Genomic DNA, 41,814 nt, shown 5'->3' on the forward strand with positions numbered 1-41,814 from the left:
CCACGTTTATACGCACAACCTGAGCGGAAAACTTCTCCTCCTTCAAACCAGCTAACGAATACAAGTTCATCAGGAGCCGGGATATCAAAATGTTCTCCATACATTTCTTCTTTTTCTAATTCAAAGTATTCTCCAATTCCTTCAGCAATCGGATGAGTAGGATCTACAACCCAAAGGCGTTCCCGATCATCTGCTTCACGCCATTTCAAATCACATGAAGTACCCATTAGCTTTTTAAATATTTTTGAGAAATGTCCTGAATGTAAGACAATCAAACCCATTCCTTCAAGTACCCGTTTATGTACACGATTCACGATATCATCGGATACTTCACCGTGAGCCATATGCCCCCACCAAAAAAGCACATCTGTATTATTGAGCACTTCTTCTGTCAATCCATGTTCAGGTTGCTCTAATGTCGCCGTTTTCACTTGATGCTCTGTACCCTCAAACAACTTCGCTAAAGCTCCATGAATACCTTCAGGATAAACTTCAGCTACTTTTGGATTGGTTTTTTCATGCTTATTCTCATTCCAAATCGTAATGTTCATGCTTTCCTCTCCTTTTTCCTTATTTCAAACCTATTTCCATTTTAATTGGAGCTATGAGCAAAGTCTACTTATGCGCATGAAATTCAGCCTATAACTTATCTTGTTCTCTAATTTGGTCAAGTGGAGCAAACACATCCAAATGACGATATAAATTAGAAAATTCTGCTGGTAACAAGCCGCCAAATTCTCCATCAATATTTAGTTGCATTTTAACAGGTGACTTTACCTTTATATAATTGGCTTTCGTATAAATCAAGTTAGGATCATGAATATGTTCTCCTCGTAAAGCCAAACTCGCCACTTTTATAAACTCTGCTAAATTCGTCTTTTTCAAAATCATTAATGTAAACAAACCATCATTTATAGAAGAGTCTGGTGCTAATTTTTCAAAGCCGCCAATCGAATTGGTTAAACCGACTAGAAATAGCATGATTTCTCCTTCAAATAATTTCCCATCATATTCAATGGTTGCCTCTGCAGCTCGGATAGACGGGAGCATTTCAATTCCCTTCAAATAGTAGGCCAATTGTCCAAGTACAGTCTTCAAGCGGCTAGGAACTTCATATGTAAGCTCTGTGAGCCGCCCCCCTCCAGCAATATTAATGAAATAATGGTCATTCATTCGACCAATATCAACGGGGATAGTTTCATTTTGAATGATCACATCCACAGCTGCATCAATATCTCGTGGGATATGGAGAGCTCTGGCAAAATCATTCGTTGTACCAGTCGGAATAACACCCAGCTTTGGACGGAATTTCTGTTCCGCTAATCCATTCACAACTTCATTAATAGTCCCATCTCCACCAGCAGCAATAACGACATCGTATTCTCTATCCACTGCAATCTTTGCAGCCGCAATGGCATCGCCTTCCTCTGTCGTCGCATGACAGGAAGCTTCGTAACCTGCTTTTTCTAATCTCAGTAGCACATCTGCAAGACTCCGTTTAAAAATTTCTCTTCCAGAAGTCGGATTATAAATAATTCGTGCCCTTTTCAATCTCATCACCCATTCATACAAAATAGGCATTGTTCTTCAATGCAATTCATTTCAATAAACACTTATAGTATTATCAAGTCTAACAAATCTATCATACCTTTTTTAAAGAATAAAATCCATTCACGAATGAGGGCACAAGATTGTCTACAGAAAAAAAGAGGAATGGTGACACATCCCTCTCAAATCATTGTTCATTTAAATGAACCGTATCCGCACCCTCTATCGTGAGCTTATGTTCTCCTTTTCCAAACTTCCGTGATGCCGTTTCAATAAAATCTTCTTCTGTCAATTTTATTTGATCCCAATCCTGATCATCTACATAATTCACATTATCTAGGGCTAATGTTAAATTCGTTGTTTTTTCTACATCCACATGGACAGATTCTGCTCCTTTAATATCCCAATCATTAAGAAGATTTCTAGGTGCAACAGTGATAGGTTGCCAATTCCCTTTCAACTCTAAGGCAATGTCTTGCGGAATCAAGAGAGTGGCTTTCACTCCATCCATCGATCGGTAGAAATGATTATAGGGGGTTTCCTTCATTTTAATATAAATTGTATCGCCTTTTTTCTCGATCAACACATAATCAGAGATCTCTTTGATTCTCGTCTCACCAGCAAATACATCGTCCTGATAAGTACCAAACATTGATATTTCCTGTTGATCGGTTGCTTCAACTGAAAGAGCAAATGGACCTGCATCAACCTGTACACGCTCGATTCCTTTTATATCACTTTCCTCATATTTCGGTAAATCCATTTCACGCACTTCCGCTGAGACTACTTTTTGAGCAAATTCAAACAATCCAGAAGTATGCAGGATCGCCATACCAATTCCCGTTGTTCCGATAATCGCAATAAAAATAATACTAATAAAGTCGTATTTTACCCGACTATCCTCTGCTTTTGCAAAGAAAAGGTATAACAGAATCTCAATGCCTAAAACAATGAATAGGATAGGCCACCAAGACATTAAAACAAGAGCCGGGTCCCACCCTAAAAATTGTTGTAACAGTAGAAATACGCCAAGAAAAACTAATGCGCCTCCCATTGAAAAGGAACCAACACGCCATGTCCTCATTTTGCTTCACCCTCTTCTTGCTTTGATTTGGTTTTTTTACCAGTTAATAATTTGATGCCCCCGCCGATCAACAAGAGACAAATAAACCCTGTTTGGATATATTCATGCAACAGATAATAAAGATCGGGCGAAAACCATTTATGGATAAAAGGTTCCACAATTGGAAGGACAACATTCATCCCAATATAATAGATGCCCAAGACAATTAATCCAATCCCTACCCATTTTTGATGATTTAAAAAGAAAGAAATCAGCGGCACATCTTCATTCTCTAATTCTTGATCTGATTTAGCCGCTTTTTGCAAACCATCAAAAAAGCTAAAGAACCAGATGATTGGGACGATGAAGAGAAAGATTCCTAGTCTTAATACATCTAAAATATAGATGGAAAATAGAAAGGCTGCCATCAGTTGGATTCCGCGTTTTTGTAATCCTAGATAGAGATGCCCGGCTCCAGGAATAATCGCTAGTAAGGTTGCGATCGCTTTGCTTTTCTTTCCATCCGAATTGCGATTTTCCAGTTCTTCCAAAATGGATTTATCGTTAAGCTCTTCCCCCTTCTGTTTTTTGTCCAATTGCTTCAATGCATCAAAAAAGCCGAAGAACCAAATAATCGGAAGTGAAGCTAGAAAGATGAGAAACTCACTTCTTTCTGTCATCAAAGTGACAAAAAGGATCATCATCGCCGCTCCAAAGAAAGCAACTAGTAATGTCATCCCCCGATACACCAAGCCTAACTGGAAATGCCCTAAACCAGGGACAAAAGAGAGGATGATCGTGAAAAACCGCTCAGACTCATATGATTTTTTCTCTGAATCATTTTCCGAAATCTGATTCTCTTTATTGAGAAACTTTGAAGCGGTAATAACGGTATCCACAAAATTAATGATATATAACACTAAGGCACCAAGTGAAAAGAGAACAACTACGTCATTCCCGTACATTATGGCAAGTGTGATGGTAAAAACGGGAATGATGATGACTGTCGCTGTATAAAAGAGCCCCCTTAGTACTTTTCCAAGATACATTAAGCCTCCACCTGGAAAAAAGGCGAGTAAAAAGGCAATAAATGGATTTTTATTCATTTTTGTTTTCCCTCCTTAATGTGGATATCCATTTCAAATTTATTGATAATCGAACCTTGCTGATCAAGAAAGCTTTGAATAAAGGATTCTGTATGGTGAGATTCATTGCTTTCAACAGCACTCGCCATTCTCATCAGTTGAGAAAAGACACCTGTTGACATTAAGATTATCGTCATTGCCACCGCAACGGTATAATGAATAAAGGTCTGTTTTCGCAAATGAAGCATCCGCTTCTTTTTCTGCTCACACTGTACTGGATTTTTTATTCCAGCGATTTGCTCCATAATTGAATCTGTAAAATTTTCCGTTTCAGATAAATCTAGCTCCTGGGTATCATTGGTTTCCACAGCTTGCAAATATAATTCTAGACAGTGATCACAATGATAAAGATGGTTTTCATATTGTGTACGTGTTTCTTCTTCAAGTTCATCTCGAACATATTTCAGCCAATTTTCAACACTATAGTGATTCATGAAAAGTCATCCTCCTTCCAGTGCTTCTTCATCCATTGTCTTGCTCGATACAATTTAACCTCGACTGTCTTTACCTTTAGATCTGCCTTTTCGGCGATTTCTTGGTAAGTTTTTTCTTTTATATAAAAATCTTCCACAACATCGCGATAATTTACAGGTAATTCCTTCAAACGCTCCCGCAATATATGCCTTCGTTCCTTTTGTATCACAAGAAGTTCAACATTTTCTGTGGGAGGAGTATGATAACTTTCTTCATATTCAACTTGCTGATCTTCTTTTCTCCTTACTTTTTTCCGTTTGATATCGATCGCGTGATGAACCGCAATTCTTGTCATCCATGTTTTAAAACCTTGATTCTTATACTGGGGAAGAGAAGTATAGATCTTTAGAAACACTTCTTGACTCGCATCTTCTGCATCTTTCTCATTGCGAAGTACGCCGTAGACCGTATGGAAGATCAGATTTCGATATTTCTCTACAAGTACTCGAAAAGCATGATCATTTCCATTCTTTATTTTTTCGATGAGTACATCATCCAACTTCTCTCCCCCCTTCCCAGTGGCCACTATGTATATAAACGATTGTTAGATGCGTACCCCTACACGTTATGGGATTAAATTTTTGAATCCAAAATCTAGTAAAGCAATAGAATCTTCCCATACTCGTTCTTTCCCAGATTGAAGCACAACCGTGATAAGAGAGTGATTCTTTTTCTCTGCTGAGGAGACAAGACAATAGCCAGCTTGATCTGTGAAACCTGTTTTTAGGCCTGTTGCTGTTTTATAATAATATGGACTGTTCGCATATAACAGTTGGTTGCGATTTTGATAGGTATGTGTATTGCTTGAATAGGCTGTTTGAGCAAGTAATCCCGTTAAAGACTTCTCCTTTTTGACAGCCAGAGCAATTTCCGCTAAATCTTTAGCTGTACTATAATGATTGGGATCATGCAAGCCATGTGGATTCACAAAATGAGAGTGGTTGGCTCCCAATTCAATCGCCTTTACATTCATTAACTGAGCGAAGTATTGAATCGATTTTAGCGCTGAATAATCTGTTCCCTTCTCCTTATGTGCAGTATAAATAGCTAAAGTCCTTGCCGCATCATTACCAGATTGCATGAGCATCGCCCCCAACAAATCTTCTACAGTAAGGACTTGTCCTTCAAATAAACCAACCCGCACTTCGTCATCTGCCTGTAAATAAACTTCATCACCAACCGTCACTCGCTCATCTAAATCAGCCTTTTCTAAAACGACTAAGGCTGTTAATAACTTCGTTAGGCTGGCTGGGTAGAGCTTCTTATTTTCATTTTTGGCAAAGAGAGTCTTCCCTGTTTTTTCATCAAGGACGATTGCTGCCTCTCCCTCTATCCAGAGGGGATTCATTGAATAGGCACTTTGGATATCATATTTATCATGATAAGCAAAATAAACGACTATGATGATCAAGAGTGAGAGAACAAAGCCTTTCTTTATCATTGTAAAGTACCCCTCCCATTTTCACATCCTCTAGTTTATAGACGCCAAAGAAAATAAGAAAACTACACCTTAAAAAACTAATTTTAAGAACAAAAGCGCAAGCGCCCGTTTAGCGACGTACAAACTTTTTAAGCTTCTGACGAGATAAAGGATACACGGCGAAGCATGAGCCGATGTTGACTTATCGTAGGAAGAAGCTGAAAGTTTGCTAGTCGCTGGGCGCTGGAGCTGGATGCCGACCGCGACATAAGCAGTTATCCACAAGCCAAAAATTTTATAGTTTTCTTAACAACAAGAAAAGCGCAAGCGCCTTGAACAGCCCCGACAAGCAAATGTTCCTGAACCTAGGAAGGGGCTTTTTCCTTCCTAGGTTCAGGAACATTTGAGTCGAGACAATAGATCGCGAAGGGAATAAGATTTTCATTATCTGCATTGATGCAAAAGTCAAGGCGGAAGAATCAGTGATCTCTATCAGAATCGGTGACAGATTGAGCTATTCTTCAAATGGATCAAACAACATCTTGTCCTGAAGATGTTATATGGAAAAGGAAAAAATGCGGTCTATAATCAGATTTATATTGCGATGATTCCTACTGTTTAGCCTTACTCCTGAAGAAAAAAGTAGGCTGCAAAGGAACAGTGCTTGAAATGCTAATTGGTATTAGTGATTATTGGTCAAAGCCTATGGTTGAGCTGATTTCAGAGTTGTGTAAAGAACCAGAGCGATTTTCTAATGGTCGACGAAGGCTTGAACATCAGTGGATTTTTGAAGAAACTCTCGCGCAATATGAGGCTGGGGGTATTTTCCATTTGGAGAACCTAACTTACGATCCAATCAGTTGAGTCCATGTACAGCTCCCATTCGGTTGATTGGAGTGGAAGTTGGCGACTCCTGGGGGATTAGCGTGACAGGTGAGATCCCACAGGAGCGTATGCGACAAGGAGCTCACCGCACGCCCCCCGGAAAGCGTCCGCCTAGAGCGGAAATCAACATGTTCGGATTTTAATACTAAATTTTCTATCATGAAATTGATTTATTAAATATAAAATTCAAAAAATGGATGAAGGGCTACCCTTAATTCCCATTCTCCTTTTTTTAGCACAGAGACGATATATAACTGAATATTCAGTTATATTATATCGTCTCTCGCAAAAAAGCAAATCACTTGACTTTATTATTGCTTTTTTTATGCAACGCTACTGTAATTTTCTAAGCCACAAAAAGCCTTGTGGTTACATCCATTAAGATGCAAGTGCAAGGCTTTTTTTGTTATTCACTTTTGTCAAGTTGAAGATTGGCTATAAGAGGAAAATGGTCACTTGGAAAACGGCCATCGATTTGGTCATCCACAATTTGCACGCTTAATGTAGCTATATCTCCTTTATGTAAAATCCAATCAATTCTTCCTTTTCCACCAGAGGAATCTTTAAAATTATTAAAGGTCCCTAAATGGTCATTGATACGTTCTTTTGCATCGAACCATGTATCGCTATATTGCCCTTCTTCGATAAAGGTTTGATGAGTCTCTGACTCTGCAATTGTATTAAAATCTCCTGTTAGGATGATTGGTAAATTCGATTTAAATGCTTCTGTTTTGCTAATGATCAGCTTAGCCCCATTCACTCTCGCTTCTTCAGACCGGTGATCTAAATGCGTGTTCACGTGATAAAAGGTTTGCTTTGTCTCGTTATCAAATAAACGTACCCATGTAGCCATCCTTGTACAAGCACTCCCCCAAGCAGTTGAACCGATTTGTTCAGGTGTATCAGAAAGCCAAAAATGGTCAAATTCCATTATGTCGAAGCGATCTTTTCGATAATAAACGGTCATAAATTCTCCATGACTTCCACCATCTCTTCCAAGACCAACCCAATTATATTCGGGAAGCAATGCTTCCATATCTTTCACTTGTGGATATAGGCCTTCTTGTGTTCCGATAATATCAGGTTTCTCTTGCTGAATTAACGCCTGAATCAATCCTCTTCTTTCCTCCCATGAATTCGGTGGTACATCACTATTATTTCGTAGGTTATATGACATAACGCTTAAAGTTTCTTTATGCTTCAAATTTCTCATCTCCCTAATTGAAATCGCTTTATTTTCTTTCAAGACGACTAGGTCGCCGAAATACTTTTATCCCACATTAAACCAAATGATTGAAATTTCACTTTATCAAGCTCGTTTAATGCGATCTTTTATGCTCCGAATAAGACGATCTTTCTTTTATTCAGAAAATCAATCGATTCTAGCAAAGATTCTTCCTCTATTTGATAGACATCCTGAATTTGTTTTAACCACTTTTCCAACGAATTCAACTTAATTTCCTGTATGTTCCGAAAGGTCATGACTTTCATGATATTATTGCGTAAATAAAAACATTGATGTCCATTAAAACGAACTGCTGTTATTCTTCTCATAGTGATATTTTCATCGACGTCTAAGTAAGATTGCCTTATATCTTCTAAAATCTCTTCCTCTGTAAGAGGTTCCCAAATGATTTGTTTTGTTACGAATGTTTTTCCATTTGATTTTCGATCAATCTCATATAATTGGTCCTTCGTTTGCGTGATTGTAATTTCTTCGCCAAAGCCGTGCATCTTATGTTGCGGTCTTGCTTCTAAATCGACTGGCTTCATTATAGGAGATCCATAGCCAACATCCACATACACCTTTTTTCCGCGGATTTCGACCATAATGGCCAAATGACCTGGTTCTACTCGCACAAATGAACAGGTAAATCCCAGCTCTGTTAAAAGTCTGGCAAAGTTCATATTAAGTGTAAAACAAGTCCCTCCCCAGCCTTTTTCTACTAAGTTATGAACAAACAAAGGCAGCGGCGGGATGAAATCTGGTGCAAGCGTAAAATAATGAAACTTACTAAAAGATTCATAGGGTACTAATGTTAAATGATGTTGAATGAGGCGTTGTAAATAGTTTATCGTCGGAATTTCTCGTTTCAATCGTAAGAAACGTATATATTGATCTACTGCTTGGTCCACTATTCAACACCTCTTTCAGTCAATGAATTATTGCAATGCTAATTTAATACTTTCATAAATATCCGTCCATACAGAGCGATCTTCTAAATATTTCTTCATCATCTGCTCATACATTTCCTTTTGCCGCTCTGCAAATTGTGGTTCATCCTTTGGTGGGAGTTTGGAACGTTGCTCTTCTACAAAGTATTGGATAGAGTCTGCTCTTGGCCCCCATACCGCATATTCTTTCCCAGCTTGATCTATAAAAATAAAAATAGGAATAGAACGCGATGTTCCGTTTGTTAAATATTGATCCATCAGCTCCAAATTTTGATCGCGCAGTATCATCCTTACATCCATATCTGCATTTTCAGCAAGACGTAAAAGAATTGGCACATTGACCATGGCATCCCCACACCAGTCTTCTGTAATGACAATGACGCGTAATGCCTTTTTCTTCAGCTCGGAAAAAAATTCAGAATCCTGAGTAGGAATCTCAAAGTGTTGCAAAATATACTTTGAGTTTTCTTGATGATTTTGCATTGATTGAATGTATTCTTCAGAGGTTATTCCTTTTTGAAACCATTGTGAAAGATTCATTCCTCTTCCCCTTCCGTTTTAACTTGTTTTCATTATATCTGGTTCAGTACAACAAGCCAATCTTTTCGTATAAAATCTTATATTTTCATTATACGAGCGTATTTTGAAGTTTTACAACAGTAGATCGAAAACGGGCGAGTGTAGCGCAGAAACGGGCGGTCAGCTCTTAAAATCGGGCCAACTTCAGTCGTTATCGGGCCGTCTGAAGGTGAATCAAGGAAAATAAAGGTGTAAGCTGGTTCGATTCAGCTTACACCTGTAGATGCTTATCTTTTCTCAATTTCTTGCTTTAGCAATTTATTGACCATTGGTGGGTTGGCTTGTCCTTTTGTTTCTTTCATGACTTGACCAACGAGGAAACCAAGGGCACGGCCTTTGCCGTTTTTAAAGTCTTCAATCGATTGAGGATTGGCATCTAAAATTCCTGTGATGATCGGCAGGAGTGCACTTTCATCCGAAATCTGGACTAACCCTTTCTCTTTGACGATCTTTTCAGCATCTCCGCCATTTTCAATCAGTTCACGGAACACTTTTTTCGCAATCTTCGAAGATATCGTACCATCTTGAATCAGTGTAATCATACCCGCTAATCCTTCTGGAGTTAACGCAGTATCATGTAATTCTTTTTGCTCTGCATTGAGATAAGCAGAGACTTCACCCATTAGCCAGTTTGAAGCTAATTTTGCATCTGCTCCAGCTTTTAAAACTTCCTCGAAAAAATCAGACATTTCTTTCGTCAATGTTAAAACCATTGCGTCGTAAGCAGGTAAGCCTAGTTGCTCTACATAACGCTTTTTACGAGCATCAGGTAATTCAGGGATTTCCGCGCGGACACGCTTTTTCCATTCCTCATCAATATATAATTGTACAAGGTCAGGTTCAGGGAAATAACGGTAATCATCTGCGCCTTCTTTTACACGCATAAGGATGGTTTCACCCGTGCTTTCATCGAAGCGACGAGTTTCTTGTAAAATTTCTCCACCTGAGAGGAGAACCTTTTCTTGACGCTTTTCTTCAAATTCTAGACCTTTGCGCACAAAGTTAAAAGAGTTCAAATTTTTCAATTCTGTCTTTGTTCCAAATTTCTCTTGACCAATCGGTCGCAACGAGATATTAGCATCACAGCGAAGCGATCCTTCTTCCATACGACAATCGGAAACGCCTGTAAATTGTACAATCGACCTTAATTTTTCTAAATACGCATAGGCTTCCGCAGGAGTACGGATATCAGGTTCAGATACAATTTCGATCAAAGGTGTACCCGCACGATTCAAGTCGACAAGTGATCCATCTTTCGCATGAGTTAGTTTACCAGCATCTTCTTCAAGATGGACACGTGTAATCCCGATTTTCTTTTTATAGCCGTCTACTTCGATCTCAATCCAACCATGCTCCCCAATTGGTTTATCAAATTGCGAGATTTGATACGCCTTCGGGTTATCAGGATAGAAGTAATTTTTTCGATCAAATTTAGTCTCTGTTGCAATTTCACAGTTTAGAGCCATCGCTGCTCTCATTCCATAATCAACCGCACGTTTATTCAGTACTGGTAACACACCTGGATAACCTAAATCGATAACAGACGTATTTGTATTAGGCTTTGACCCAAATTGATTAGGACTAGGTGAAAAGATTTTTGACTCTGTTTTTAATTCTACGTGGACTTCAAGTCCGATTACTGTTTCAAAATTCATGAATTTCCCCCCTTACAATTGTGGTTTCTGTTTATGGAAATCTGTTGATTGTTCAAATGCATGAGCCACACGATAAATCGTTTGTTCATCAAAGTGTTTCCCGATAATTTGCAATCCAAGTGGTAACCCTTCTGTAAAGCCGCACGGCACTGAGATGCCTGGTAGACCAGCAAGGTTAACAGGGATTGTTAAAAGATCTCGCGCATACATGGTCACTAAATCATCCAACATTTCACCAATTTTATAAGCTGGAGTAGGCGTCGTCGGGCCAATCACTACATCATATTTTTCAAAAATATTATCAAAGTCTTGCTTAATTAGTGTTCTTGCTTGTTGCGCCTTTTTATAATAAGCATCATAAAAACCGGAGCTAAGAGCATATGTTCCAAGCATAATCCGTCGTTTTACCTCATCACCAAATCCTTCTGAACGACTTTTCTTATATAGTTCCATTAGGTTATCTGCATTTGGCGTCCGGTACCCATAGCGTACTCCATCAAAGCGCGCAAGATTGGCAGAAGCTTCCGAGGAGGCAAGTAAGAAATAAGAAGAAACCCCATATTTAGAATGAGGAAGTGATACTTCTTCCCACGTAGCCCCTAGACCTTCCAATACTTTTAATGCGGAAAGAACCGCTTCACGAGATGCTTCACCAATTCCTTCGCCTAAATATTCTTTTGGAACGGCAATTTTTAAACCCTTTATATCCTGAGTGAGTCCTTCTGTATAATTAGCTACAGTTTTATCAACTGTTGTGGAATCATGTGCATCCACACCAGCAATCGCTTGAAGTACATACGCGTTGTCTTCAACATTTCTTGTAATCGGTCCGATTTGATCAAGGGATGAGGCAAAAGCAACCAATCCATAACGCGAAACACGGCCATATGTAGGTTTCATCCCAACAACTCCACAGAAAGAAGCTGGTTGACGAATCGATCCACCTGTATCAGAACCTAGTGCAAACGGCACTTGCCCAGCTGCTACTGCAGCGGCCGAACCACCGGAAGATCCTCCCGGCACAAAATCAAGATTCCATGGATTTTTTGTTATTTGAAAAGCAGATGTTTCCGTTGTCGCTCCCATAGCAAATTCATCCATGTTTACTTTTCCAATCGTAATCGTCTGCGCCTCATTCAATTTCTCCATAACTGTCGCATCATAGATCGGATCAAAGTTTTCAAGTATTTTACTAGCACAAGTTGTTCTAAGGTCTTTTGTGACAATATTATCTTTAATTCCAGCAGGTATCCCAGCAAGGATAGAATCACCTACTTGACCATCAAGCGCTTTCGCTTGCTTTCGTGCATTCTCCTCATCCACGGTCAAGAATGCTTTAACTTGATCGTCAACCTCATGGATTCTCTTAATAGATTGATCTACAAGATCAGAAGCTGTTATTTCTTTTTTATGTAATCGTTCATGTAATTCTTTAATAGAATGATCGAATAATGACATATTGTTTCCCCCTTCCTTAATCGATAATAGATGGTACCTTTATTTGTCCATCCTCTTGATCTGGTACGTTTTTCATCACTTGATCCAGTGGCAGCCCTTCGACTTTCTTATCATCACGCATCACATTTTTCTGAGCAAAAACATGGGAAGTAGGCTCAATATTCTCTGTGTTCAGTTCATTTAATGTATCTGCCATTGCAATAATATCAGCAAGCTGATCTGAAAAATTTTCCGCTTCTTTCTCACTCATTTCCAGCCGAGCCAAATGAGCAACATGAAGAACTTGTTCTTTAGAAATTTCCGACATCCTTCTACACCTCCGAATAATAAAATAGTGAAACTTTAATCAGGGGCATCCCCCACTGATTGTTAAGGATCAAAGGCTAAAATCGCAACCTCCTGTCGGCAGACTCAAACGCGACGTCCTGTCGCTTCGTCTGCACTAGTACATCCTATACGTCGCAACGCCTTTGTGACCTGCGTCCTGCAGGACTGAACCAATCGGGCTTTTGGCAGTGTATCCCCACCTATGCTTCTCCGTATTCTCTAAATCCATGAGGTGGGGGGATTACTGCCCGTTAATGCGGGATAAACGGGACCTACAATACTATTGATAATATCAAATAATCTTCCCAACAAGCAAGCTAAGCGAGTTCTTTTCACTGACGTATTGTAAATTCTCTCATTGGTTTGGATCAACTATTTATAAATATGGACAAATGGCTCTTTATCACCTGATTTTTTAGAGATTAATGCCTCTGCTCCGTTCACTGAGGAAATATTGACATCGACATTAAAATAATCAGGAAAATGATCCATTACTAAGGAAGTCGCCCATTGAGTAAAGCCAATGATCTCTGCTTCACCATACAATTGAATAGGAATATCAATTTCTAAATTAACAAATTGATCATCTTTATAAAAAGCCCGTCCAATTAGCCCGTTATAATTCGGGAAAAATTCCTCAATATCATCTTTAAATCTCATAAAGTAAGCAACGTCTTCTCGATGATCTTCCTCAGCTTCTGATGACGGAAATAGATAATGCTTCTCATCAATCGCTTTCCAATCTCCTAAAGATGCACTGCCTTTGTCTGCATGAGAATAGGTAAAAAAGCTTCCAGGAACTACGGCATTTTTGCTGCTTTGTTCAAACAAAGCAATCGTAATCGGGATATTTCCCAACCCTTCCATGGAACGGAGACGATTAAGAACTTCGTCTGCTATTTTTTTGCCTTCTGCTTCAAGCTTAGAGTGTTCGATAGGCTGTTCAAAAGTCGCACCATATTCTTCTTTTTGATAATAATGGACAGAATTCATGGCAAGACCAATGACCATACCGCCTAGTTTTACGGTATCTCCATCTTTTACCAAGTAATCATGTTCGAGGATATGGGCTAGATAGATTGGATTCTTTTCATTTTGCTCTTCGACAGAGCCTTTCTCATCATTGACCGGATTAAGTCCGATGTTCTCCTCGGCATCTAGTTTTAATTCTTTTAATTGTCCCTTTGTATATTTTCGATTCAACCAACCCCGAACCGTTTCTTGATCTAATTTCTGCCCCTCTTGAAAAAAGTAAGTATCGGTCGAAAAGTTTTCATTGGCTACACGCATTAACCCTGTTTCAAACTCATGAATGTCATATGTCGAATTTAATCGGTCGACAACCATCCCTCTTGTCTTACTCGGTTTAAAAGGGATCATCGTACGATAGAGTGAATCAGATATTTGATAATTAGGGATAATTGATGTCTCTTTTTTCTCATCCTTTTCTTGAACGACTTCATTTTCTTTCGTTATTTGCGGGGCACAGCCACTCAACAAAAGGATAACAATACTGCTAATAAACCACTTTTTCATAGGATTTTCCACCTTTTAATAAGAAATGCGCAAGGCGCCCGCTACCTTCGACCAGCAAATGTTCTGAGACAAAGAAAGGCGTTCTTTGCCTTTCATTGGCTCAGGTTATTATGCAGAACATCGGCTAAGTTCGCGCCGTCCTAGCGGCAGACTCAAACGCGACGTCCTGTCGCTTCGTCTGCACTAGTACCTCCTGTACGTCGCAACGCCGATGGACTCGCTCCTGCGAGCCTCGAGCCGATGGCGCCTGGAGCTGGACAACAACTGCCCAGCCTTAAAACACTCTTAAGAAAAATTTTTTATACTTTCTTATCTTTTAAGAAATGCGCAAGCGCCTGTTTGATCATTAAATCACTGAATCTGTATTTCCTCCAGAAACCTTTGCTCATCCCATGTTTCGATGCCAAGTTCTTTTGCTTTCATTAATTTAGAGCCAGCTTCTTCACCAGCAATCACTAAATCGGTTTTTTTGCTGACACTCCCAGTTACTTTTCCACCTAATGATTCAACTTTTTCCTTGGCCTCATTCCTAGTTAACTGCTCCATTTTACCTGTTAAGACTATTATTTTATCATAAAAATAAGAATCTTTATCAGCAGTTTCACTTCTTTTTTGACCAAGGTATGTCATATTAACATGAGCTTGTTTTAATTTTGCGATTAGTTGTTCCACTTCTTGATTTTGAAAGAAGTTGATAATCGCATCAGCCATTTTCCCTCCAACTTCATCCACTTGTAATAATTCTTCTTCTGTGGCAATTGCCAATTGGTCCATTGTTTCAAAATGTTCCGCAAGTGTGGCTGCTGCCTTTGCGCCAACGTGTCGAATGCCTAAGCCAAATAATAATTTTTCTAATGAGTTGGATTTGGAGTTCTCAATCGACTGAATTAAGTTGGTGCTTGATTTCTCCCCCATACGTTCCATTGCAAGGAACTGCTCCTTTGTTAAGGAATAAAGGTCTGCGGGATCCTTCACTAGGTCAAGAGCAAAAAGCTGGCTAATGACTTTTTCGCCTAAGCCATCGATATTCATCGCATTCCGAGAGACAAAATGAATTAGCCCTTCCCTTCTTTGCGCAGGACATTTCGGGTTTAGGCAGCGTAGTGCGACCTCACTTTCTAATCGGACTAGTTCACTATTACATTCTGGACAATGTTCAGGCATTTGAAATGGCAACTCTGATCCACTTCTTCTCTCTGTCAAAGCATGTACGACTTCTGGGATAATATCGCCAGCTTTTCTAATCACAACCCAGTCACCAATTCGGATGTCTTTTTCTTTAATTAAGTCTTCATTATGGAGAGAGGCTCTTTGTACCGTTGTTCCTGCAACTTGAACAGGTTCTAGAATGGCCGTTGGTGTAATGACACCGGTTCTGCCAACACTAAGTTCAATCTCCGTTAATTTTGTCACAACTTCTTCAGCTGGAAACTTGAAAGCAATCGCCCAACGGGGCGTTTTAGCTGTTTGCCCTAGCTGTTCTTGTTGTTCAAGTAAATCAACCTTAACGACGATGCCGTCTATGTCATAGTCCAATTGAGAACGATCATTTGTCCATTTTTCAATATATGTGAGCACTTCCTCGATGGAATCACATTGTTTTCTTTCCCTATTTACTTTTAAGCCTAGTGTTTCAAGCAAGTTTAAACCCGCATTATGAGAAATGACACCTGTTGTCCCAAAATCGCCAATTCCATAAAGAAAAATATCAAGATTGCGGGAAGCAGCAATTCGCGGATCAAGCTGTCTTAGGGAACCGGCAGCTGCATTCCGAGGATTCGCAAAGACCATTTGTCCTTCCTCTTCTCTCCGCTTATTTAACTTTAGGAAGGAATTCTTCGGCATATAAGCTTCGCCACGCACTTCTAGCGAATAGGGCTCGTTTAATCTTAAGGGGATAGAGCGAATGGTTTTTAAGTTAGCTGTTATATCCTCGCCAACTGTTCCATCTCCTCTTGTCGATCCTTGCACAAGAAGACCATCTTCATAACGCAAAGAAACCGCTAATCCATCAATTTTCAATTCACATACATATGAAAAATCATCCCCGATGCCTTGTCGGACTCTCCGGTCAAAATCGCGAAGTGTTTCTTCAGAGAAAGCATTCGCCAAACTTAACATCGGAGTTTGATGACGAACCTTTTCAAATTGGGATAATGCAGCTCCCCCAACCCGTTGTGTAGGTGAATCCGGTGTAATCAATTCAGGATATTTTTCTTCTAATTCCTGTAGCTGTAATAGGAGCTTATCATATTCAGCATCAGGAACAGAGGGATTATCTAGCACATGGTATTCGTATCCATATTTATTTAGTAATTGGTGAAGTTCTTTCACTTGTTCTACAATTTCTTGATTCATCCTCACATCAACCTTTCCACCATAAACATTACTTTTCATTGTCTTGCTCCATGTTCTAAAGATAGAAGCTGAGCTATCGTCTTCATATTATGCCTCAACAACACAAGAGCAAACGTCAATTTAACGGATTAAAGGATGAACAAGGAATGAACGGCATGTTTAAGGTTGAACGATTATGGACGCGCCGTCCTGACGGCAAGCTCAAGTGACGACGTCCTATCGCTTTGCCTGCACTCGCACGTCACAACACCGTTCTGCCCCACATTGTGCGGGCCTTCGTTCGTATGTCTTCGTCGTTTGATCAAGTTCCATTTGAACTAGACTTTTTGGATGGGGGCAAACTGAGCAAGCAGTCGTTTAATTCCGACTGGACTTGGAAAGGCAATATCTAGTTCCGCATTATCCGCATCTCCTTTGACGCTCACAACGGTTCCAATTCCCCATTTTTTATGCTCTGCCTTGTCCCCAACTTTCCATCCCGAATCGTTGGAATTTGCAGTTGCAGTCTTTGGTCTTGTTATAGGCTTTCTTCGTTCTCGATTGAACACTTGACGATCCAAGTCCGCTCTTTTCTCTTTTTCCTGTTCATTGACATTTTCCAGAAGGTCGACAGGGATTTCTGCAATAAACCGAGAAACAGGATTCATATTCGTTCGACCATATAGAGTCCTCATTTGCGCATTTGTTAAGTATAATTCTTCTTCTGCACGTGTAATCCCTACATAAGCGATTCTTCTTTCTTCCTCCATCTCAGCTTCTTCCATCAAGGAACGATTATGTGGAAAAACGCCCTCTTCCATCCCAATTAAAAAGACAACTGGAAACTCAAGACCTTTGGCTGAATGCAAGGTCATCAGTGTAACCCCTTCTTCTGGTACTCCGTCCTCATCAAGACGATCAATGTCAGCAACAAGTGCTAAATCCGTAAGAAAGGCCACTAAACTTTTATCTTCACTCCCAGCTTCGAAGTTTTTCGTAACAGAGAGGAACTCCTCAATATTTTCTAATCTACTTTCTGCTTCTATAGACTTTTCCGCCTTTAGCATATCTCTGTATCCTGTATTCTCGATTACTTCTTCTACTAGTTCTGTTACAGGCAGATACTCTTGCATTCCGACGTAATTGCGAATTAATAGATAAAATTCAGCGACTGCATTTGCGGCTTTCCCGGTTAAACCAATAAAATCAACCTCTGCTAATGCTTGATACATAGAAAGGTCTCGTTCTCTTGCATACGCGGCAATTCTATCTAAAGAGGTTGCCCCAATTCCACGTTTTGGGACATTGATAATGCGTTGTAGGCTAATATCATCATCTGGATTTGCGATTAATCTCAGATAGGCAAGTAAGTCTTTAATTTCCTTACGATCATAGAATTTGGTACCGCCGACAATCTTATATTCAATATTAGATTTTAAAAATACTTCCTCCATTGCACGTGATTGTGCATTTGTCCGATAAAGAATCACAAAATCAGAAAGTTTCCTTTGCCCTTTTGTACTTAATTCCTTAATTTTCCCCACAACATATTGAGCTTCTGTTTGTTCACTGTCTGCCCGATAATAGTGAATCTTTTGCCCTTCTTTGTTTTCTGTCCATAGATTTTTAGGCTTGCGACTAGGGTTATTTTGAATGACATCGTTCGCTGCATTAAGAATAAACTTTGTAGAACGATAATTTTGTTCAAGAAGGATAACTTTTGCATTGGGATAATCTTTTTCGAAGGATAGAATATTGGCGATATCCGCTCCACGCCATCTATATATCGACTGATCTGAGTCACCGACAACACAAATATTTTTCAAGCGTGCGGCAAGACTTTTGACAAGAATATATTGGGCACGGTTCGTATCTTGATATTCATCCACATGAATATATTGGAATTTCCGTTGATAAAATTCCAATATTTCGGGCACGCGTTCAAATAATTGAATTGTGACCATAATTAAATCATCAAAATCTAATGCATTATTGCGACGTAATCTCCTTTGATACTCTGTGTATATCTTGCTAACGGTTTGAGCATAAAAACCAGCTGCTGTTTTTTCATATTCCTTTGTTGTTACTAACTCATTTTTCGCACTGCTTATCGCACCAAGTACAGCTCTTGGATCAAATTTCTTTGAATCAATATTTAAGTCCTTAATGACATTTTTGACAACAGATAATTGGTCAGTCGAATCGAGAATAGTGAAATTACTATTATAACCTAGACGATCAATATCGCGGCGTAAAATGCGCACACACATGGAGTGAAAAGTGGAAATCCAAACAGCTTCTGCAGAGCCGCCCAAAATGCTTCCAATTCGTTCCTTCATTTCCCGCGCGGCCTTATTGGTGAATGTAATCGCAAGAATATTATAAGGATTCACCTGTTTTTCAACCATTAAATAAGCTACTCGATGTGTAAGAACCCTTGTTTTTCCACTTCCTGCACCCGCCATAATGAGCAAAGGTCCTTCTGTCGTTTTGACCGCTTCTTTTTGTTCAGGGTTCAATCCTTCCAAGAGACGTATACCCGAAATTTGCAACTCTACTACCTCCCTAACTAGAAAACGTTTGTTCTATTATACCTTGATATTAGACAAAAGTCACGGAAGCACATGAACTGTTTTCAACGCTTCTTTTACATTTTCATATACAATATTACCAACGATGATACAATCAGCAAATTGCTTCATTTCTTTTGCTTGTTGAACTGTTTGAATACCACCACCATAAAATAGAATGGTATTTGACAATTGGTCACTTACTTTTTCCACCAATGTCGGGTCACCATACTCCCCACTATATTCCATATAAAAGATCGGCATCTGAAACATTTTCTCAGCCATTCTTGCATATGCAATGACATCATCATCATTTAATGAGGTAGCAGCCTTTGTTCGTTTGGCCACCTTGCAATCGGAATTTAGAATACAATAGCCTTCCACTAGGACTTCATCCCAGTCCATTACCTCTCCATATTCTTTAATCGCTTTATGATGAAGGCCTGAAAACCATTGGATTTCTTCTGTATTTAAAACGGATGGAATAAAATATAAATCAAATCCTGGTGTAAGTGATTCAAGATTACTTACCTCTAATACACATGGCACCGTATATCTTCTGATCCTAGACATCAGTTGTAACACATTTTCCAATGTTACATGATCCGTACCACCAACGATAATGGCGTCCGTTCCTGATTCACATATTTTTTCCAAGTCTTTATCTGAAATCGACTTAGCAGGATCAAGTTTAAAGGCATGACGCCATTCTTTCACATCGTACATATTGATTAGGTCCTCCATTTCTATTCAACATCTATCATTATAGCATTTAGGGATAGGGAGACTAAAGTAGATGGGGAAATTTTATAAATGAAAATATAAAAAGGGTACGGCATCATCTCGCTGTACCCAAGTCTAACAAGAATATGAAAATATCCTAGCAGGGGAAAGAGTTCCCACTAAGGACAATCTCGCTTTATTTTTCTTCTTCTACTCGATCAAGCACCATTTCATACGTATCATTCCCAAAGTTCAAACAGCGTTTTACCCTTGAAATAGTAGCTGTGCTTGCTCCTGTCTCTGATTCAATTTTATGATAGGTTTTGCCTTCTCTTAGCATTCTTGCTACTTCAAGTCGTTGCGATAAGGATTGTATTTCATTAATCGTACATAAATCATCAAAGAATCGATAACATTCCTCCCGATCTTTCAAAGTGAGGATTGCATCAAATAGTTGATCTAATTCTTTTCCTCTTAATTTTTCAATTTGCATACGTTTGTATTCTCCTTTTAAACACACGCTTTTTTCATCGACCTAGTTATCCCGCATTAATTAGCTGTATGATCCCCACTTTTAAGAATTCGTGGGAAAACTGGGGGATTAACAGTCAGTAAAAGCCCAAATCGTTCATACCAACAGAAAGTTTGTCGCAATGGCGTTGCGACGTTCAAAGTGTCGTGCCTTGAGCCCGCCAACAGGATGCCGCAAATTTCACTTTTGAACTTCTTCAATCACTAGGGGATGAAGGGTCCACTATTGAAGCTTCACTTTATGAGTAAGAAACAATCTCGAGGCTTGGTACAATACTGATCCAAGTTCTGCCTGGTACTAGCTTAGCAGGAAGTCCATCCTCATATGGTACAGGGCGGCCATCAAGATCTTTCCATTCTATTTCTCTAACCAACCCTTTTTGAAACAATAAAGCTTTCCCTCCAGATGTCAAGTCAATTGACCGTCTTCCTTCTGAATCCATTGCTTGATGTTCGGTTTCCATCACAATCACATTATCTAATACAATCGGATCGTTTGTTTCCGCATCAATCGTTTGTTCTCCGTTAGAGGTCCGTAAATATTTTTCTTTTTCTTGATCATATTCATAGTTGGAGATAAACAGGTCATCTTGACTATAAGCAACCTGTATAGGCCCCGCTTGTTCTCCTTGAAGGCTCTCAACTTCTTTATCTGTTAAAAAATCTAATGGTGCTGGTGGAGTGTCCAAATCGTACCCTTCATCTTCAGCCCCTTTTGCGATGCTTTCTTGCGAAATATATGAATTATGAGGAGCTTGGCGATCAGTAGACCGCTCAAATAACGTACCGTCGTATTGAATGCCATTCAACTGATCAATTTCACCAGATAATAACCTTTTTTTAGCACTTGGACTATAACCATGTGCGATATAAAGGCTCTGGAATCCTTCAGCAATATCAATAAAATAATCGCGAGAACTCCGAACAGGTCCTATTCGCTCCGGTAATTCGCTTTGGAAAATCGCTAACAATCGTGTGATCGATCCTTCTGCTAATAATTCATATACAATATCTACTTGAGATAGCCCACTTTGTGGCCGTGCTTCTGGCTGATTGTTCATCGTAACAGCAATCGCTCTTTGATCTGTCGCTTCTTCTACCGGCAGACCGGTAAGCGGAGAAAGAAATGGTGATTGATCCTTTTCTGCTTCAGGAGTTGGATCTTCTGTTTCTGGAGCCGTCTGCTGTTCGTCCTTTTCAGCATTCCCACATGCCGCCAAGACAAGAGTTATTACGAGCAAAAGTATACAAGTTCTTTTCTTCTTTGAAAACAAAAATGCCAACTCCTATATCTAAAACGATTTTTACATCTACTATTTTAACGCATTAATGTCGGAAAGAGTACCTTTTTGTTCATCACATCGTATAATCCACTTTGAGTAACACGGATATACGGCAAATGAGTGGCTGAAAAAAATAACAAAGAATAAACCGGATCTGTAAATGGATACCCTCTCTTCACTAAGAGATCCTTTAATGTTTCCGTTTCTTGTGCTAGATCCTCCAATCGTAGATCTGACATTAACCCAGCAAGAGAAAGTTTCATTTCAAAAATAACCTTTCCTTCTTCTGTTAATACAATGCCTCCACCAATCTCTTTCATTCTTTTAAATGCCAGTAACATATCTTCTTTTCTTTTTCCCATTACAATGATATCACCTGTAGAAGAAAAAGAAGAAACAAAACCAGAAAGCGATTTTGCAAAGCCTTTGATCATCGTATTAATGCGCCATTTTCCTTTGCGATCTATCAGCATCAAATAACTTTCATCTTGATTCTCAGGTAATGGGTCAATCGCTAAATCAATACGAGTGGTGTATGGTTTCGTAATCACATCGTTCACCATCTCTATACCAAAAGGCATGGAAAACTGCAAATCGTCTCGCTTAAGATCCCAATCTAACTGAAGCGGGTCTAAATCATATAGCGACCAATGGATATGATCATCAAAAGGAATCTTTTTCCCCTCTTTTCGCACCCACTGCCCTTTTGCTAAAACAGAGTGAGGTGTTGGATCGTGTTCATTAGTAAGGAAATTAATATTCGCTACTCTCCCTGTTGCAATTTGCCCATGCTCAGAGGCAAGATTAAAATAGCGAGCAATATTATAGGAAACCATATGATACGCGTCTATAATAGGGACACCATTCTCGATTGCCAGCCGAATAAGATAATCCGCCATCCCTTGCTTGTAAAAGGCAGGGGTTGATCCATCTGTCGTCATCATAAGAGAATTATATTGAGTGAGCCCAAGTCGTTTCATATCTTGCAATAGTACAGGCAAATCAGGACGGATCGACGAATGACGAAGTGATACTGCATAGCCGTGGAGCAAGCGTTCATATATCTCTTCACCTGTCATTGCTTCATGATCACCATCTACCCCAAACAGCTTCATTTTCGCCAATGTTTTTTCTGAGGCACCCGGGAAATGACCTTCCACTTTTTTTCCAAGCCGTTTCGTTTCCTGAATCCAATAAAGCATTAGGTCATCACCATCAAGCAGTTTAGGCCAGCCTGTTAATTCGCCCCCTTGAACAACAGCCTTATGTTCAAGCCAGGCTTTCACCTCCCTATTCGTGAAAACTCGCTCCTCTTCTCCCATAGCTGTTTGCGCATCATAGCGCCCCCACCAGTACATCGTAATAGGGGATTCATTCAATTGTTCCATCAAGGAAAACGCTTTCTTTTTGCTTAAGTGCAAGAAAAGAAGAAGATTATCATTAATTAGTGTCGTTGTACCTGTTTGCGCAGCAAAGCGAGATAAAGTGTGCGGGTTATATAATTGGGACGGATGAACATGGGGCTCTATATAGCCGGGGACCAGCGTCCATTCAGAACAATCCACCACTTCGCAATCCTTTAGCTGCTTTGGTATTTCTTTTCCAACATAAACAATGCGATCATGTAAAATCCATATATTGGCAACTACCCATTCATGTAAAGTTGAATGTAAAAAACGGGCATTTTTTAGCAAAATTGAAGGAGATACTTTACCATCTAAAACAGATATTTGTTCGCGAATTTGCTTGTTTTTCCATCTAAATCTCTGTTCTAACATCCTAATCCTCCCATCCAAATCGTCTTTCTTAAAAATGTGTGTCCAAAAAGGAGGATAAAAAGAACCAAGTCGGTGACTACGCTGACGTCCTGTCAGCAACGCCGACACTAGTACATCCTGTACGTCGAAAGTTCGAGGCGGCGCAGTTTCGAACAGCAGAGAAACAAGCCAACGAGCTTCCACGGGATGTGGTGACTTCGACGTTCGACACAGGACGTGTCGGTAACTAGTCGAAGTTCCTTTATCTCGAAGTGTCATTTTTACCGGACTTTTTGAACATCCTTTTAATGTCATTCTAACACACTATACCCTTTTAAGACGTTAGGAACTATCCCTCAATCGCACATTTTCATGAATTGTAATAGAATGGTAAAACAGTTGTAACGAATAAGTGGTTACCTCTGCTATATTTGTCTTTTTCATTATCTTTTCGATCTATTCGCAAGTTCTTTGTCATAAGCACATTATTCACCGATTTCACAGAAGTAATCCCCAACATCCTCCTAAATTTTATAGGGAATATTCCTTTTTTGTAACATCGGTTAAAGCCTCGACATCCTGTCGAAATACCGATGGACTCACTTCATGCGAGTCTCTCGCTCCTGCCGTCTGTAGCTAGACAGCTCGGCGAAGAATGAGCCGATGTTGACTTACGCAAACAGAAGCTGAAAGTTTGCTAGTCGCTGGGCGCTGGAGCTAGACAACAAAACTCAAAATTATACCTTATCCATAAGCAACAATTTTATAGTACGCTAAGCAATAAAAAAAGCGGATAGGCTATCACCCATCCACTTTTACTAATGCTTTGGCAGCTATGTCTTTTCTATAAAAAAACTCATCTTCCGTTATGTTTGCCATTTCTGAATAAACTTGATTCACAGCAGCTGATATAGAGTCCGCTTTCGCCGCCATCAATAGTAATCTTCCACCATTTGAGTAATACGGCCCTTCTTGTACAGGTCGACGAGTTCCCGCATGATAGATCGATACATTTGTCCCTGAGAAATCGAGCTCCGGTAATGGAACACCTTTCTTATACTCAGCTGGGTAGCCCTTTGCCGCTAATACAACACCGACAACTGCTGTATCTGACCACACCAATTCAGGTGTTTTTTCATCTAACAAGTCAAGTAAAAGTTGCACGAGGTCTGTTTCCAATCTTTCTAAAACGACCTGTGTTTCAGGATCTCCGAAGCGCGTATTAAATTCAATCACTTTTGTCCCTTGCTGTGTTTGAATTAATCCAGCATATAAAATCCCAGTAAACGGGCGATTTTCTTGAACCATTGCCTTAGCGGTTGGACGGAGAATTTCCTCAACTGCTTTTTCCACTTCTAGTGAAGAGATATGTGGGACAGGTGTATAAGCCCCCATCCCGCCAGTGTTCGGTCCCTGATCACCGTCAAAAGCACGTTTATGATCTTGGGCGATCACCATCGGATAAACAGCTTCACCATTCACAAAAGCCATTAATGAGTATTCTTCTCCCTCTAAAAATTCTTCGATCACCACTTTGGCAGATGATTCTCCAAACTTCGAGTTGATTAACATTTCCTCTAAGGCTTGATTGGCTTCTTCCTCTGTCATCGCCACAACGACACCTTTTCCCGCTGCAAGCCCATCTGCTTTGATAACAATTGGTGTGCCATTCTCATGCACATATGCTTTTGCTGCTTCATAGGAAGTGAAAGTTTCATAAGTAGCAGTGGGAATACTATATTTCTTCATAAGGTTCTTAGCAAAATTTTTACTTCCCTCAAGAATCGCTGCATTTTTTCTCGGCCCAAATATTCTCAAACCAACCGCCTCGAATTCATCGACAATTCCAGCATCCAACGGAACTTCTGGCCCTACAATCGTAAGGTCAATTTTTTCGTCTCGTGCAAATTGAATTAGACTTGAAAAATCCATCTCTTGAATCGGGACTAAGATTGCATCTTCACTAATTCCACCATTTCCGGGAGCACAATATACTTTAGAAACGAGTTTACTCCCTTTTATTTTTTTACAAAGGGCATGCTCCCTGCCACCACTGCCAATAACTAAAATATTCATATTACTCCTCCCTTCCCGCTTTTCTTTGTCCAGCTCCAGCGCCCAGCGACTAGCAAACTTTCGGTTTCTTCCTACGATAAGTCAACATCGGCTCATCCTTCACCGTGTTTCCTTTATCTCAGGGATACAGGATGTAGGTCAGAACAGCGTTGCGACGTACAGGATGTACTAGTGCAGACGAAGCGACAGGACGTCGCGTTTGAGTCTGCCGCCAGGACGGCGCGTTTTTAGCTGTTCATCCTTATTATAAAAGTTTGCACATAGCTTAACAGGAGTCTCCGCTTTTCTTTGTCCAGCTCCGGCTCCTAGCTACTTGCAAACTTTCGGTGCCTTCCTACGATAAGTCAACATCGGCTCATCCTTCGCCGTGTTTCCTTTATCTCGTCAGGCCCCTAGAAAGTTTGTGCGTAGCTTAACAGGAGCCTTCGCTTTTCTCGACTTGACTTAATGTTTAAAGTGGCGTACTCCCGTGAATACCATGGCGATTCCGTGTTTGTCAGCTTCTTTGATCGAGTCTTCATCGCGAATGGAGCCACCTGGCTGGATAATTGCTGTAATGCCTGCTTTAGCAGCCTCTTCCACTGTATCTCCCATCGGGAAGAAAGCGTCAGAACCCATCACTGCTCCTTTTGCCCGTTCCCCTGCTTGCTCTATCGCGATTTTAGCGGCCCCAACACGATTCATTTGCCCTGCCCCAATACCAAGTGTCATATTATCTCCTACAACAACAATTGCATTAGATTTGACATGTTTTACCACTTTCCATGCAAGTTTCAAATCCGCTAACTCCTCAGCCGTTGGCTCTCTTTTTGTTGGAATAGAGATATTTCCATCTTCAAATGTAAAGGCGTCTTGGTCTTGAACAAGTAATCCTCCCTCTACAGAGGTTAAAACTTTTTCCTGTTTATGGGACCCATCAAAAGGTATTGTTAAGAGGCGAATATTCTTTTTCGCTTGTAATACCTCCAAAGCTTCCTGTGCAAAGCTAGGAGCGATAACAATCTCTAAAAATATTTCATGCAATTGTGTGGCCGTCTCCCGGTCCACCTCGCGATTAAAAGCAATGATGCCGCCAAAAATGGAAGTGGAGTCTGCCTCATAAGCCTTTTTAAAAGCAGCAGCAATGGAATCTCCAATCCCAATCCCGCATGGATTCATATGCTTCACAGCCACTGCTGCTGGCTCCGTAAACTCCTTCACGATTTGCAAAGCAGCATCTGCATCGCGGATATTATTGTAAGATAGTTCTTTACCATGTAATTGCGTTGCATTAGCAATAGAAAATTTAGATCCTAGTGGATGCTGATAAAAAGCGGCCTGTTGATGCGGATTTTCCCCATATCGTAAGCTTTGTTTTAATTCATATGTAAAAGTGACACGTTCTGGTTCTTCTTCCTCGGCTAGTTCTGTCATATATTCTGCGATAAGCGCATCATAAGCGGCCGTATGACGAAAAACTTTAGCAGCCAATTTACGCTTAAATAAGGAAGAAACAGCCCCCTTCTCCTTTAATTCTCCAATCACCTCATCATAGTCCGCCGCATCTACAACAACGGTTAAATCAGCATGATTTTTAGCAGCTGCTCTCAGCATCGAAGGACCGCCAATATCAATATTTTCGATCGCTTCTTCCGGTGTAACATCGGACTTTTCAATTGTTTTTTGAAAAGGATAGAGATTCACACAAACAAGATCAATCGGCTGGATCCCTTGCTCTGCCAATTGTTTCAGATGATCCTCTGAATCTCTTTTCGCTAGTAATCCTCCATGAATAAGTGGGTGCAGTGTCTTTACTCTTCCTTCTAATATTTCTGGAAAACCAGTAATCTCCTCTACACCTTTAACAGGAACTTGGTTTTCTTCTAATGCCTTTTTGGTTCCGCCAGTAGATAAGATTTCGAATCCTAGATCTACAAGTCCTTTTGTAAAATCAACAATTCCTGTTTTATCAGAGACACTGATCAAAGCTCGTTTCACTTAAACTCCTCCTCTTATTCTCTCAAACACAGTTTTTGTAAAGTTTGTGGGTAAAAGATATGTTCGACTTGATGAATTTTCCTTTCCACATCTAAAAGCGTTTCTTCATCATCGATAGGCACAGCCTTTTGAGCGATAATGGGGCCTGTATCCATCCCTTCATCTACATAATGAATTGTAATTCCGGTGATTTTCACACCTGCTTCAACTGCTTGCTTAATCGCAGCTTTCCCTGGAAAAGCAGGAAGTAAGGATGGGTGAAGATTAATAATTTTGTTCGGATATGCCTGTAATAAAGTGGGGCCTATTAATCTCATATAACCTGCAAGTACAATAAAATCTACCTTTGCATTTTGAAGCTGTTCACATATGATTGATTCAAAAACTGCTTTTGATGCAAATTCTTTCGGACTAAATGTAAAAACTGGAACATCAGCCTTCTTAGCTTTCTCTACCACTGGCGCTTCTGGTTTATCACAAATTAATAAGGCAATCGTTGCATGGAGATTTCCCTTTCGTACAGCTTCGATAATCGCTTGAAAGTTACTACCTGTTCCTGAGGCGAAAATGGCGATTCTCTTCATCATTTCCTCTCCCTGTCGACAAATTGAATGCCTGTTTCCTCTGTAACCACACCAATTTTATACGCCTTTTCCCCCTGCTCCACAAAGGTCTTTATTGCTTGCTCTGCATCCTTCGCACTCACGGCAATGACAAATCCGATTCCCATATTAAAAATATTAAACATTTCCTTTTGCTTTAGCTCACCGTATTTTTCTAAAGCATGAAAAATAGGTAAAACTGGCCATGATCCGTTGTGAATAACGGCCCCTAACCCTTCTGGAAGCATGCGCGGGATATTTTCAACAAAGCCCCCGCCTGTAATATGAGACATCCCCTTAATATCTAGCTGCTCTAAAGCAGTTAATACAGACTTCACATATATACGGGTCGGAGTCAGTAGCTCTTCCCCTAAAGGACGGGATAACTCAGGTAGCTTTTCCTGTAATGACAATGCATGTTGGTCAAAGAATATTTTCCTCACAAGAGAATAGCCATTGCTATGGATGCCACTGGACGCTAATCCAATTAACACATCCCCCTCTTGAATCGTTTCTCCTGTAATATACTGCTTTTTCTCACATGCTCCAACAGCAAATCCCGCTAAATCGTATTCATTATCTTCATATAGTCCCGGCATTTCTGCTGTTTCCCCGCCAATTATAGCACATCCAGCTTGCTCACAACCATTGGCAATGCCACTGACAATGTGTTCAATCTTTTCTGGAATGTTTTTTCCAACAGCTAAATAATCAAGAAAATAAAGAGGCTCTGCTCCTTGTACTACAATATCATTCACACACATCGCAACACAATCAACCCCAATTGTATCGTGCCGCTCCATCATAAAGGCCAGTTTTAATTTTGTGCCAACCCCATCTGTACCTGATACTAATATCGGTTCCTGTAAATGCAGCTGCGATAAATCAAACACACCGCCAAAACCACCCAATTGGCCGAGCACACCTAATCGGTTTGTCCTTTGAACATGCTTTTTCATTCTTTCAACCGCTTCATATCCGGCTTCAATATCTACTCCGGCTTGCTGGTAGGCATTTGTCATATCGTGTGCCCCCTCATATTATTTTCTCTTCAAGATCGACTCATTTCTTTTTCATAAGGTAATAGTGTATCTGGATATATTTCCGTTGGATATTCCCCAGTAAAACAGGCGGCGCACTGCCCACAATTCTTTCCATATTCCTTTCGGCCAATCGCTTCCAACATCCCCTCAACACTTAAAAATGTTAAGGAGTCAGCTCCAATAATGTCACACATTTCATCAATACTATGAGTAGCGGCCATTAATTCCTCATGTGATGATACATCAATCCCATAAAAACAAGGATGTTTCATCGGAGGAGAACTAATACATACATGAACTTCGGTTGCACCGGCCTCTTTTAACATTTTCACAATCCGTTTGCTCGTTGTCCCACGAACAATTGAGTCATCGACCATAATCACGCGTTTTCCTTCAACCACTTTTCGAACAGGAGAAAGCTTCATCTTCACGCCCTGTTCTCGAAGTTCTTGAGAAGGCTTAATAAACGTTCTGCCAACATAACGGTTTTTAATTAAGCCCATTTCATAGGGAATGCCCATCGTTTCAGCAAAACCAATCGCAGCGGAAATACTAGAATCAGGGACACCTGTCACGACATCAGCAGAAACATTGACTTCTTTGGCTAAAACTTTTCCAAGCTTCTTTCTTGCTGTATGAATATTTATCCCTTGGATATCACTGTCAGGCCTTGAGAAATATACATATTCCATTGAACACATGGCACGTGAAGTAGATAGAGCAAAAGGTTCACTATGTAACCCCTCATCATTAATAATAATCAATTCCCCGGGCTCTACATCACGAACAAATTCCGCTCCAATTAAATCAAAGGCACATGTTTCTGATGATACACAGTAGGAATCTCCAACTTTTCCAATCGATAATGGCCGTAGCCCATTGGGATCCTGAGCAATAATCAACTCATTTTCTGTTAAAAGAATAAGCGCATAAGCGCCTTTCACCATGGAAAGAGCATTCTTTACCTTATCTTTCATTGCTAAATAACCACTGCGTTTAATTAAATGGGCAAGTACTTCCGTGTCTGAAGTCGATTGAAAAATACTCCCTTGCATCTCTAATTGATGTTTTAAATCCAGTGCGTTAATCAAGTTTCCATTTTGCGCTAAAGCCAGACTTCCACTGGAGGAATGGAAGAGAAGCGGTTGAACGTTTTCCAATCCACCCTTATCTGCTCCCCCATATTTCACATGGCCGATCGCATTTTCACCCGGCAAACTGGCAAGGTTCGATTTATTAAAAACATCATTTACCAGACCTTCACCGCGAATCCCTTTTAAACTGCTTCCATCTGTCGCAACAATTCCTGCACCTTCTTGTCCTCGATGCTGAAGACTGTGTAGTCCATAATACGTAATTTGGACAGCGTCCGGATGTCTCCAGATTCCAAAAACACCACATTCTTCGTTTAATCCTTTGATGTCAGCAAACATGGAATAGCTCCTCTCCAGGCATCTTCCAATTTTTTTACTTCCGTTTGAATCAGTGATTGACGACCATTTTTTATAACTAGTTCAGATCTCTCGATGACTATTCCGATCTGTTTTGCATCTTCAACAATCTCTTCAAATGCTGCTTGATCTTTGGCTTTTACAGATACAATGAAACGAGACTGTGTTTCCGAGAAGAGCGCTGCAACAGGATCACCTGATAATTCCACTTCTACCCCTAAATCCGTTCCGAAGATAGATTCAGCTATGGCAACCGCTGCTCCCCCTTCTGAAATATCATGGGCAGAAGCAACTTTGCCACTGCGAATCGCTTCTAATAATTGTTTTTGTCTTTTTACTTCAACAAGTAGGTCGATTTCTGGGGCTTTCCCGAAAAATTCTCCATGCACCAACTTTTGTAACTCACTTCCACCGAACTCTTCTTTTGTCTCACCGATCATATAAATCAGATCACCAGCAGCTTGAAAACTTTGTGTTGTAATATGAGCTAGATCTTTAATCAATCCAACCATTCCGATTATGGGTGTTGGATAAATGGCTTTGCCACCTTTTTCATTAAACAAGGACACATTCCCACTAATAACTGGACTTTCTAAAGCCAAGCAAGCCTCACGAATACCTGCCGCTGATTTTTCGAGTTGCCAAAAGATTTCTGGTTTTTCCGGGCTACCAAAGTTCAAACCATCTGTAATTGCCAGAGGTTCAGCCCCGGAGCAAACTACATTTCTTGCTGCTTCTGCCACAGCAATTTTTCCACCAGTTTCCGGATCCAAATAAATATACCGAGCATTACAATCAGTTGTAATTGCAATCGCCTTTTGGGTATCTTTAATTCTCACAACAGCAGCATCCGATCCTGGTTTGACAATCGTTTGATTCCCCACTTGTTGATCAAATTGACTGTACACCCATTCCTTACTTGCAATCGTTGGTTGCTGTAATAATTTTTCAAGCGTGTCAGTATAATCAGATACTTCAGGAATCTCAGAAGCCATTGCTTGGAATTCCTGAAAATAGCCGGGTTCCTTAGATGGTTTATGATATACAGGGGCATCTTCCGCCAAAGCATCTGCTGGAACCTCTGCAACAACTTCACCTTTGTGCAGCAAACGGAAAATTTGATCATCTGTTACCACTCCGCAAGCTACGGCTTCCAAGTCATAGCGAGAAAATAGATCAATCACTTCTTGTTCTCTGCCTTTTTTAACAACAAGGAGCATCCGCTCTTGTGACTCAGATAACATCATTTCATATGGTGTCATATCAGCTTCTCTTTGCGGGATAAGGTCTAAGTTCATTTCCAAACCAGATCCTGCCTTACTTGCCATCTCAGCTGCAGAGCTTGTAAGTCCAGCGGCTCCCATATCCTGGATGCCGATTAAAGCATCAGATTTCACCAATTCTAAGCAAGCATCCATCAGTAGTTTTTCTGTAAATGGATCACCTGCTTGCACAGCTGCCCGTTCCTGCTCATCTGCTTCCTCCGCTAATTCAGATGAAGAAAAAGTCGCCCCATGAATCCCATCACGCCCCGTTGGAGATCCAGCATACATCACGGTATTTCCGACGCCTTTTGCTTGCCCTTTCTGCATATCTTGATGATCAATTAGGCCAACGACCATCGCATTCACAAGTGGGTTTGCTTCATAGGCAGAATCGAATTGGATTTCTCCTCCTACTGTGGGAACTCCAAGCTTATTCCCATAATCGCCAATTCCCTCAACTGCTTTTTCCAGTAAGTACCGGACTCTTGGTGAATCCAACTCTCCAAATCTTAAAGAATTTAGAGACGCAATTGGCTTGGCCCCCATTGAAAATACATCACGGATAATACCGCCAACACCGGTTGCCGCACCTTCATAAGGTTCAATCGCAGAAGGTGAGTTATGACTTTCAATTTTAAATACAACGGCTTGATTGTCACCAATATCTACAATTCCAGCACCTTCTCCAGGTCCCTGTAACACTTGAGGTCCTTCTGTTGGAAATGTTTTTAAAATGGCTTTTGAATTTTTGTAGCTACAATGTTCTGACCACATAACAGAAAATAAGCCCGTCTCTGTATAATTCGGTGTTCTCCCTAGCATCTTTTCAGCTAGAGCAAACTCTTCATCGGTCATACCCATTTCACGATAAATTTTGTTTCCCTTAATTTGTGTTGGTGTTGGTTCATGCGTCATATGACTGCCTCCCATCTCTTGCTATCGATTGAAAAAGTTTGATTCCATCTACACTCCCTAAAATTTCCTCTACCGCTCGTTCAGGATGGGGCATCATGCCAACAACATTACCCGCTTGGTTGGAAATACCAGCAATTGATTCTGTGCTACCATCAGGATTTTCATCCGCGTAAGTAAATACAATCTGGCTGTTGTCTTTTAATATTTGTAATGTTTCGGGATCACAATGATAACGGCCATATCCATGAGCAATTGGAACTGAAATCTTTTCATTCTGTTCATAGTTCTTGGTCCATAACGTATCATTATTCTGAACAACTAGTTTCATAGATGCACAATTAAATTTCAACCGATCATTTTTTAGTAGAGTACCTGGTAATATCCTAGCTTCTGTAAGGATTTGAAAACCATTACCAATCCCAAGCACTGGTTTTCCCGCATCTGCTGCTTTCCTTATCGCATTGATCACAGGCTGTAAGGCAGCAATTGCTCCCGGGCGAATGGCATCTCCATAGGAAGCTCCTCCTGGTAGGAATATGGCGTCATACTCATCTAAATTCGTCTCATCATCATGAATGAAATCTACTTCAAGTTTTAATTGATTAGAACAGATAGTATAAATCTCATCTTCACAGCTTGTTCCTGGAAAAACAATGATCGCAACCTTCACTGAGCTGCCCCCTCTTCGATTTCAAAACTATACTCTTCTACTTCTAGATTCACAAGGAGCTTTTTACAAATCTCATCGATCGTTGTAGAAAGATCTCCCTCTGTTTCTTCAACTTGCAACTCAATTAATTTGCCCACTCTCACTTCTTTTACCGTAGGATAGCCTGATTTTTGCAATGCCTTTGTTGCTGCAGATCCTTGGGGATCGATCACACTTTCCTTTAGCGTAACAAATACCTTTACTTTATATGTCATTTTATTTCTCTCCTTTATATTTGGAAGAATATGAATCTATTTTTTAGTAACGACCAATAGATGCTCAAAATTTATTTGTTAGCGATAAATTACTTGTTTGCAGTAGACCTTTTTACTCATTTGTTTCTAGCCAAATGTTTGTCGAGTTCAACTCTTGTGTTGTTTCTACAATATTCTCCGTTAACACTGTTATATGGCCCATCTTTCGGTTTTGTTTAGCCTGATCTTTTCCATAAAGATGAATGGACCAATTTGGTTTTCGTGGAATTTCTTCTATAACAGATTGGACATGTTGTCCTAAAATGTTGATCATAACTGCTGGACGCAACAATTGTATTTCTTGTAGAGGCCAACCACAAATCGCTCTTATATGCTGACCAAATTGTGAAATATTGCAGGCTTCAATTGTATAATGTCCGGAATTATGCGGTCTTGGCGCCAATTCATTTACATAGATTTCTTGGTTTTTCGTTAAAAATAACTCAACAGCTAATGTCCCAACTAAATCTAGATAGTCGGCGATCTGGCTCGCAATTTGATGAACCTTTTGCTCAATCTCTACAGAAATTCCTGCTGGTACAGTGGTTCTATGGAGAATATTATGAATATGGAGATTCTCCCCTACTGGAAAACATGCCAGCTCATTCGTTACTCCCTTTGTCATTACAACCGAAATTTCCTTTTCAAAGGGAATCCATGCTTCCAATACACACGGTCCTTGTTCTAGCACATCGACTGCTTCTTCTATATCTTCGCGTCTTTTTATCACGAATTGTCCTTTTCCGTCATAGCCACCACGCGTTGTTTTTAAAACGGCAGGATAACCTATAATCTGAATGCCTTGTTCAAGATCCTCTTTCTTGCGAATAACATGATAAGGAGCAACTTCAACACCTGCTTTTGTCAGCGCTTGTTTTTCTAAGATTCGATCTTGAGTAATCCTAATTAAATCGGCCCCTTGCGGAATATAAGCTTTTTGAGATAACCATTTTAGAGACTCGTAATCGATATTTTCAAATTCATATGTAATCACATCACTGTTTTGTGCTAGTAAGTCTAAGGCATCACGATCATGATAAGCTGCAACAATTTCCTTATCGGCAACCTGACCGGCAGGAGATTGTGAGGAAGGCTCAAGGACGATCACCTTAAAACCAGCCTCCTTCGCTGCTAAGGTCATCATTCTTCCTAATTGACCTCCACCAATAATTCCAATCGTTTGCCCTGGTTTAATAAATGTACTAGACAAGCTGATCACTGCTTTCTAAAACTTTTTCTTTTAAAGCCTCTCTTCTTTCAATCAGACGCCTTTGGATTTGTTCACATTCTGCCCCTAATATTTGTGCGGCTAACAGGCCGGCATTTGTCGCTCCTGCTTTCCCAATAGCAACTGTAGCAACAGGAACACCACCAGGCATTTGTACAATTGATAATAGAGAATCCATTCCTTTTAAAGCTTTTGATTCTACTGGCACGCCAATAACTGGTAATACCGTTTTAGCTGCAAGCATACCTGGCAGATGGGCTGCCCCGCCCGCACCAGCAATCAACACCTTTAGCCCTCTGTCAATCGCCGTTTCTGCGTATTCAAACATATAGTCAGGTGTCCTATGTGCGGAAACAACTTTCTTTTCATAGGGAATGGCTAACTCATCCAATACAGCACATGCATGTCTCATCGTTTCCCAATCAGAAGTACTCCCCATCACTATCCCAATTTCCACATCCATGTTGATCCCTCCATCGTTTTCTAAAGGATTATACTGTATTACTAGCACTAACCAACTTTTTCAAAACACAAAAAGGACAGTCTGCATTCTATGACAGAAAGCAGACTATCCAGGAGTAAAAAATATGTATAAGCTCCCAAAGTTCCACTTCCTCATAGTCTGATCATTTACGGTGATCAGGTAGAAACGTATGGGCCATATCCCCATTATATATGAGGCCTTGCTTGTTGCTTAGGAATTTATAGAATTCTAGCTTGTAGATAAGTTCTAACTTAATGTTTCAGCATCCAGCTCCAGCGACTAGCAAAACTTTCAACTTTGTCCTGCGATAAGCCAACAGGATGTTAGTCAGTACAGCGTCGCGACATACAATAGCAACAAAACGTCGCCGTTTGAGTCTAATTTAGCTGTTATCCTATTACGTCATTAAACTGGTGCTTGAACTTTTGCTCTTACGTTCATCTTAACAAACCTAGGAAGAGAATGTCAATTAAAAATCGAACATTTTATATTCACCTGCATGCATCGTTCGTGTTTTACTCATTCTTCACTCCTTTGAAAACGATTTTTCTTGAAACCGGGATGTATTCAACTTTTCCATTTCGTTTTTCTTCTTTAAAAATTGGTTTTTCGCTTCGTTTAATCGGAATGTAGCCTTCTTTTTCCATTCTTTTTAAACACTCTTCGATACTCTCATTGTCTATTACTTCAAAATCCTTTTTCATCGATGCAATCTACCTTTCTTTACTGCTTTTACCCAAAATCCACCATAAATAGTTTTCGGTTCATAGGCAATGATAAAGGCCTTTGAATCAAGCTCTTTAATGGTTTGATATAATTTTAATTCCATTTTACGCGGAGTTAATACTTGAAGTGCCATTCGGTCTCCTTCTAGTCCTTGAGCTGCCCAACTTGTCACACCATAACCTGCCTGCCGTAATTGTTTAGGCAGATCTCGGTCATATTCTTTTGTGATAACATTGACAGTAATATAACCAAGCGCCATTTTTTCTTCTATTTTCGTTCCAACTATTACTCCAATCCCATAGCCAACCGCATAGGCTATTACGTTCTGAATTTGATTTAGATTATCCAAAACGAGACCTAGACCCACAACATAAATCACAATTTCAACCATACTAATTAATGCGGCCATATAGCGATACCCTTTTAACGTCATAATCATCCGAATCGTAAAAAAGGAAACATATACAACATTAATGACCAAAATAATAACAACCATGATAAGACTATTTTGCAGCATAAATACCCTCCATCTAGATTTGTTCTCATTAAAACATTGTAATTCCACGATCCTATCTCTATACATGTACCCCTTACAAAAGACATCCATTCTTATTTGAGCATAAAAATGAACAAAAGCGCAAGCGCCTTGATCAGCCCCGACAAGCAAATGTTCCTGAACCTAGGAAGGGGCTTTTCCCTTCATAGGTTCAGGGTTATTTGACCTCGAGGGGCTAGGCGCTGGAGCTGGATGACAAAACTCAAAATTATAACTTATCCACAAGCCAAGAATTTTATAGTTTCCTTAACAAGAACAAAAGCGCAAGCGCCCGTTTAGCGACGTACAAACTTTCATAGTAAGGATGAACAACTAAAAACGCGCCGCCTTACGCACCACTTTTCTCCGTTTTCGCTGGATTTTTGGTGCGTAGAACTCTCTACGTACCTTTTTTCTCCGTTTTCACTGGATTTTTGGTGCGTAGAACTTTCTACGTACCTTTTTTCTCCGTTTTCACTGGATTTTTGGTGCGTAGAACTTTCTACGTACCTTTTTTCTCCGTTTTCACTGGATTTTTGGTGCGTAGCGCTCTCATAGACAATCCTTTTCCTTGTTTCAAAAAGTAACTAAAGCCAAAAAGAGAAAGCTGCACAAAGAAAAGCAGCTGTTCAATAAGTTGGCAACAACGAAAAGGACGAAGAGAAGGAATGAAGCTCTCTTCGTTTTTTATTGATGAACACAGTCTAAGAAAAGCGCAAGCGCCCGTTTAACGATGTACAAACTTTACTAATAAGGAAACTGCCATAACCTTGAAAGAGAAGGGATGTTGACATACGCGAGCAGGCATCGAAAGTTTGCTGGGCGCTCGAGCTAGACGACAAAACTCAAAATTACAACTTATCCACAAGCAACAATTTTATAGTTGTCTAAGCTACAACAAAATCGCAAGCGCCTTGATCACCTTAATAAGCAAATATTTTTAGGCAAAGAAAGACGTTTTTACTTTATCATCTATTAAACCATAAAAGAAAATCCTATCCTAATATCTTTATTAGGAATAGGATTTCATTATTACTAAGAGATTTGATTGATTCGATTCAGCACACCAGCTCTTCGCAAGCGTGCGGCCAATATGATTCCAATCAGCATGCCACTTGCACTGGAGACAAAAAACGAAGGAAAGAAAAAGAAAGCCGTTGTTGTAGTCCCCATCAATATTTTTGCATAGGGAACTGCGATAAGAGAAGCAATCAGCCCTGAGCCAATCAGTTCCCCCAGCCCGGATAACCAAACTTTCCCAAAGCGCTTAAATAATACACCAGCTATGCATGCACCAATCATCCCTCCAGGAAATGCTAGTAGAGAACCTGTCCCTGACAAGATGCGGATCAGCGCAGTTAACATGGCTATAATGATAGCACCTATAGGTCCAAGGGTGACAGCTGCTACGACGTTGACGGCGTGTTGGATCGGATAGGCTCGTGCAATTCCAGCTGGAAAAGAAATAAAGCTAGACCCAGCAACAGCAATTGCTACAAACATTGCCATAATAATCATCTTACGAGTGTTCACTTAACCCCCCCTCCTTTTCCAGGCTCTCTTCAATCCTTTCTCGTAATTGTTTTGCGCTACTTCGCGGATCTAGTGATGAAGCAATCGTTGATATAAGAGCAATGCCACAACCTCCAGCCTTTAACACAGGCACCAGGTTCTTCTTCGTAAGACCGCCAATTCCCACAATTGGCAGATTAGGATACTGAGATGCAACTTGTTTAATCATTGTAGTTCCTGCTGGAATTCTTGCATCCTCTTTGATTGAAGTCGCATAGACAGGTCCGATCCCTACATAATCTGCACCCGCTTTTTGAGCTAACGTAGCTTCCTCTATAGTATGTACGGAAACTCCTAAGATTTTATCTTTACCTATTTTTTCGCGTACCAACGAAGCAGTCTCATCTTCTTGGCCAACATGGACCCCGTCTGCATCAAGAGCTAGCGCCAAATCCACATCATCATTTATAATAAAAGGCACATTATACTTTTTACATAGCTTCATACATTTTTCAGCGAACAAATATTTATCCCGTCCTTGTAATGAGGAAACACCTTTTTCTCTCAATTGAAAACAGGTAATGCCACCTTGTAAAGCCAATTCTAATACCTCTAATGGATCGCACTGCGTATTCACACTTCCCATGATGAAGTACAAGTGCAACTTATTTTTAATCAAGCAAGACCACTTCCTTTGTCGCTTCTTTGTAGGATCGGTATGCCCAATGATTTGTTGGTCCATGTCCCTTTCCTAAATGTAAACCTTCTTTAATGGCAGCATGGATATACTCTTTCGCCTCCATGACCGCTTCTTCCAAACTCATTCCCTTTGCTACGAATGCTGCAATCGCTGCTGAAAACGTACAACCTATTCCATGCGTATCTTTTGTATGAATACGCTCAGAACGCAATCGAAACTTTTTTCCACATGAAGACATAAATAAATCTTCAGCATATTCTTTATTATCAAGATGTCCCCCCTTCATTATCACAGAGCTCGCTCCACCCTCCAATAAAACTTCAGCTGCTTTTTCAATATCTATTGCTGTCACAATTTTTATTCCTGTTAGCAACTCAGCTTCAGGAATATTGGGAGTAATAATAGAAGCCCTAGGCAAGAGTCCCTCCTTTAAAGCTTCCACCGCTTCATTTTGCAATAATGAAGTACCCCCTTTAGCAATCATGACTGGATCAATGATTAAATTTCCTACTTGATAAAACTGCAATGTGTCAACAACCTCATAAATAATGTCTGCCGAAAATAGCATGCCTGTTTTTACAGCGGTTACTGGAAAATCATCCATGACTGCACAAATTTGCTTTTTGACCTCGTTTGCATTCATTGGATATACATCGTGAACTCCAAGCGTATTTTGAGCGGTAACAGCCGTCAAAGCAGAAGTACCAAACACTCCCAATTCTTGGAAAGTCTTCAGATCAGCCTGAATCCCTGCTCCTCCACCACTATCTGATCCAGCAATCGTTAATGCTACATACGTCATATGATTCTCCCCTTTCAAGATTACTAGATTATGAATAGAGCTCATCTAAAAAGTGAACAGCAAAATGACCTGGTTGCTGAGACTTTTGTGCAGCTTTTTCCCCAGCTTTTTTATAAAATTGCAAAGCTTCAAAAGTCGCATCAAAATGTTTTCCAGCACTTACTGCCAGAAAAGCACCAACGACCGCACTTAATAAACAACCAGCCCCCGTTATTTTCGACATGAGTGAATGGCCACCAGCAATCTCACTCACCTTTTTCCCATCACTCAAAATATCAACTGCGCCTGTGACAGCCACGGTACAATCAAAACGTTGGGCTGTATCCTTAGCAAGCATGCGAAAATCGCTCTCTCCTTCACCAGCATCCACACCACGTGCATGCCATTCGATCCCAGCTATGGTAGCTAATTCTCCGGCATTGCAACGAATCAGTGAAACATTCACCTCATTTAAAATGCGAAATACCATTTCCTTTCGAAATGCAGTCGCCCCTGCACCAACTGGATCAAGTACAACAGGACTCCCATTCTGATTGGCACTCTTTCCCGCTAATATCATTGTCTCAATTGTGTCTTTTTTTAAAGTGCCTATATTCAAGACCGTGCAATCTGCAGCCGCGGCTATTTCAGCAACTTCTTCTACTGCATCCGCCATAACAGGGGAAGCGCCTAAAGCTAATAAACCATTCGCTTGAAAATTAGCTACGACAATATTGGTAATACAATGAATTAAAGGTGTTTCTGTCCTCACCTTATGCAGAAAAGAATATTCCTCCATTCTTTCTTCCTCCTCACCTAAAAATATATTATTATAGCCTGACTTACTATCAACGGGTGATTAAGCCTACAGAATGTAGTTACATGCAAATAAAAACATGCAGACGTGGTGACCTTAATCTACGCAGCACTTCCCCACTAACGTAACGAGACTTATAGGGGTTAGCATCCGTTGTCCCCTCACTCAGACTTACTTGACTTCTCATCGCCTTAAAGTAGGGAACTTTCGGACAATCGCAAGAACAAAAGCGCAAGCGCCCGTTTAGCGACGTACAAACTTTTTAAGCTTCTGACGAGATAAAGGATACACGGCGAAGCATGAGCCGATGTTGACTTATCGTAGGAAGAAGCTGAAAGTTTGCTAGTCGCTGGGCGCTGGAGCTGGATGCCGACCGCGACATAAGCAGTTATCCACAAGCCAAGAATTTTATAGTTTCCTTAACAATAAAAAAATCCGCTCCCTGAAATAAATAAGGAAGCGGATTGCTTTTATAAAAGTATACAAAAAAGCAGGCCCCACTTCCCTACGCTGGTACCAACCAGATCAGGTTCCAAGGGTCCACACCTTAATTGCGTGTGTCTCAGTCTCTTAAGACTCCCCTAGTGGTAGTAAACGGTATTTTATTTTCAACTATACTATATCATATTCAGAAAATGCTGCAAGTTTTCATTATTTCTTTACCATTTTTCATCCCTAGAATCGGTATTTAACTATCACAAAAAAAGGCACCCTCGTGAAGAAGGTGTCTTTCATTTGCCTGGCAACGTCCTGCTCTCACAGGGGGAAGCCCCCTATTACCATCGGCGCTGAAGAGCTTAACTACCGTGTTCGGGATGGGAACGGGTGTGACCTCTTCGCTATTGCCACCAGACTTGCACAAGAGGTGCTGACTTCTGCGTTGCTCACAGGATGTGAGCGATCTTAGCAGAAGATCCTCTAAATGCTATATAAAAAGAGAGTTATTCTCTCAAAACCAGATAAAGAAGAAGATAAACGAGAAACACCATTATTAATCCAGCTCCAGTGCCCAGCGACTAGAAAACTTCTACGTTTCTTCCTACGATAAGTCAACATCAGTTCGCCCTATTGGACTCACTGTGTTTCCTTTATCTCGTCAGAAACTAGGAAGTTTTTACGTCGCTAAACGGGCACTTCCGCTTTTTGTTTGATTAAGTCCTCGACCGATTAGTATCCGTCAGCTACATGTGTCACCACACTTCTACCTCGGACCTATCAACCTGATCATCTTTCAGGGGTCTTAAGGCTTACGCCTAGGGAAATCTCATCTTGA

General features: G+C 40.3%; 36 protein-coding genes, 2 rRNA genes and 2 riboswitches (1 of these 40 running past the window's edge). All 38 genes read right to left on the reverse strand.

From position 1 onward, the window contains the following. On the reverse strand, positions 1–551 hold the 5' portion of the coding sequence (locus KI375_RS18355; RefSeq protein ID WP_212974893.1) for a ThuA domain-containing protein. Its footprint begins 172 nt before the window's first position; 551 of the gene's 723 nt are visible here — the first part of the coding sequence; its start codon is at positions 549–551; its stop codon lies off the left edge, out of view. Positions 552–639: 88 nt separating this feature from the next. Further along, the gene (locus tag KI375_RS18360; RefSeq protein ID WP_212974894.1) at positions 640–1,551 is read right to left on the reverse strand and encodes a diacylglycerol kinase; all 912 of its coding nucleotides are present in this window, start codon (positions 1,549–1,551) and stop codon (positions 640–642) included. Positions 1,552–1,735: 184 nt separating this feature from the next. Next, positions 1,736–2,632, reverse strand: coding sequence for a hypothetical protein (locus KI375_RS18365; protein ID WP_212974895.1), 897 nt, complete (start codon positions 2,630–2,632; stop codon positions 1,736–1,738). After that, a complete protein-coding gene (locus tag KI375_RS18370) occupies positions 2,629–3,717 on the reverse strand; it encodes a hypothetical protein (protein WP_212974896.1) in 1,089 nt (362 codons plus the stop codon). Before KI375_RS18370 ends, KI375_RS18365 begins: the two co-directional genes overlap by 4 nt. Next, entirely contained in the window at positions 3,714–4,190 is a 477-nt protein-coding gene (locus KI375_RS18375) for an anti-sigma factor (protein WP_212974897.1), read from the reverse strand. The genes KI375_RS18370 and KI375_RS18375 overlap by 4 nt, the downstream gene beginning before the upstream one ends. Then, the gene (locus tag KI375_RS18380) at positions 4,187–4,729 is read right to left on the reverse strand and encodes an RNA polymerase sigma factor (RefSeq protein WP_212974898.1); all 543 of its coding nucleotides are present in this window, start codon (positions 4,727–4,729) and stop codon (positions 4,187–4,189) included. The genes KI375_RS18375 and KI375_RS18380 overlap by 4 nt, the downstream gene beginning before the upstream one ends. 66 nt (positions 4,730–4,795) lie before the next feature. Next, complete coding sequence (locus KI375_RS18385; RefSeq protein ID WP_212974899.1) at positions 4,796–5,671, reverse strand: D-alanyl-D-alanine carboxypeptidase family protein; 876 nt, start codon at positions 5,669–5,671, stop codon at positions 4,796–4,798. A 1,270-nt stretch (positions 5,672–6,941) separates the two neighbouring features. Then, entirely contained in the window at positions 6,942–7,739 is a 798-nt protein-coding gene (locus tag KI375_RS18390) for an endonuclease/exonuclease/phosphatase family protein (RefSeq protein ID WP_212974900.1), read from the reverse strand. A 128-nt stretch (positions 7,740–7,867) separates the two neighbouring features. After that, entirely contained in the window at positions 7,868–8,671 is an 804-nt protein-coding gene (locus KI375_RS18395) for an arylamine N-acetyltransferase (RefSeq protein WP_212974901.1), read from the reverse strand. Between the two features lie 27 nt (positions 8,672–8,698). Beyond that, positions 8,699–9,250: a thioredoxin family protein gene (locus KI375_RS18400; RefSeq protein ID WP_212974902.1), complete on the reverse strand. Its 552-nt coding sequence runs from the start codon at positions 9,248–9,250 to the stop codon at positions 8,699–8,701. A gap of 266 nt (positions 9,251–9,516) precedes the next feature. Beyond that, positions 9,517–10,944 carry an Asp-tRNA(Asn)/Glu-tRNA(Gln) amidotransferase subunit GatB gene (gatB, locus tag KI375_RS18405; protein WP_212974903.1) on the reverse strand — a complete coding sequence of 476 codons (1,428 nt, stop codon included), beginning with the start codon at positions 10,942–10,944 and terminating at the stop codon, positions 9,517–9,519. A 12-nt stretch (positions 10,945–10,956) separates the two neighbouring features. Continuing rightward, positions 10,957–12,402, reverse strand: a complete 1,446-nt coding sequence (gene gatA, locus KI375_RS18410; RefSeq protein ID WP_212974904.1) for an Asp-tRNA(Asn)/Glu-tRNA(Gln) amidotransferase subunit GatA — start codon at positions 12,400–12,402, stop codon at positions 10,957–10,959. Positions 12,403–12,418: 16 nt separating this feature from the next. Further along, positions 12,419–12,709, reverse strand: a complete 291-nt coding sequence (gene gatC / locus KI375_RS18415; protein WP_212974905.1) for an Asp-tRNA(Asn)/Glu-tRNA(Gln) amidotransferase subunit GatC — start codon at positions 12,707–12,709, stop codon at positions 12,419–12,421. A 392-nt stretch (positions 12,710–13,101) separates the two neighbouring features. Beyond that, positions 13,102–14,265, reverse strand: coding sequence for a CamS family sex pheromone protein (locus KI375_RS18420; RefSeq protein WP_212974906.1), 1,164 nt, complete (start codon positions 14,263–14,265; stop codon positions 13,102–13,104). A 351-nt stretch (positions 14,266–14,616) separates the two neighbouring features. Continuing rightward, the gene (ligA, locus tag KI375_RS18425; RefSeq protein ID WP_212974933.1) at positions 14,617–16,623 is read right to left on the reverse strand and encodes an NAD-dependent DNA ligase LigA; all 2,007 of its coding nucleotides are present in this window, start codon (positions 16,621–16,623) and stop codon (positions 14,617–14,619) included. Between the two features lie 317 nt (positions 16,624–16,940). Next, the gene (gene pcrA / locus KI375_RS18430; RefSeq protein WP_212974907.1) at positions 16,941–19,154 is read right to left on the reverse strand and encodes a DNA helicase PcrA; all 2,214 of its coding nucleotides are present in this window, start codon (positions 19,152–19,154) and stop codon (positions 16,941–16,943) included. A 60-nt stretch (positions 19,155–19,214) separates the two neighbouring features. Beyond that, positions 19,215–19,898 (reverse strand): heptaprenylglyceryl phosphate synthase, encoded by a 684-nt coding sequence (gene pcrB / locus KI375_RS18435; RefSeq protein ID WP_212974908.1) that lies wholly within the window; start codon positions 19,896–19,898, stop codon positions 19,215–19,217. Positions 19,899–20,091: 193 nt separating this feature from the next. Next, a complete protein-coding gene (locus tag KI375_RS18440; RefSeq protein ID WP_207448728.1) occupies positions 20,092–20,388 on the reverse strand; it encodes a YerC/YecD family TrpR-related protein in 297 nt (98 codons plus the stop codon). A 277-nt stretch (positions 20,389–20,665) separates the two neighbouring features. Then, positions 20,666–21,700: a DUF3048 domain-containing protein gene (locus KI375_RS18445; RefSeq protein ID WP_212974909.1), complete on the reverse strand. Its 1,035-nt coding sequence runs from the start codon at positions 21,698–21,700 to the stop codon at positions 20,666–20,668. A 44-nt stretch (positions 21,701–21,744) separates the two neighbouring features. Continuing rightward, positions 21,745–23,487 (reverse strand): adenine deaminase C-terminal domain-containing protein, encoded by a 1,743-nt coding sequence (locus KI375_RS18450; protein ID WP_212974910.1) that lies wholly within the window; start codon positions 23,485–23,487, stop codon positions 21,745–21,747. A 780-nt stretch (positions 23,488–24,267) separates the two neighbouring features. Continuing rightward, entirely contained in the window at positions 24,268–25,542 is a 1,275-nt protein-coding gene (gene purD / locus KI375_RS18455) for a phosphoribosylamine--glycine ligase (protein ID WP_212974911.1), read from the reverse strand. A 444-nt stretch (positions 25,543–25,986) separates the two neighbouring features. Then, entirely contained in the window at positions 25,987–27,519 is a 1,533-nt protein-coding gene (gene purH / locus KI375_RS18460; RefSeq protein WP_212974912.1) for a bifunctional phosphoribosylaminoimidazolecarboxamide formyltransferase/IMP cyclohydrolase, read from the reverse strand. A gap of 14 nt (positions 27,520–27,533) precedes the next feature. Beyond that, complete coding sequence (gene purN, locus KI375_RS18465) at positions 27,534–28,103, reverse strand: phosphoribosylglycinamide formyltransferase (RefSeq protein ID WP_212974913.1); 570 nt, start codon at positions 28,101–28,103, stop codon at positions 27,534–27,536. Continuing rightward, the gene (gene purM / locus KI375_RS18470; protein WP_212974914.1) at positions 28,103–29,143 is read right to left on the reverse strand and encodes a phosphoribosylformylglycinamidine cyclo-ligase; all 1,041 of its coding nucleotides are present in this window, start codon (positions 29,141–29,143) and stop codon (positions 28,103–28,105) included. Before purM ends, purN begins: the two co-directional genes overlap by 1 nt. A 29-nt stretch (positions 29,144–29,172) precedes the next feature. After that, entirely contained in the window at positions 29,173–30,597 is a 1,425-nt protein-coding gene (purF, locus tag KI375_RS18475; RefSeq protein ID WP_212974915.1) for an amidophosphoribosyltransferase, read from the reverse strand. Then, on the reverse strand, positions 30,573–32,795 hold the full coding sequence (gene purL / locus KI375_RS18480; RefSeq protein WP_212974916.1) for a phosphoribosylformylglycinamidine synthase subunit PurL: 2,223 nt from the start codon (positions 32,793–32,795) through the stop codon (positions 30,573–30,575). Before purL ends, purF begins: the two co-directional genes overlap by 25 nt. After that, positions 32,785–33,465 carry a phosphoribosylformylglycinamidine synthase subunit PurQ gene (gene purQ / locus KI375_RS18485; protein ID WP_212974917.1) on the reverse strand — a complete coding sequence of 227 codons (681 nt, stop codon included), beginning with the start codon at positions 33,463–33,465 and terminating at the stop codon, positions 32,785–32,787. The genes purL and purQ overlap by 11 nt, the downstream gene beginning before the upstream one ends. Next, entirely contained in the window at positions 33,462–33,719 is a 258-nt protein-coding gene (gene purS / locus KI375_RS18490; protein WP_212974918.1) for a phosphoribosylformylglycinamidine synthase subunit PurS, read from the reverse strand. The genes purQ and purS overlap by 4 nt, the downstream gene beginning before the upstream one ends. Before the next feature lie 112 nt (positions 33,720–33,831). Next, entirely contained in the window at positions 33,832–34,968 is a 1,137-nt protein-coding gene (gene purK, locus KI375_RS18495) for a 5-(carboxyamino)imidazole ribonucleotide synthase (RefSeq protein ID WP_212974919.1), read from the reverse strand. Then, positions 34,961–35,449, reverse strand: coding sequence for a 5-(carboxyamino)imidazole ribonucleotide mutase (purE, locus tag KI375_RS18500; protein ID WP_212974920.1), 489 nt, complete (start codon positions 35,447–35,449; stop codon positions 34,961–34,963). Before purE ends, purK begins: the two co-directional genes overlap by 8 nt. A 135-nt stretch (positions 35,450–35,584) precedes the next feature. After that, a riboswitch (purine riboswitch) is annotated at positions 35,585–35,685 on the reverse strand. A gap of 300 nt (positions 35,686–35,985) precedes the next feature. Beyond that, entirely contained in the window at positions 35,986–36,174 is a 189-nt protein-coding gene (locus tag KI375_RS18505; protein ID WP_212974921.1) for an NETI motif-containing protein, read from the reverse strand. Then, the gene (locus KI375_RS18510; protein ID WP_212974922.1) at positions 36,171–36,713 is read right to left on the reverse strand and encodes a DUF2179 domain-containing protein; all 543 of its coding nucleotides are present in this window, start codon (positions 36,711–36,713) and stop codon (positions 36,171–36,173) included. The genes KI375_RS18505 and KI375_RS18510 overlap by 4 nt, the downstream gene beginning before the upstream one ends. Before the next feature lie 1,053 nt (positions 36,714–37,766). Next, positions 37,767–38,264, reverse strand: coding sequence for an energy coupling factor transporter S component ThiW (gene thiW, locus KI375_RS18515; RefSeq protein WP_212974923.1), 498 nt, complete (start codon positions 38,262–38,264; stop codon positions 37,767–37,769). Beyond that, positions 38,251–38,922, reverse strand: coding sequence for a thiamine phosphate synthase (gene thiE / locus KI375_RS18520; protein WP_280528660.1), 672 nt, complete (start codon positions 38,920–38,922; stop codon positions 38,251–38,253). Before thiE ends, thiW begins: the two co-directional genes overlap by 14 nt. Next, a complete protein-coding gene (thiD, locus tag KI375_RS18525) occupies positions 38,915–39,745 on the reverse strand; it encodes a bifunctional hydroxymethylpyrimidine kinase/phosphomethylpyrimidine kinase (protein ID WP_212974925.1) in 831 nt (276 codons plus the stop codon). Before thiD ends, thiE begins: the two co-directional genes overlap by 8 nt. A gap of 28 nt (positions 39,746–39,773) precedes the next feature. Next, positions 39,774–40,523, reverse strand: a complete 750-nt coding sequence (gene thiM / locus KI375_RS18530; protein WP_212974926.1) for a hydroxyethylthiazole kinase — start codon at positions 40,521–40,523, stop codon at positions 39,774–39,776. 503 nt (positions 40,524–41,026) lie between these two features. Further along, a riboswitch (TPP riboswitch) is annotated at positions 41,027–41,134 on the reverse strand. A 144-nt stretch (positions 41,135–41,278) separates the two neighbouring features. After that, a 5S ribosomal RNA gene (gene rrf / locus KI375_RS18535) occupies positions 41,279–41,394 on the reverse strand. Positions 41,395–41,688: 294 nt separating this feature from the next. Continuing rightward, positions 41,689–41,814, reverse strand: a 23S ribosomal RNA gene (locus KI375_RS18540); the annotation flags it as partial.

This window comes from Bacillus sp. J14TS2 (assembly GCF_018333015.1).
Taxonomy (GTDB): domain Bacteria; phylum Bacillota; class Bacilli; order Bacillales; family Bacillaceae_C; genus Lederbergia.

Coding starts and splice junctions, on each gene's coding strand:
- thiM (WP_212974926.1), bottom strand. CDS start 40,523: ATGGAGGAATATTCTTTTCTGCATAAGGTGAGGACAGAAACACCTTTA.
- KI375_RS18440 (WP_207448728.1), bottom strand. CDS start 20,388: ATGCAAATTGAAAAATTAAGAGGAAAAGAATTAGATCAACTATTTGAT.
- pcrB (WP_212974908.1), bottom strand. CDS start 19,898: ATGTACGATGTGAAAGAATGGCGTCATGCCTTTAAACTTGATCCTGCT.
- purL (WP_212974916.1), bottom strand. CDS start 32,795: ATGACGCATGAACCAACACCAACACAAATTAAGGGAAACAAAATTTAT.
- purF (WP_212974915.1), bottom strand. CDS start 30,597: ATGTTTGCTGACATCAAAGGATTAAACGAAGAATGTGGTGTTTTTGGA.
- gatB (WP_212974903.1), bottom strand. CDS start 10,944: ATGAATTTTGAAACAGTAATCGGACTTGAAGTCCACGTAGAATTAAAA.
- purE (WP_212974920.1), bottom strand. CDS start 35,449: ATGGATGTGGAAATTGGGATAGTGATGGGGAGTACTTCTGATTGGGAA.
- gatC (WP_212974905.1), bottom strand. CDS start 12,709: ATGTCGGAAATTTCTAAAGAACAAGTTCTTCATGTTGCTCATTTGGCT.
- purM (WP_212974914.1), bottom strand. CDS start 29,143: ATGACAAATGCCTACCAGCAAGCCGGAGTAGATATTGAAGCCGGATAT.
- gatA (WP_212974904.1), bottom strand. CDS start 12,402: ATGTCATTATTCGATCATTCTATTAAAGAATTACATGAACGATTACAT.
- ligA (WP_212974933.1), bottom strand. CDS start 16,623: ATGAATCAAGAAATTGTAGAACAAGTGAAAGAACTTCACCAATTACTA.
- KI375_RS18450 (WP_212974910.1), bottom strand. CDS start 23,487: ATGTTAGAACAGAGATTTAGATGGAAAAACAAGCAAATTCGCGAACAA.
- thiD (WP_212974925.1), bottom strand. CDS start 39,745: ATGACGTATGTAGCATTAACGATTGCTGGATCAGATAGTGGTGGAGGA.
- KI375_RS18505 (WP_212974921.1), bottom strand. CDS start 36,174: ATGAAAAAGGATTTTGAAGTAATAGACAATGAGAGTATCGAAGAGTGT.
- KI375_RS18420 (WP_212974906.1), bottom strand. CDS start 14,265: ATGAAAAAGTGGTTTATTAGCAGTATTGTTATCCTTTTGTTGAGTGGC.
- KI375_RS18370 (WP_212974896.1), bottom strand. CDS start 3,717: ATGAATAAAAATCCATTTATTGCCTTTTTACTCGCCTTTTTTCCAGGT.
- KI375_RS18510 (WP_212974922.1), bottom strand. CDS start 36,713: ATGCTGCAAAATAGTCTTATCATGGTTGTTATTATTTTGGTCATTAAT.
- purD (WP_212974911.1), bottom strand. CDS start 25,542: ATGAATATTTTAGTTATTGGCAGTGGTGGCAGGGAGCATGCCCTTTGT.
- KI375_RS18400 (WP_212974902.1), bottom strand. CDS start 9,250: ATGAATCTTTCACAATGGTTTCAAAAAGGAATAACCTCTGAAGAATAC.
- purN (WP_212974913.1), bottom strand. CDS start 28,103: ATGAAGAGAATCGCCATTTTCGCCTCAGGAACAGGTAGTAACTTTCAA.
- KI375_RS18385 (WP_212974899.1), bottom strand. CDS start 5,671: ATGATAAAGAAAGGCTTTGTTCTCTCACTCTTGATCATCATAGTCGTT.
- KI375_RS18365 (WP_212974895.1), bottom strand. CDS start 2,632: ATGAGGACATGGCGTGTTGGTTCCTTTTCAATGGGAGGCGCATTAGTT.
- purS (WP_212974918.1), bottom strand. CDS start 33,719: ATGACATATAAAGTAAAGGTATTTGTTACGCTAAAGGAAAGTGTGATC.
- KI375_RS18375 (WP_212974897.1), bottom strand. CDS start 4,190: ATGAATCACTATAGTGTTGAAAATTGGCTGAAATATGTTCGAGATGAA.